Here is a 57671-nt window from a genome sequence, read left to right as displayed (position 1 = left end):
AAGCTGCGGGCCGTGGAGAGCAGGCGCGAACGCACGTTGCGCTGCTCCGGCAAGGCCTTGCGCGCGGCCCAGTCGCGGGCATCGACGACGTTGCCGCCGTTATGGCCGAAACGCTGGGCGCCGAAATAGTTGGGAATGCCTTGCTTGGCGATCAGTTGCAGGCGTGCGTCGATGGCCGCGGCATCACCGGCAAACTGGGTCAGGCGCAAGGTAAAGCCATTGGCCGAATGCGCGCCGCGCTGCAGCTTGCGCTTGTGGCGGGCGATCTTGAGGATCTTCAGGGTCTCGTTTTCCGCACCGCTGAGGTCCGGATCAGCCTTGCCCGGCAACTGCACGCTGAACCATTGGCGGGTCAACGCCTGGCGGTCCTTGAGCCCGGCGTAGCTGACGGTGCGCAACGGCACACCCGCCGCCTTGGCAATCCGCCGCGCCGCTTCTTCGGTATTCAGGCCGCGCTTTTCCACCCACAACCACAGGTGTTCACCCTCGCCGGTCAGCGGGATATCCAGCACTTCATCCACCTGGAAGTCTTCAGCGGTGGCCTTCAGAACAGCGCTGCCCAAGGCTTCGCCATAGGCACGCGGGCCCAGCAGTTGCAGATCATTCATGCGCGCAGCAACAAGGCAACGGAGTGCACGGCAATGCCCTCTTCGCGACCGGTAAACCCGAGCTTTTCGGTGGTGGTGGCCTTTACGTTCACTTGATCCAACTCAACTTGAAGATCCGCGGCAATCAGTGCGCGCATCGATTCGATATGCGGGGCCATCTTGGGCGCCTGGGCGACGATGGTGTTGTCGACGTTGCCGACCTTCCAGCCCTTGGCATGGATCAAACCGACCACATGACGCAACAGCACGCGGCTGTCCGCCCCCTTGAAGGTGGGGTCGGTGTCCGGAAAGTGCTTGCCGATGTCGCCCAACGCGGCGGCGCCGAGCAAGGCATCGCTCAAGGCATGCAGCACCACGTCGCCGTCGGAATGAGCCAGCAACCCGTGGTGGTGCGCGATCCGCACGCCGCCCAGGGTGATGAAATCGCCTTCGGCGAAACGGTGCACATCATAGCCGTGGCCAATACGCATAAAAAAACGCCCCGATTTAATTCAGGGCGTGATTCTACCTACTTTTGCTTCACATTAACCGAGCAAAGCACTCGCGTGATGGCGTAAATGGTCTTCGATAAAGCTGGCGATAAAGAAGTAGCTGTGGTCATAGCCCGGTTGCAGGCGCAGCTCCAGCGGATGGTTGGCCGCCCTGGCTGCTTGCTGCAAGGCTTCAGGCTTGAGCTGCACCGCAAGAAAATCGTCGCGATCGCCCTGATCCACCAGCAGTGGCAGCTTTTCCGAGGCTTCGCTGATCAATACGCAGGCATCCCATTCGCGCCACTTCGAGCGCTCTTCCCCGAGGTAGCGGGAGAACGCCTTCTGGCCCCACGGGCAATCCATCGGATTGTTGATCGGCGAGAACGCCGACACCGACAGATAACGCCCCGGATTGCGCAAGGCACACACCAGCGCGCCGTGACCGCCCATGGAGTGGCCGCTGATCCCGCGCTTGGCCGACGCCGGGAAATGCGCCTCGACCAATGCCGGCAATTCCTGCACCACGTAGTCATGCATCCGATAGTGCTGGGCCCAGGGTTCCTGGGTGGCGTTCAGGTAGAAGCCGGCGCCCAGGCCAAAGTCCCAGGCGTTGTCCGGATCACCCGGCACACCGGGACCGCGGGGGCTGGTGTCCGGCGCAACAATGATCAACCCCAGTTCGGCCGCCATGCGCTGGGCGCCGGCCTTCTGCATGAAGTTCTCATCGGTGCAGGTCAGCCCCGACAGCCAGTACAGCACCGGCAATTTGCCGCCCTGCTCCGCTTGCGGCGGCAGGTACACGGCGAAGGTCATGTCGCAACCCAGCACATCGGAATGATGCTTGTAGCGTTTATGCCAGCCGCCGAAGCTTTTCTGGCACGACAGGTTTTCCAGACTCATGGCCGACCTCAGAAGTGAATGACGGTGCGGATGCTCTTGCCTTCATGCATCAGGTCAAACGCCTTGTTGATATCTTCCAGGCCCATGGTGTGGGTGATGAAGGTATCCAGCGGGATTTCGCCGGTCTGGGCCATCTCCACGTAGCTTGGCAATTCGCTGCGACCCCGTACGCCACCAAACGCCGAACCGCGCCAGACGCGACCGGTCACCAGTTGGAACGGACGGGTAGCAATTTCCTGGCCCGCGCCGGCCACGCCGATGATCACCGACTCGCCCCAGCCTTTGTGGCAGCACTCAAGGGCAGCACGCATCAGTTGGACATTGCCGATGCACTCGAAGGAAAAGTCGACGCCGCCATCGGTCAAATCGACAATCACGTCCTGGATCGGGCGATCGTAGTCTTTCGGGTTGATGCAGTCGGTGGCGCCCAGTTGCTTGGCGATTTCGAACTTGGCCGGGTTGATGTCGATGGCAATGATGCGACCGGCCTTGGCTTTCACCGCACCGATCACTGCCGACAGGCCGATACCACCCAGGCCGAAGATGGCCACGGTGTCGCCCGGCTTGACCTTGGCGGTGTTGATGACTGCACCGATACCGGTGGTGACGCCACAGCCCAGCAGGCAGACCTTTTCCAGTGGCGCCTCTTTAGGAATCTTCGCTACGGAGATTTCCGGCAGCACGGTGTATTCGGAGAAGGTCGAAGTCCCCATGTAGTGGAAAATCGGCTGGCCCTTGTAGGAAAAGCGCGAGGTGCCATCTGGCATCAGGCCCTTGCCCTGGGTGGCGCGAATCGCCTGACAGAGGTTGGTCTTGCCCGAGAGGCAGAATTTGCACTTGCCGCACTCCGGGGTGTACAGCGGGATCACGTGGTCGCCCACCGCCACCGAGGTCACGCCTTCGCCGATGGCTTCCACCACGGCGCCGCCTTCGTGGCCGAGGATCGACGGAAAGATACCTTCCGGGTCCGCGCCCGACAGGGTGTAGGCATCGGTATGGCACACACCGGACGCTACCACCCGCAGCAGCACCTCGCCGGCCTTGGGCATGGCCACATCCACTTCAACGATCTCGAGGGGTTTCTTGGCTTCGAAGGCTACGGCCGCGCGGGACTTGATCATCCGGTTTCTCCATCGGGTTAAAAACGTAAGGCCGGCAGTGTAAAACATGCCCATCTGATTAATAATCCAGACAAAAGCAAAACATTATTGCCATACAGGGATAATCAGCATGCTGGAAAACCGCTGGGAAGGCATCGACGAGTTCGTCGCCGTGGCCGAATGCAGCCAATTCACTGCCGCCGCCGAGCGCCTGGGTGTGTCGTCGTCCCATATCAGCCGCCAGGTAGCGCGGCTGGAAGAGCGGCTGCAAACGCGCTTGCTGTATCGCAGTACGCGCAAGGTGACGCTGACCGAAGCCGGCCAGACCTTCCTGCAACATTGCCAGCGCTTGCAGGACGGTCGCGAAGAAGCTTTGCGCGCCGTAGGCGACCTGGCCAGCGAGCCTAAAGGGATGTTACGCATGACCTGCGCAGTGGCTTACGGCGAGCGCTTTATCGTGCCGCTGGTGACGCGGTTCATGGCGCTTTACCCGCAATTGCGAGTGGACGTGGAACTAACCAACCGCCAACTGGACCTGGTGCACGAAGGCCTGGACCTGGCGATTCGCCTCGGTCGCCTGGCGGATTCGCGCATGGTTGCCAGCCGCCTTGCGCCACGACGTATGTATTTATGCGCGTCACCGTCCTACCTGGCCAGGTACGGCCGGCCACATAGCTTGTCGGAATTAAGTCGGCATAACTGCCTGATCGGCAGCTCGGATATTTGGCAACTGGCCCAGGACGGGCGCGAATTTTCGCAGCGAGTTCAGGGAAACTGGCGCTGCAACAGTGGGCAAGCGGTGCTGGATGCCGCACTGCAAGGGGTCGGCCTTTGCCAATTGCCGGACTATTACGTGCTGGAGCATTTGCACAGCGGCGCACTGGTGTCGTTACTCGAAGCCCATCAACCGCCCAACACCGCGGTTTGGGCGCTGTACCCGCAACAACGCCACCTATCGCCCAAAGTGCGAAAGCTGGTGGATTTTCTCAAGGAGGGCCTGGGTAACCATCCCGTCTACCTGAGATAGACGGCCACGGCCCGGCGGACTGACCGTCAGGAAGACTGGAAAGCCCGGCGCTGGCGCAGCCATTCAAGGTCTTCCGGGCGGGTGACCTTGAGGTTGTCGCTGCGGCCTTCGATCAGGCGTGGCGCGTGCCCGGCCCATTCCATGGCCGAGGCTTCGTCGGTGATGACCACGTCCGAGACCAGGCTGTCGGCCAACGCCCGATGCAGCGCGCCAAGGCGGAACATCTGCGGGGTGTAGGCCTGCCAGATCGGCGTGCGATCGACCGTTTCCAGTACGCGCCCATGCTTGTCGGCACGCTTGAGGGTGTCCCGCGCCGGCACGGCCAGCAGCCCACCCACGGTGTCGTCGGCCAGTTCAAAGAGCAACTTGTCCAGGTCATCGCGGCTGAGGTTCGGTCGGGCGGCATCATGCACCAGCACCCAATCGTCATCGCTGGCGCCCTGGCTGTGCAGGTGAAGCAAGGCATTGAGGACAGAGCCCGAGCGCTCTTCACCGCCGTCAACGCGCACAATGCGCGGGTCGGTGGCGCAAGCCAGGTTCGGCCAATAAGGGTCGTCGACAGCAAGACTGACCACCAGCCCCTTAAGGCCCGGATGATCGAGGAAACAGCCAAGGCTGTGTTCGAGAATAGTGCGCCCGCCCAGTTGCAAGTATTGCTTGGGACGGTCCGCGGCCATACGGGCACCCACGCCCGCGGCAGGAATCACGGCCCAGAAGGCCGGTGACGAAAGGCTCATTGGGCCAACTGGTAGAGGGTCTCGCCCTCCTTGACCATGCCCAACTCATGGCGAGCCCGTTCTTCAACGGTCTCCATGCCTTTTTTCAGTTCAAGCACTTCGGCATCGAGCACGCGATTGCGCTCCAGCAACACCTCGTTTTCGGCGTGCTGTGCGGCAATTTGCTGGGTCAGTTCGGTGACCTGCGCCAAGCTGCCATTCCCCACCCATAGGCGGTACTGCAGGCCAGCCAGCAGCAAGAGCAAGACGAGGAACAACCAATTGGGACTGCGCATCGAATATCGGGTATCCAGTGAAAAAAGACAGCCATGCAAAACTTTTGAAGCAACTGATAGCACGAAGCCTGGAATAACCAGGCTTGTGCTTGATAGCCAAGAGATTAGCGCCGAAATTCACGCTGTCGTGATTTTTCCGACGTAATCCGCTGACCTTTTACCATTTAACAATCAGCCGCGAAACTCGCTGCGACCGTTGTACTTGGCTTTGCCGCCCAGTTGCTCTTCGATACGCAGCAATTGGTTGTACTTGGAAACGCGGTCGGAACGGCACAGGGAACCGGTCTTGATCTGCCCTGCCGAAGTGCCCACAGCCAGGTCGGCAATGGTCGAATCTTCGGTTTCGCCGGAGCGGTGGGAGATCACGGCGGTGTAGCCCGCAGCCTTGGCCATCTGGATGGCTTCCAGGGTTTCGGTCAGGGTGCCGATCTGGTTGAACTTGATCAGGATCGAGTTGGCGATCTTCTTGTCGATGCCTTCTTTCAGGATCTTGGTGTTGGTCACGAACAGGTCGTCGCCCACCAGCTGGATCTTCTCGCCGATCTTGTCGGTCAGCACTTTCCAGCCAGCCCAGTCGGACTCGTCCAGGCCGTCTTCGATCGAGATGATCGGGTAGCGCTCGGTCAGGCCCTTGAGGTAATCAGCAAAACCTTCGGAGGTGAACACGTGGCCTTCACCGGACAGGTTGTACTTGCCGTCTTCGTAGAATTCACTGGCCGCGCAGTCCAGGGCCAGGGTCACGTCAGTGCCCAGCTTGTAGCCAGCGTTGGCCACGGCTTCGGAGATCACTTTCAGTGCATCTTCATTGGACGCCAGGTTCGGCGCGAAACCACCTTCGTCACCCACGGCAGTGCTCAGGCCACGGGCCTTCAATACAGCCTTGAGGTGGTGGAAAATCTCGGTGCCCATGCGCAGGCCTTCGGAGAAGGTCTTGGCGCCAACCGGCTGCACCATGAATTCCTGGATGTCGACGTTGTTATCCGCGTGCTCGCCACCGTTGATGATGTTCATCATCGGAACCGGCATCGAGTAAACACCCGGGGTGCCGTTCAGGTTGGCGATGTGGGCGTACAGCGGCAGGTCCTGGTCCTGTGCAGCAGCCTTGGCGGCAGCCAGGGACACGGCCAGGATGGCGTTGGCGCCGAGGCTGCCTTTGTTTTCGGTACCGTCGAGCTTGATCATCGCGTGATCGAGGGCTTTCTGGTCCAGTGGATCCTTGCCCAGCAGCAGGTCGCGGATCGGGCCATTGATGTTGGCGACTGCCTTGAGTACGCCCTTGCCCAGGTAACGGCTCTTGTCGCCATCACGCAGTTCCAGTGCTTCGCGGGAACCTGTGGAAGCACCGGACGGCGCGCAGGCGCTGCCGATGATACCGTTATCGAGAAGCACGTCGGCTTCGACGGTAGGGTTGCCACGGGAGTCGAGAACTTCACGACCTTTGATGTCGACGATTTTTGCCATTGTTGTAAACACTCCAAAGTTGACGAAAACGACGCAGCTGAAGGAAATCTTTTGACCGACCGCAAGGGTGGAACAACGGGGCAGGCTTGCAGGCGACAAGGCTCAGGCCCGGGGGCCTGAGCGTTTAGCGTGGGATACTTTACCGGAGAAATGGCGCTTACGCGGTCTCTACCGTCGGAAAACTCTTGACCAGGTCGTCCAACTGCTTCAACTGGGCCAGGAATGGCTCCAGCTTGTCCAGGCGCAGGGCGCATGGGCCGTCGCACTTGGCGTTGTCCGGGTCCGGGTGAGCTTCCAGGAACAGGCCCGCCAGGGACTGGCTGATGCCGGCCTTGGCCAGGTCCAATACCTGGGCACGGCGCCCGCCAGCGGAATCGGCGCGACCACCGGGCATTTGCAGCGCGTGGGTCACGTCGAAGAACACCGGGTATTCGAACTGTTTCATGATGCCGAAACCGAGCATGTCCACCACGAGGTTGTTGTAACCGAAGCTCGAACCACGCTCGCAGAGGATCAACTGGTCGTTACCTGCTTCCACGCACTTGTTCAGGATGTGTTTCATTTCCTGGGGCGCGAGGAACTGGGCTTTCTTGATATTGATCACCGCGCCGGTCTTGGCCATCGCGACCACGAGGTCGGTCTGGCGCGACAGGAAGGCCGGCAACTGGATGATGTCGCACACCTCGGCGACCACGGCAGCCTGCTCAGGCTCGTGGACGTCGGTGATGATCGGCACGCCGAAGGCTTGCTTGATGTCCTGGAAGATCCGCAGGCCTTCTTCAAGGCCCGGGCCGCGGTAGGAGGTCACGGACGAACGGTTGGCCTTGTCGAAGCTGGCCTTGAACACGTAAGGGATACCGAGTTTCTCGGTCACCTTCACGTACTCTTCACAGACCTGCATCGCCATGTCGCGGCTTTCCAGCACGTTCATGCCGCCGAACAGCACCATGGGCTTGTCGTTGGCAATCTCGATGTCGCCTACGCGAATGATCTTCTGGGCCATCAGGTTTACGCCTTCTTCTGATGTTGCGTCAGTGCTGCTTTAACGAAGCCGCTGAACAACGGGTGGCCGTCGCGCGGGGTCGATGTGAACTCCGGGTGGAACTGGCAAGCCACGAACCATGGATGATCCGGTGCTTCAACCACTTCAACCAGTGCGCCATCACCGGAACGACCGGAGATTTTCAGGCCGGCTTCCATGATTTTCGGCAGCAGGTTGTTGTTCACTTCGTAGCGGTGACGGTGACGCTCGACGATCACGTCCTTGCCGTAGCAATCGTGAACCAAGGACCCCGGCTCCAGCAGGCAATCCTGCGCGCCGAGGCGCATGGTGCCACCCAGGTCGGACGCTTCGGTACGGGTTTCGACGGCGCCGGTGGCATCTTCCCACTCGGTGATCAGGCCCACGACCGGGTGACCGCTGGTGCGATCGAACTCGGTGGAGTTGGCGTCTTTCCAGCCCATCACGTTACGGGCGAACTCGATGACCGCCACTTGCATGCCCAGGCAGATACCCAGGTACGGCACCTTGTTCTCACGAGCGTACTGGACGGCAGTGATCTTGCCTTCCACGCCACGCAGACCGAAGCCGCCCGGAACCAGGATGGCGTCAACGCCTTCCAGCAACGCAGTGCCCTGGTTCTCGATGTCTTCGGAGTCGATGTAGCGCAGGTTGACCTTGGTACGGTTGCTGATGCCCGCGTGGCTCATCGCTTCGATCAGCGACTTGTAGGCATCCAGCAGCTCCATGTACTTGCCGACCATGGCGATGGTGACTTCATGCTCAGGGTTGAGCTTGGCATCGACCACGGCTTCCCACTCGGACAGATCGGCGCCGCCACACTGCAGGCCGAAACGCTCGACGACAAAATCATCCAGGCCCTGAGAATGCAGGATGCCCGGGATCTTGTAGATGGTGTCGGCGTCTTCCAGGGCGATCACCGCACGTTCTTCAACGTTGGTGAACTGGGCGATCTTGCGACGGGACGCGATGTCGATCGCGTGATCGGAGCGGCAGACCAGCACGTCCGGCTGCAGGCCGATGGAACGCAGTTCCTTGACCGAGTGCTGGGTAGGCTTGGTTTTGGTTTCGCCGGCGGTGGCGATGTAGGGCACCAGTGTCAGGTGCATCAGCATCGCGCGCTTGGCGCCGACTTCGAAACGCAACTGGCGGATGGCTTCGAGGAACGGTTGGGACTCGATGTCACCTACGGTGCCACCGATCTCGACCATCGCCACGTCGGCATCGCCTGCACCCTTGATGATGCGGCGCTTGATTTCGTCGGTGATGTGCGGGATCACCTGGATGGTTGCACCCAGGTAGTCACCACGGCGCTCCTTGCGCAGCACGTGCTCGTAGACACGGCCGGTGGTGAAGTTGTTGTTCTGGGTCATGGTCGTGCGGATGAACCGCTCGTAGTGGCCCAGGTCCAGGTCGGTCTCGGCGCCGTCGTGAGTGACGAACACTTCACCGTGCTGGAACGGGCTCATGGTGCCCGGGTCAACGTTGATGTACGGGTCCAGCTTGAGCATGGTGACCTTAAGTCCCCGCGCCTCCAGGATGGCCGCCAATGAAGCGGAGGCAATGCCTTTCCCCAATGAAGAAACAACACCGCCCGTGACGAATATGTAGCGCGTCATGAAAAACCCTAGAAGTCTGCGTTAAAGCGGTCCGAGCCGCCGGGGAAAGCGAAGGAAGGCCGAAGCCCCCGATCACCTGCATTAATCACAGTGCACCTTTCAAAAAAACCGCCGCGTTGTGACAGACCAGCAATGAAACACCGGTACGTTGATCGCTACACATTTTTTGGAATCGCCCAGCAAAGATTGCTTGGTAATCGGCAACTGCTGCGATTCAGGCGAATCCACAGAAGTTGTATCAAGAAGGGAGCGTAGTCTACCGGAAAGGCTCTATCAGCTCAAACCTTGATCGCAGGTTGGTGGCATCCAATGTAATTGCCAGTCGGTACCGCCACCTGCCGCAAGCCCCGGCAGGTTGGCCACAGCCAGCAATTGTTGGCCCTGATACAGCAGCGGCAATCTGCCACGGATGAAGCCTGGCACGGCACTTTCGTTAAGCAACCGCTTCAGGTCACGCCGGCCCCGGCCTGGCAATTCCATGATTTCGCCGCCTTGGCGATAACGGACGCTCAGGGGACCTTCGGGTGCGCTGCCGCTGAAGTACAGTTGGCCGTTACCGGGTAACTGTAGTGGGTTTTGCGGCTGTGACCAGCTCACCGATGCGTCAGAAAAATCCGACCAGCTGGCGGGTAACCACCAGATAAGCCCACCGCAACGGTGCAATTGACCGTCAGCCAGACACCACAGCGGCTGTGCGTCTTCCTTGGCATCGCGCAGGTTCGCCCAGCCGGCCCAGTGCTCGCTGTCGGGCAAGCGTGTCAGCGGTGTCAGCCAGTGCATGAGTGCGTTGCGCTGGCGGGCCTCGGAGAGCGCGGCCAGCGGTTCAAGGGTCAGCGAGGGCAATACGAGCCAGGGAAACGCCGAGGGCTGGCTGGCGGTCAGCAGGTCCATTTGTGCCAGTTCGTCGAGCAAACCCTGGGCTTCGTTCAAATGTTCAGCGCTGCGTGCGATGGTGTTGATCGCTTGGGGCCAACGCTCGGTCAGACGCGGGAAAACCTGGTGGCGCAGGTAGTTGCGGGAGAAACGCGGGTCGGCGTTGGAGGGGTCTTCGATCCAGGTCAATTGATGCTCGCGGGCGTAGGCTTCAAGCTCGGCTCGAGACACATCCAGCAAGGGCCGCACCAGGTAGCCACCCGCCAATGGACGCTGCACAGGCATCGCCGCCAGTCCACGTACGCCGGCCCCACGCAACAAGCGAAACAGCAAGGTTTCAGCCTGATCGTCACGGTGCTGGCCCGTGATCAGCAACTCCCCTGGCCCGGTGACCTCGGCAAACGCCTGATACCGCGCGTCACGGGCCGCACGCTCCAGGCTTGCGCCTTGTTGCACTTGCACGCGGATCACCCGCAGAGGCACGCCCAAGGCGTCGCACACGGACTGGCAATGGGCCGGCCACGCATCAGCCGCAGCTTGCAGCCCATGGTGGACATGGATAGCGCTGAGTGGCGGGAGCTTGTCGATTTTGGCCAGCGTGGCCAGGAGGTGCAACAGGACGGTGGAGTCGAGGCCGCCGGAGAAGGCGATATGCCAGGCCGGGGCGTTGCGCCAGGGAGCAAGGATTTGCAGGAGCTTGGCGGGCAGAGTTGGTTTCATCGCAAAGGACCGCCGCAAAACTGGAACACGATAGCCAAGCATACACAAAACAAATGTGGGAGCCGGGCTTGCCCGCGATGCAGGCAACTCGGTTTATCTAGTGCACCGAGTTGATGCTATCGCAGGCAAGCCAGCTCCCACACAAGCCCGTTCCCACATTCAGTAACGCGTCGGCTTAGAGACCGTAGCTCATCAGTCGCTCGTAACGACGGGCCAGCAGGGCCTCGTTGTCGAACTTCTTGAGCATCGCCAGTTGCGAGCTGAGTTCAGCACGAATGGTCGCGGCAGCGGCAGCCGGGTCACGGTGGGCGCCGCCCAATGGCTCGGCGATCACTTTGTCCACGATACCCAGGCCTTTCAGGCGATCGGCGGTGATGCCCATGGCTTCAGCGGCATCCGGCGCTTTCTCGGCGGTTTTCCACAGGATCGAGGCGCAACCTTCCGGCGAGATCACCGCGTAGGTCGAATATTGCAGCATGTTCAGTTGGTCGCAGACGCCAATGGCCAGCGCACCGCCGGAACCGCCTTCGCCGATCACGGTAGCGATGATCGGCGTCTTCAGGCGAGCCATCACCCGCAGGTTCCAGGCAATCGCCTCGCTCTGGTTGCGCTCTTCAGCGTCGATACCCGGGTAGGCGCCCGGGGTGTCGATGAAGGTGAGGATCGGCATCTTGAAGCGCTCGGCCATTTCCATCAGGCGGCAAGCCTTGCGGTAGCCTTCAGGACGCGGCATGCCGAAGTTGCGACGGACTTTCTCACGCACTTCACGGCCTTTCTGGTGACCGATCACCATCACTGGCTGGTCGTCCAGGCGAGCGATACCGCCCACGATGGCGGCGTCGTCGGAGAAGTGACGGTCGCCGTGCAGTTCATCGAACTCGGTGAAGATATGGTCGATGTAGTCCAGGGTGTACGGACGGCGCGGGTGGCGGGCCAGGCGCGCGATCTGCCAGCTGGTCAGCTTGCCGAAGATGTCTTCGGTAAGCGTGCTGCTCTTGTCTTGCAGGCGAGCGATTTCATCGCCGATATTCAGCGAATTGTCATTGCCGACCAGGCGCAGCTCTTCGATCTTGGCTTGCAGGTCAGCGATCGGCTGTTCGAAATCAAGAAAATTCGGGTTCATAAGCGTCCGTCTTGGGTCGACGGCCAAGGGGTGCCTGGCCAGCCGGTTGTCTATTCGCGCCCTACCTTAAGGGAGAGGCGCGGTTAGGTCGAGATTAAATGTTCGGTCGAGATCAGGCGTTCTTTGTACGGCCTGACCGTCAACGGTATTGGAGGAAGACGTTGTCACGCCCGAACTGGTCACGCAATGCTTGAATCAAGCCATCAGCGGGATCAATTCGCCACGTCTCACCAAACTGCAACATCGCCTTGGCATCGTCGCGGGTGTACTCCATGGTCACCGGGCAGGCGCCACGGTGGCGTTTAAGCAAGTCACCCAACCAGCGTAGCTGATCGCCTTTGAGCGCATCGGTCTTGACTTTCAAGCGCAGGCTTTCGGCCAGGTTGGTGCGCGCATCTTCCATGCTCATCACGCGCTTGATCCGCAGGCGCAGGCCGCCGGAGAAGTCGTCGTTGCTGACCTCCCCCTCCACCACCACCATCGCGTCGGTCTGCAACAGCGACTGGGCGGAGTGGAATGCATCGGCAAACAGCGACGCTTCGATCCGGCCCGAGCGGTCGTCAAGGGTAATGAACCCCATCTTGTCGCCCTTTTTGTTCTTCATCACCCGCAGCGCGATGATCATGCCCGCGACGGTCTGGGTATCCCGCGCCGGCTTCAGGTCGATGATGCGCTGGCGGGCGAAACGCCGGATTTCACCTTCGTATTCGTCAATCGGGTGACCAGTGAGGTACAGGCCCAGGGTGTCCTTCTCGCCCTTGAGGCGCTCCTTGAGGGTCAGGTCCTTGGCCTTGCGATGGTTGGCGTAGACGTCAGCGTCGTCTTCGACGAACAGCCCGCCAAACAGGTCGGCGTGGCCGCTGTCGTGGGTGCGCGCGGTCTGTTCGGCGGCCTTGATCGCTTCTTCCATGGCGGTCAGCAATACCGCGCGATTGCGGTCGATGTTGGCCTGGTAAGCCTTTGGCTCATCATGGAAGTACGGACCCAGACGATCCAGGGCACCGCTTCGGATCAAGCCATCCAGGGTACGTTTGTTGATGCGCTTGAGGTCGACCCGGGCGCAGAAGTCGAACAGGTCCTTGAACGGCCCGTCCTGACGCGCCTCGGTAATCGCCTCCACCGGGCCTTCGCCCACGCCCTTGATCGCACCGAGGCCATAAATGATGCGGCCTTCGTCGTTGACCGTGAACTTGAACTCGGAGGTGTTCACGTCCGGCGCGTCGAGGCGCAGCTTCATGGTCCGCACTTCTTCGATCAAGGTCACGACCTTGTCGGTGTTGTGCATATCCGCAGACAGTACCGCGGCCATGAACGGCGCCGGGTAGTGAGCCTTCAGCCAGGCCGTCTGGTACGACACCAGGCCGTAGGCGGCGGAGTGGGATTTGTTGAAGCCGTAACCGGCGAATTTCTCTACCAGGTCGAAGATGTTACCGGCCAGGTCGGCGTCGATGTTGTTGGTGGCGCAACCCTCAATGAAGCCACCGCGCTGCTTGGCCATTTCCTCGGGCTTTTTCTTACCCATGGCTCGACGCAGCATATCCGCGCCGCCAAGGGTATAACCGGCCATGACCTGAGCAATCTGCATCACCTGTTCTTGATACAGGATGATGCCGTAGGTCGGTGCCAGCACCGGTTTGAGGCCTTCGTACTGGTAGTCGGAGTGCGGGTAAGCCAGTTCGGCACGCCCGTGCTTACGGTTGATGAAGTCATCCACCATGCCTGATTGCAGCGGGCCCGGACGGAACAGGGCCACCAGTGCGATCAAGTCTTCCAGGCAGTCGGGCTTGAGCTTTTTGATCAGCTCTTTCATGCCGCGGGATTCAAGCTGGAACACGGCCGTGGTTTCAGCCTTTTGCAGCAGGCTGTAGGTCGGCTTGTCGTCCAGCGGGATAAACGCGATATCCAACGGTGGCTCGTTGACCTTGGCACGATCGCGATTGATGGTCTTCAGCGCCCAGTCGATGATCGTCAGGGTCCGCAGGCCGAGGAAGTCGAACTTCACCAGGCCGGCCGCCTCCACGTCATCCTTGTCGAACTGGGTTACCAGGCCGTCGCCTTCTTCGTCGCAATAGATCGGCGAAAAGTCAGTCAGCTTGGTAGGCGCGATAACCACACCACCGGCGTGTTTGCCGACGTTACGCACCACGCCTTCGAGCTTGCGCGCCATGTCCCAGATTTCGGCCGCTTCTTCATCGACCTTGATGAAGTCCCGCAGGATTTCTTCCTGCTCGTAGGCTTTTTCCAGGGTCATGCCGACTTCGAATGGAATCATCTTCGACAGTCGGTCAGCCAGGCCGTAGGACTTGCCCTGCACCCGGGCCACGTCGCGGATTACCGCTTTCGCCGCCATGGAACCGAAGGTGATGATCTGGCTTACCGCATTGCGGCCGTATTTCTCGGCCACGTACTCAATAACCCGGTCGCGACCATCCATGCAGAAGTCGACGTCGAAGTCGGGCATCGATACCCGTTCCGGGTTAAGGAAACGTTCGAACAGCAGGTCATATTCCAGCGGGTCGAGGTCAGTGATCTTCTGCACATAGGCCACCAGCGACCCGGCACCCGATCCACGGCCTGGGCCCACCGGCACGCCGTTGCTTTTGGCCCACTGGATAAAGTCCATTACGATCAGGAAGTAACCGGGGAACCCCATCTGGATAATGATATCCAGCTCGAAATTCAGCCGGTCGACGTAGACCTGGCGCTTGGCGTCGTAATCTTCAGTGGTGTCCTTGGGCAGCAGGACGCTCAGGCGTTCCTCCAGGCCGTCGAAGGACACCTTGCGGAAATACTCGTCGATGGTCATGCCATCGGGGATCGGGAAGTTGGGCAGGAAGTGCTTGCCCAGCTTCACTTCAATATTGCAGCGCTTGGCAATTTCGACGGAGTTTTCCAGGGCCTCGGGCAGGTCACTGAACAGCTCGGCCATTTCATCGGCGCTTTTGAGGTACTGCTCTTCGCTGTAGTTTTTCGAGCGACGCGGATCGTCCAGCGCCCGGCCTTCGCCGATGCATACGCGAGTTTCGTGGGCCTCGAAGTCTTCCTTCTTGATAAAGCGCACATCGTTGGTCGCCACCAGCGGCGCGCCAAGCTTTTCAGCCAGGGCTACGGCGGCGTGCAACTGCTCTTCATCGTTGGGGCGGTTGGTACGCTGGATTTCCAGGTAGAAACGGTTGGGGAACACCTCCATCCACTCACGGGCCAGCACTTCTGCCTCGTGGGGATTGCCGCCTAACAGCGCGATGCCGATCTCACCCTCTTTGGCCGCCGAGAGCATGATCAGCCCTTCGCTGGCCTCGGCCACCCATTCGCGCTCGATGATGATCGAGCCGTTGCGCTGGCCATCGATGAAGCCACGGGAAATCAGTTCGGTGAGGTTGCGATAACCCACGCCGTTCATCGCCAACAGGCTGATGCGGCTCAATGGGTTATCCGGGTCTTTGTTCGACAGCCACAGGTCGGCGCCGCAGATCGGCTTGATGCCGGCGCCCATGGCGGCCTTGTAGAACTTGACCAGGGAGCACATGTTGTTCTGGTCAGTCACCGCCACGGCAGGCATGTTCATGCCCACCAGGGTTTTGACCAGGGGTTTGATCCGTACCAGGCCGTCGACCAGGGAGTATTCAGTGTGCAGGCGCAGGTGAACGAATGAAGCCGGCATAGTGATCCTGTCTAAAAACGTGGAGACAACAAGGCCCGGATTGTACCGGGCCTTGAGCAAAACATCAGCCTCGCGACTAAACCTCGCTGAGACTCTCCCGCGCTTCGTAAGCCTGGCGAACCGGGGCAAACGAACGGCGGTGGATCGGGGTCGGGCCCAGCCGCGCCAAAGCTTCCAGATGAACGGGCGTTGGATAACCTTTGTGCCCGCCAATGCCGTAGCCTGGGTAGATCAATTCAAAAGCCGCCATCTCACGGTCACGGCTGACCTTGGCCAGGATCGATGCAGCGGCAATCGCCGGCACCTTGCTATCACCCTTGACCACCGCTTCAGCCGGCATCGTCAGCTTCGGGCAGCGGTTGCCGTCGATCATCGCCATTTTGGGCGTGATGTGCAGGCCTTCAATAGCGCGCTGCATGGCCAGCATGGTGGCGTGCAGGATGTTCAGTTCGTCGATTTCTTCAACCTCAGCCCGAGCGATGTGCCAGCTCAGGGCTTTCTCACAGATCTCGTCGTAGAGTTTTTCTCGACGGGCTTCGGTGAGCTTCTTCGAATCGTTCAGGCCGAGGATCGGGCGGTTCGGGTCGAGAATCACTGCGGCGGTGACGACTGCGCCACACAGCGGGCCGCGACCGACTTCGTCAACACCGGCTACCAGATCAAGGGCATCGGCGACCAGGCTGAAATCCAGGCCCATTTGCGTCTTCATAGGGTTTCCTGTTTATGGCCGATCAAGGTCAGCACAGCATCTGCCGCCTGGTTCGACGCATCACGACGCAAGGTGCGGTGGATTTCGTCGAAACCACGGGTCTGCTCTTCGCCGCCATCGATCAACGGAAGCATGGTTTGCGCCAACGCCTCAGGCGTCGCTTCGTCCTGCAACAACTCGGGCACCAACAGACGCTGGGCCAGCAAATTGGGCAGGGAGATGTAGGGGCTTTTGACCATACGCTTGAGAATCCAGTAGGTCAGCGGCGCCAGGCGATAGGCAACGACCATCGGGCGCTTGTAGAGCAAGGCCTCGAGGGTCGCGGTGCCGGACGCGATCAGTACCGCATCGCAGGCAGCCAGGGCCAGGTGCGAGCCGCCGTCGAGCAGGGTCAACGGCAAGTTGCGCCCTACCAGCAATTCTTCAATTTGTGCACGGCGCTGAGGACTGGCGCATGGCAATACGAAGCGTACGCCCGGTTTCAGCGCCTGCAGACGTTCGGCAGCATCAAAGAACAGCGCGCCGAGACGACCGACTTCGCCACCACGGCTACCCGGCATCAAGGCGACCAACGGCCCGTCAGCCAAGCCCAGTTCGGCACGCGCCGCACCACGATCCGCCTGAAGCGGGATAGTGTCGGCCAGGGTGTGGCCGACAAACCGCACCGGCACGCCCTTCTCTTCGTAGAACCGGGCCTCGAACGGCAGCAGGGTCAGCATCAGGTCGCAGCCTTCGCGAATCTTCAGCACGCGCTTTTGCCGCCACGCCCACACGGACGGACTGACGTAATGCACGGTCTTGATCCCGGCCTGACGCAACTTGAGTTCGATATTGAGGGTGAAGTCCGGAGCGTCGATTCCGATAAAGACGTCGGGCTTTTCTTCGATCAGGGTCTGGATCAGCTTTTTGCGCCGAGCCAGCAGCTCACGCAACCGACCCAACACTTCCACCAGGCCCATGACCGACAAGCGCTCCATGGGAAAGTAGGACGTGAGGCCTTCAGCCTGCATCAGTGGACCGCCGACACCGATGAATTCAACCGCAGGATGCTGGAGCTTGAGGGCCCGCATCAGGCCTGCACCGAGAATATCGCCGGAAGCTTCTCCGGCCACCAACGCTATACGCAGCTTGGCCATGATCAGCGGGTGATGCCGCGAGTCGACGACTGGATCGAATCACGGAATATCGCGACTTCCGGAAACAATGCGGCGGGCTCCGTCAGTTCGATCAACGCCTGGTCAACCGTCAACCCCTGGCGGTAAACCACCTTGTAGGCGCGGCGCAGCGCGTGGATGGCGTCTTCGCTGAAGCCCCGACGGCGCATGCCTTCGAAGTTCATGCTGCGGGCTTCGGCCGGGTTGCCGAATACCGTGACGAATGCCGGAACATCCTTGCCAATGGCGGTACCCATGCCGGAAAAGCTGTGGGCGCCGATATGGCAGTACTGATGCACCAGGGTGAAGCCGGACAGGATCGCCCAATCGTCAACGTGCACGTGGCCGGCCAACGCGGTGTTGTTGACCAGGATGCAGTGGTTGCCGATGACGCTGTCATGGCCGATGTGCGCGTAGGCCATCACCAGATTGTGATCACCCAGGGTGGTCTCGGCGCGGTCCTGAACGGTACCGCGGTGAATGGTCACGCCTTCACGGATGATGTTGTGATCACCGATTACCAGACGCGTTTCTTCACCCTTGTACTTCATGTCCGGAGTGTCTTCGCCTATCGATGAGAACTGATAGATGCGGTTGTATTTGCCAATGCGCGTCGGGCCCTTGAGGATCACATGCGGCCCGATGACTGTCCCCTCGCCGATTTCCACACCTGCGCCGACGATCGACCAAGGGCCGACCTCAACGTCGGCGGCCAGTACGGCCGTCGGATCGATGATTGCGCGAGGGTCAATCAAACTCATAGTTTGCGTTCCGCACAGATGATTTCAGCCGAGCACACCGGCTTGCCGTCGACCGACGCCTGGCATTCGAACTTCCAGATCTGGCGCTTGCAGCTGATGAACTTGGCTTCCAGGATCAACTGGTCACCCGGGGTAACCGGGTTGCGGAAGCGCAGTTTGTCGGAGCCCACGAAATAGTAGAGCGTGCCATCGGCAGGCTTCAGGTCGAGCATTTTGAAACCAAGGATACCGGCAGCCTGGGCCATCGCTTCGATGATCAATACGCCCGGCATGATGGGATGCGCAGGGAAGTGACCGTTGAAGAACGGTTCGTTGATGCTGACATTCTTGTAGGCACGAATGCGCTTTTCCTCAACATTGAGGTCCACTACACGGTCCACCAGCAGGAACGGGTAACGGTGAGGCAGGTATTCGCGAATCTCGTTGATGTCCATCATTTCGGGGGGAAGCCTGTAATAAAGATTGGGAGCGTGCGGACTAAGGCACGCCCCTCTAGCAAATCAAGGAGGCAGTCTAGCGGCTGTGCACACTTGATATGGAAATGGTATCAGCCATCTGATGAAGCATTACCGCCAGGGGTCACGTCCCCAACACGCTTTTCCAGATGTTTCAGGCGCCGAGCGATATCGTCGAGCTGCCTCAGACGCGCCGCGCTCTTGCGCCATTCGGCCGCAGGCTGCATGGCCGTACCGGATGAATAAGACCCAGGTTCGGTAATCGAATGGGTCACCATGGTCATGCCGGTGATGAATACGTTGTCGCACACTTCGATATGGCCCACCAGGCCAACACCGCCGGCGAGCATGCAATGCTTGCCGATCTTGGTGCTGCCGGAGATCCCCACGCAGGCGGCCATGGCGGTGTGATCGCCAATCTGCACGTTGTGGGCGATCTGAATCTGGTTATCCAGTTTCACGCCGTTACCAATGACGGTATCGGCCAATGCCCCGCGGTCAACGGCAGTGTTGACGCCAATTTCAACGTCATCGCCGATCAACACACCGCCCACTTGGGCAATCTTGTGCCAGACACCCTTCGAGTTAGCGAAGCCGAAGCCCTCGCCGCCGATCACGGCACCTGACTGAATCACCACACGCTCACCAATACGCACGTCGTGGTACAGGGTCACACGCGGGGCCAGCCAGCCACCGGCACCAATCTCGCTGCGGGCGCCGATAAAGCACTGAGCACCCACCGTTACGCCCGGTCCGATACGGGCGCCGCTTTCGATCACCACAAAAGCACCGATGCTCGCGGCAGGATCAACCTGCGCGTCATCCGCGATCACCGCCGAAGGATGGATACCGGCGGCTGCCTTGGGTTTTGGATCGAACAGGTGCGATGCCCGGGCATACGCCAGGTACGGGTCGGCAACAACCAGCGCATCCCCGGCAAACCCTTCGGCATCAGCAGCCTTCAGCAACACGGCCGCGGCGTGGCTGTCGCCCAGGTATTTACGGTATTGGGGATTTGCCAGGAAGCTCAACTGAGCTGGGCCAGCCTCCTGCAAGGTGGCTAGCCCAGTGATTTCCTTCTCCGGAGAGCCACGCAAGGTGGCCCCCAGGAACTCGGCCAATTGGCCGAGCTTCATAGTCGCAGTCATGGCTTACTTCAGCTGATTCATGCGCTCGATCACCTGACGGGTGATGTCGTACTGAGGTTTAACGTCGATGACTGCACCGCGTTCGAATACCAGGTCAAAGGCACCTTTCTTGATGACTTCTTCCACAGCGCTGTCGAGTTTCGGCTTGAGCTGCTTGAGCATTTCGCGGTCAGCAACAGCCTTGGCTTCGTTCAGTTCCTTGGACTGGAACTGGTAGTCACGGGCCTTTTGCTTGAATTCAAGCTCCAGACGCTCGCGCTCGCCTTGCTGCATCTTGTCGCCACCGGCTACCAGACGATCCTGGATGCCCTTGGCGCTGCTTTCCAGCGTCTTCAGCTTGGTCAGCTGAGGACCGAATTTCTTCTCGGCATCCACGGCGTATTTCTTGGCCGCATCGGATTCCAGCAGGGCCATCTGATAGTTCAGAACAGCAATCTTCATTTCGGCAAAGGCCGGGGTCGCTACCAGGACAGTCGCCAGGAGAACCAATTGAGTCAACTTACGCACGATGCACTCCTACAGAATCCGTTGTCATTATCTTGGGTCAGACGCTTAGAACGTCTGGCCGAGGGAGAATTGGAAAATCTGGGTTTCAGCGTTATCCGGTTTCTTGACCGGCATGGCCAGAGCAAAGCTCAACGGGCCAAGAGCGGTAACCCAAGTCACACCGACACCGACAGAGCTTGCCAGGTTGCTGAAGCTCACATCGTTACACTGGGTGTTGGACTTCGAGCCATTCGGGTTGGTGACCTGTTCACACTTGGAGTCGAACACGTTACCCACATCCCAGAAGACCGAAGTACGCAGGGAACGTTGATCTTTCACGAATGGCAGCGGGAACAGAATCTCAGCACCACCCTGGATCAATACGTTACCACCGAATGGCAGCGGTTTTTGGTCCGAGTCATCCACTGTACCTTGGTTACCCGTTACAGCCTCACCACGGCTCGGTGTACCACGAGGCCCCAGGGTGCTGTCCTTGAAGCCACGTACCGAGTTGAAACCACCGGCATAGTAGTTCTCATAGAACGGCAAGCCGCTGGTAGAACCATAACCGTCGCCATAACCCAACTCGGTGTGCAGGCGCATGGTGTAGTTTTCGCTCAAAGGCTGGAACAACTGGCCACGGTAGTCGAGTTTGAAGAACGACAGGTCGCTGCCCGGCGTGGTGGCTTCCAAGGTCAGGCTCTGGGAATGGCCGCGGGTCGCCAACACACCTTTGTTCAGGGTCGATTCCGACCAGCCGGCCGAAGCCTTGAAGTTCAGGAACTGGTCGCCTTCTTTACGCACGAAGTTGAAGATCTCATCCACGGTGTACACACCGGTCTTGATCTTGTCCTGTTGCGCGGTCAGGCCGAAGGTCAGACGCGAGGTCTCACTGATCGGGTAACCAATGTTGGCACCCACACCGAAGCTGTCGATGGCATAGCTTGCAACGTCGACGTCGAGGTCTTTGTAGTCGGTGGTGCGGTAGAAGGCGTTGTAGCCCAGGCTCACACCGTCAGCAGTCCAGTAGGGGTCGACATAACCGAAGTTATAACGGCTCTGGTATTCGCTTCGGGTCAGGCCGATGGAAACCTTGTTACCGGTACCGAGGAAGTTGTTCTGGGTGATCGAACCACCGAGGATCAGACCGGCACTCTGGGCGAAACCGACGCTGGCGGTAATCGAACCGGAAGCTTGCTCTTCTACGGCGTAGTTCACGTCAACCTGGTCATCCACGCCCGGTACAGCCGGGGTTTCGACGTTGACTTCCTTAAAGAAGCCCAGGCGCTCGAGGCGAACCTTGGACTGGTCGATCAGGTAAGTCGACGCCCAGCCACCTTCCATCTGACGCATTTCGCGACGCAGCACTTCGTCAGCCGACTTGGTGTTGCCACGGAAGTTGATGCGGTTCACGTAGGCACGCTTGCCCGGATCTACGACGAAGGTGATGTCTACGGTATGGTCTTCGTCGTGCGGGGTCGGTACGCCGTTGACGTTGGCGAAGGTATAGCCTTCGTTACCCAGGCGACGGGTGATCAGTTCGGACGTGGTGGTCATCAGCTTGCGCGAGAACACCTGATCTTTCTGCACCAGCAGCAGGGACTTGACCTGGTCTTCAGGCACTTTCAAGTCACCGCTGAGCTTGACGTCACGAACCTTGTACTTCTCGCCTTCGTTGACGTTGACGGTGATATAGACGTGCTTCTTGTCCGGGGTGATGGACACCTGGGTCGAAGCGATATCCATGTTGATATAGCCACGGTCCAGGTAGTAGGAACGCAGGCGCTCCAGGTCACCGGACAGTTTTTCGCGGGCGTACTTGTCATCGTTCTTGAAGAACGACAACCAGTTGGTGGTCTTGAGCTCGAACAGGTCGATCAGGTCATCATCGGAGAACTTGGTGTTACCCACCACGTTGATGTGCTGGATCGCCGCCACGGTGCCTTCGTTGATGTTGACCTTCAGGCCGACGCGGTTACGCGGCTGCGGTACCACTTCGGTCTCGACGGTTGCCGAGTAACGGCCCTGGGCAACGTACTGGCGTTGCAGCTCGTTACGCACGCCTTCGAGGGTGGCACGCTGGAAGATCTCGCCTTCGGCAAGGCCCGATTGCTTGAGGCCTTTCATCAGGTCTTCAGTGGAGATCGCCTTGTTGCCTTCGATCTCGATACTGGCGACAGAAGGCCGCTCGACGACGGTGATGACGAGGACGTTCCCTTCGCGACCCAGTTGGATATCTTGAAAGAACCCGGTTTTGAACAGCGCACGAGTGGATTCCACCAGGCGACGGTCATCAGCCTGTTCCCCGACGTTCAACGGCAAGGCACCAAAGACGCTACCCGCGGAAACCCGCTGGAGGCCGTTGACGCGAATATCGGAGATGGTGAAGGACTCGGCGTGAACTTCGGCGATCATCAATACGGTGAGAACCGCAGTTAGCAGCAGACGTTTCATGAAGTCCTTTCTTATTCCAACTGGCAATAAACAAACTGCCGCAAAATGCGGCAGATTCGCAATTCAGCGAAGCGTTACAGTCGTCCCAGATCGTTGACCAGAGCTAACAACATCACCCCGACCACCAAACTGATACCGATCTGTATCCCCCAACCCTGCACCCGATCCGACAAGGGGCGACCACGCGCCCACTCGACCAGATAAAACAACAGATGCCCCCCATCCAATACTGGAATGGGCAACAAATTCAGAACCCCAAGGCTAATACTCAGATAAGCCAGGAAATTCAGGAAATCTACAACGCCCGACTGGGCAGAAGCGCCCGCCACTTTAGCAATGGTTATCGGTCCACTCAAGTTTTTTACCGAGAGCTCGCCGAACAACATTTTCTTGAGGGAATCGAGGGTCAGCACACTCATGGTCCAGGTGCGTCTCGCCCCCTCGCCAATGGCCGCCAACGGCCCGTAGCTGACCTCTCGCACCATCGAGGGTGGCCACTCGACACCTTTCACCCCGGCGCCCAGGTAACCCCCGGCGGCCTTGGCTTCCCCGCGAACCGCCAGGGTCACAGGGACGTCGATTTGAGCACCATCGCGCTCAACTTTCAGCACAATTTTGGTATCTGGACGCACACGCACCAGGTCGACCACCTGCTGCCAGTCATTCAGTGCCTGGCCATCGAGGGCCAACAGGCGATCGCCGGTTTTCAGACCTGCGGCCTGGGCCGGCCCCTTCGGATCCAGCTCTGCCAGCACCGGCGGCAACGCCGGGCGCCATGGACGGATGCCCAGGGATTTGATCGGATCAGGCTCATCGGAGCCTTTCAGCCAGTGGTCCAGGGTCAGCTCGCGCGGCGTTTCAGTGGTGGAGTCCTGCTCGCGTACCACCAACTTCACGATGCCGCTTTCACCCAGGCGACGCACCAACTGCAAATTGACCGCCCCCCAGCCGGTAGTGGGTTCGCCATCAACTGCAACAATTTCTTGCCCGGCGGTCAGGCCCGCCTTGGCCGCCATGCTGTCTGCCTCGACCGCACCAATGACCGGACGCACTTGCTGGCTACCCAGCATCGCCAGGACCCAGAAAAACACCATCGCCAACAGGAAGTTGGCGATCGGGCCTGCCGCGACGATGGCAATGCGCTGACGAACGGTCTTGCGATTGAAGGATTGGTCCAACTGATCAGCCGGCACTTCACCTTCGCGCTCATCGAGCATCTTGACGTAGCCGCCCAACGGGATGGCCGCAATCACAAACTCGGTGCCACGACGGTCGTGCCAGCGCAGCAACGGCATGCCGAAGCCTACGGAGAAGCGCAGCACCTTGACGCCGCAACGACGCGCGACCCAGAAATGGCCGAACTCGTGGAAGGTGACCAGCACACCCAGAGCAACCAGGGTGCCGACAATCATGTAGAGCGCACTCATCTAATTTCTCCGCCTTTCAATCCAGTGCCTGAAGGCTCAAACACGCCTGAAGACTAACGCGCATTGCGGTTCAACCACTGCTCAGCCAAGGCCCGGGCCTTTGCATCCGCTTCGAACACCGCGCCCAGATCATTCACGGCGACGACGGGTTCAAGGTTTAAAACGTCTTCGATCATACTCGCGATCTGCGGAAAGCGGATGCGCCGGTCCAGAAACGCCGCCACCGCCACTTCATTGGCCGCATTCAGCATCGCCGGGGCGCTGTTACCTGCCTCGGCAGCTTGCCGCGCAAGACGCAGGCAAGGGAAGCGTTGCTCGTCGGGCGCTTCGAAGTCCAGACGGGCAATGGCAAACAGATCCAACGGCGCAACACCCGAATCAATCCGCTCCGGCCACGCCAGGGCATTGGCGATCGGCGTGCGCATGTCCGGATTGCCCAACTGGGCCAATACCGAGCCATCCACGTAATCCACCAGGGAATGAATCACACTTTGCGGGTGGATCACCACCTCGACCTGATCCGGCCGGGCATCGAACAGCCAGCAGGCCTCGATCAGCTCCAGGCCCTTGTTCATCATGCTCGCCGAGTCCACCGAGATCTTGCGCCCCATGGACCAGTTCGGATGAGCACATGCCTGGTCGGGAGAAACATGCTCCAGATCGGCCAACGGTGTCTGCCGGAAAGGACCGCCAGAAGCTGTCAGCAGAATACGGCGTACACCGACCTGGCTCAGCCCACGGGCAAAATCACCGGGCATGCATTGGAAAATCGCGTTGTGTTCGCTGTCCAGCGGCAGCAGCACGGCGCCGCTCTTGCGCACCGCCTGCATAAAGAGCGCACCGGACATCACCAGCGCTTCTTTATTGGCCAGCAGAATCTTCTTGCCTGCATCAACGGCGGCCAGGGTCGGACGCAAGCCGGCAGCGCCGACAATCGCCGCGACGACGGTGTCGACATCAGGGTCAGCCGAAACCTGGCACAACCCCTCCTCCCCCACCAGCACCTGAGTCGCCAGGCCCGCAGCGCGCAGGTCATCCTGCAAACCACGTGCAACTGCCGCTTCGGGCACCACTGCGTATTGCGGCGCGTGCCGTACACACAGTGCCAGCAGTTCGCTCAGGCGACTGAAGCCGGTCAATGCGAATACTTGATAACGCTCGGGATGACGGGCAATCACATCCAGGGTGCTTAGCCCCACCGAGCCGGTGGCACCCAGCACGGTCACCTGCTGCAGGCGACTCACGAGGCAGCCATCCACAGCAGCACGGCAAAGATCGGGATCGCGGCCGTCAGGCTGTCGATACGGTCAAGCACGCCACCGTGACCCGGCAGCAGGTTACTGCTGTCCTTGATCCCGGCCTGCCGCTTGAACATGCTTTCGGTCAGGTCACCGACCACCGAGATGAACACGACCACGGCCGCCCCCACCAGGGACAGGAGCATTTCCTTGACGGTCCAGCCACGCACCACACCGACCACCAGGGTAATCACCAGGGTCAAGGCCAGGCCGCCATACACGCCTTCCCAGCTTTTACCCGGACTGACAGCCGGCGCCAGCTTGCGCTTGCCGAAGGCACGACCAGAGAAGTAGGCGCCGATATCAGCCCCCCACACCAACACCATCACCGCCATGATCAGCCAGTTACCCAACTGCATCTGCTTGATGTAGACCAGACCCTGCCAGGCAGGCAGCAAAATCAAAAGACCGATCACCAGTTTGCAGGCGACGCTGGACCAGTGGCCGCTGGTGCCCGGATACGTCAGCACCAGATAGGTCGCCAACGCCCACCACAATACCGCCGCACCCAGTACCCAGGGTGCCAAGTCCGGCAGGATGTACATCAGGAACATCAACAGCGCCACGACAGCGGCGTACACCACACGCGGCAACTGCGCGGCGAAACCCGCCAGGCGCGCCCATTCCCAGGCACCCAGCGTCACCACCAGGCCAATGAACAGCGCGAAGCTTGCACCTTCAAGCAGGAAAAACCCGCACAGGGCAATAGGCAGCAGGATCAGCGCCGTGATGATTCGTTGTTTAAGCATTAAACCCGGGCTCCAGCTTCGATCTGCTCGCTCGTTTTACCGAAGCGACGCTGACGGGAAGCGAAATCGGCCAGCGCATTGCGCATGGCATCGTGTTTGAAGTCCGGCCAGAACAGGTCGGAGAAGTACAGTTCGGTATAGGCCAACTGCCACAACAGGAAGTTGCTGATGCGATGGTCGCCACCGGTACGAATACACAGGTCGGGTAATGGCAGGTCGCCGGTCACCAGACAGGTTTGTAACAGCTCGGGCGTGATGTCTTCCGGGCGCAGATGGCCGGCCTGCACTTCCCGCGCCAGGCGCTGCGCTGCCTGGGCAATATCCCACTGGCCGCCGTAGTTGGCCGCGATCTGCAGCACAAAACGGTTACTGCCGGCAGTGATCGCCTCAGCTTCGCGCATGGCCGCTTGCAGTTCCGGATGGAACCGCGAACGGTCGCCGATGATGCGCAGGCTGATGTTGTTCTCGTTCAGGCGCTTGGCCTCACGACGCAATGCCTTGAAGAACAGGTCCATCAAGGCACTGACTTCCTCGGCCGGGCGCTGCCAGTTTTCACTGGAGAACGCGAACAGGGTCAACACCTCGACCTTGGCCTCGGCACACACCTCGATCACGGCACGCACAGCATCGACACCCGCTTTATGCCCGGCAACGCCTGGCATAAAGCGCTTCTTCGCCCAGCGATTATTCCCGTCCATGATGATCGCGACATGGCGCGGCACCACGGAGGGCACAGTCTGCTTGGTCTTTTCCATGAAGGCGTCCTGACCCCTTATACGGCCATCAGGTCCTTTTCTTTATCTTCCGTGGCCTTGGTGATCTGGGCCTCGGCATCTTTAGTCAGCTTATCGATATCGGCGACGGCACGACGCTCTTCGTCTTCGCTGATTTCCTTGTCCTTGACCAGCTTCTTCAGGTCACCCAGGGCATCACGACGAATGTTGCGCACGGCAACGCGCGCATCTTCTGCGGCGCTACGTGCCTGCTTGGTGAAGCCCTTGCGGGTTTCTTCGGTCAGGGCAGGCATGGAGATCAGCAGCAATTCGCCCAGGTTGGTCGGATTGAGGTTCAGGCCGGCGCTCTGGATCGCCTTGTCGACGGCGCCAAGCATGTTGCGCTCAAAAGCCACGACCTGCAGGGTGCGCGAATCTTTAACAGTGATGTTGGCCACTTGGGTGATGGAGGTATCAGCGCCGTAGTACGGCACCATCACGCTGCCCAGAATGCTTGGGTGGGCCTTGCCGGTACGAATCTGACCAAATGCATGGTTCAGAGACTCCAGGGATTTGTGCATGCGCTCTTGAGCGTCTTTCTTGATTTCGTTGATCATTGTTCGATTTCCTCGATCAGAGTCCCTTCCGCGCCGCCATGTACGATGTTCAGCAGGGCGCCGGGCTTGTTCATGTTAAATACGCGCAGCGGCATCTTGTGGTCGCGGCACAAGCAAATAGCCGTCAGGTCCATCACACCCAGCTTGCGATCCAGTACTTCATCATAAGTCAGATGATCGAACTTCTCGGCATGCGGGTCTTTGAATGGGTCTGCAGTGTAAACACCGTCAACCTTGGTGGCCTTGAGCACCACGTCCGCGTTGATCTCGATACCACGCAGGCAGGCTGCCGAATCGGTGGTAAAGAACGGGTTGCCAGTACCGGCAGCAAAAATCACTACTTCCTTGGCATCCAGGTGGCGCATGGCTTTGCGACGATCATAGTGATCCGTTACGCCAACCATGGAAATAGCCGACATCACGATAGCGGTGATATTGGCGCGCTCGAGGGCGTCACGCATCGCCAGGGCGTTCATCACAGTGGCCAGCATGCCCATGTGGTCGCCTGTCACCCGATCCATGCCGGCAGCGCTCAGCGCCGCACCGCGGAACAGGTTGCCGCCGCCGATCACCAGACCGACCTGAACACCGATACCGACCAACTGGCCGACTTCCAGCGCCATGCGATCGAGCACCTTGGGATCGATCCCAAACTCTTCCGAGCCCATCAGGGCCTCGCCGCTAAGCTTGAGTAGAATGCGTTTATAGCGAGCCTGATGACCACTGCCCTGCTGAGCCATTGCGAATCTCTCCTGCGGCGTATTTTTTGAAAATTCTTGGCAAGCCGTTTACGGCCTGCGTTCACTCTAGCTTGACGCTGTCACAGCGCCATCGGAACACGGCTTTGTAAGCCAGTTCCAAAGGGAAACCAATAAAATTGATCACCCCATTTGAAAAGAGGCTGCGCGCGTAAGCGGGCAGCCTCTTTTGGGCGACAGTTAAAAACCGTCTTACTTCTTGGTGGCAGCCAGCTGGGCAGCAACTTCTTCAGCGAAGTTGTCGACCGGCTTCTCGATGCCGTCGCCTACTTTGTAGTAGGTGAAGGAAACGATTTCAGCACCGGCTTTCTTGGCCAGTTCGCCAACCTTGATTTCAGGGTTCTTGACGAACGCCTGCTCAACCAGGGAAGCCTCAGCCAGGAACTTGCTGATGCGGCCTTTAACCATGTTTTCAACGATGTTTTCAGGCTTGCCTTTGATTTTTTCTTCGTTCAGCTGCAGGAACACGGCTTTCTCGCGTTCGATGGCTTCAGCAGAAACTTCCGATGGCAGCAGGAATTCAGGGTTGCTGGCCGCTACGTGCATAGCGATGTCTTTGGCCAGTTCAACGTTGCCGCCTTTCAGGGCAACCACAACACCGATCTTGTTGCCGTGCAGGTAAGCACCCACAACATCGCCTTCAACGCGGGTCAGACGACGAATGTTAACGTTCTCGCCTACTTTACCTACCAGAACCAGACGATCAGCTTCTTGAGCTTCGATCAGCGGAGCGGCGTCGGTCAGTTTGTCAGCGAACGCTTTTTCAACGCTGGCAGCGACGAAGTTTTTGAAGTCGTCTTGCAGAGCCAGGAAGTCGGTCTGCGAGTTAACTTCCAGGATAACGGCGGATTTGCCGTCTTCCTTGATTGCGATAGCGCCTTCAGCAGCGACGTTGCCTGCTTTCTTGGCAGCCTTGATAGCGCCCGAAGCACGCATGTCATCAATGGCTTTTTCGATGTCGCCGCCGGCCTTGGTCAAGGCCTTTTTGCAATCCATCATGCCTTCGCCGGTACGCTCACGCAGTTCTTTAACCAACGCTGCAGTAATCTCTGCCATTTTCAAAATCCTCTTGGATAGGTTTTCAACCATTCCACCCGATTGAACGGGCGATCAATTCTTCCCGAACCACCCTTGTAGGCCGCTGCACGTTACAGATGTTGTAGCTGCGCTGCCGACAAATGGTTTTCGAGGTGGCAAAAAGGGGGCCAAGCCCCCTTTTTGCTTACTGAGTCAACGCCAAGGCGTCAGTTACTCAGCTGCTGCTACCGGAGCTTCTTCAACGAACTGCTCGGTGCCGCCAGCAACGTGGTTGCGACCACGGATTACAGCGTCAGCCATCGAACCCATGTATAGCTGGATAGCGCGGATTGCGTCATCGTTGCCTGGGATGATGTAGTCAACGCCTTCCGGGCTGCTGTTGGTATCGACTACGCCGATAACCGGGATACCCAGCTTGTTAGCTTCGGTGATCGCGATGCGCTCGTGATCAACGTCGATAACGAACAGTGCGTCAGGCAGACCGCCCATGTCCTTGATACCACCCAGGGAACGATCGAGCTTTTCCAGGTCGCGAGTGCGCATCAGCGCCTCTTTCTTGGTCAGCTTGGCGAAAGTACCGTCTTCGGCTTGCACTTCAAGGTCACGCAGACGCTTGATGGAAGCACGGATGGTTTTGAAGTTGGTCAGCATGCCGCCCAACCAGCGGTGATCGACGTACGGCGAACCGCAACGTGCTGCTTCTTCAGCAACGATCTTGCCAGCGGAACGCTTGGTGCCGACGAACAGAATCTTGTTTTTGCCCTGGGCCAGGCGTTCTACGAAAGTCAGAGCTTCGTTGAACATTGGCAGGGTTTTTTCAAGGTTGATGATGTGGATCTTGTTACGCGCGCCGAAAATGTACTTACCCATTTTCGGGTTCCAGTAACGGGTCTGGTGACCGAAGTGCACACCGGCCTTCAGCATATCGCGCATGTTGACTTGGGACATGATAGTTCCTTAATAAGTCGGGTTTGGCCTCCACGTATCCCAATGACCAACCAGTGGCATTCGCCTCCGGCACCCAGGTCATCGTGTCGACACGTGTGTGGATTTAAGCTTTGCGGGGTATCCCCGGAAAGCGGCGCATTTTATACCACAGAGCTTGCAAAAACGAAACCCGCAATCACATTTGCCGTCAGTCGCTTTTGCCTAAGCCTTTGAATAGAGCCAGAATGCCCCCAACCTTATAGACAGAAGCGATCGCCAGACGCTCATGGTTTCACCCCTGCGTCTGCTAGAATCGCGTTTTTTGGGCTTGTGCGAATTCTGCAACCTTTTATCGCACACCCGTAAACCGTATTGATTTCAGCGCGTCGCGCTAGAGAGAGCCTGTATGACCGTCACCCTCAAAACCGCCGAAGATATCGCTGGCATGCGTGTTGCCGGCAAGTTGGCTGCCGACGTGCTGGAAATGATTGCCGAACACGTCAAGCCCGGCGTCACCACCGAAGCGCTGGACCGCATTTGCCACGACTATATCGTTGACGTGCAAAAAGCCATCCCTGCCCCACTGAACTACAAGGGCTTCCCCAAGTCGATCTGCACCTCGATCAACCACGTGGTGTGCCACGGGATTCCCGGCGACAAGCCGTTGAAAGACGGCGATACCCTGAACATCGACGTCACCGTCATCAAGGACGGCTACCACGGCGACACCAGCCGCATGTTCCACGTCGGCAACGTGCCGGTCTGGGCCGAGCGCCTGTCGCAAGTGACCCAGGAATGCATGTACAAGGCCATCGAGATCGTCAAGCCTGGCTGCCGCCTGGGCGACATCGGTGAAATCATCCAGAAGCACGCTGAAAAGAACGGCTTCTCGGTGGTGCGCGAATTCTGCGGCCACGGCATCGGCAAGGTATTCCACGAAGAGCCACAGATCCTGCACTACGGCCGCGCCGGCACCGGCATGGAGCTGAAGGCAGGCATGACCTTCACCATCGAGCCGATGATCAACCAGGGCAAGGCCGACACCAAGGTACTGGGCGACGGCTGGACCGCCATCACCAAGGACCGCAAGCTCTCGGCGCAGTGGGAACACACCCTGCTGGTCACCGACACCGGCTACGAGATCTTCACTCTGCGGGCCGACGACACGATTCCCCGCGTTTCGGCGTAATGTTTGCACCGGTTTTCTAATTAGCAACGCTGTGACCCATAGATAGAAAGGAAAACCGATCGATGCCCCAGGTGGATCCCGAACTCTTCGACCGCGGCCAGTTCCAGGCGGAACTGGCGCTGAAGGCCAGCCCCATCGCCGCCTTCAAGAAGGCCATTCGTCAGGCCCGCGAGGTGCTCGACGGGCGCTTTCGTACGGGCCGGGATATCCGACGGCTGATCGAGGACCGCGCCTGGTTCGTCGACAACATCCTGCAAAAGGCCTGGGAACAGTTCAGCTGGAGTGAAGACGCCGATATCGCCCTGGTGGCGGTAGGCGGCTACGGCCGTGGTGAACTGCACCCCTACTCCGATATCGACCTGCTGATTTTGCTGGACAGTGCCGATCACGAAATTTTCCGCGACTCCATCGAGCGTTTTCTGACGTTGCTGTGGGACATTGGCCTGGAAGTCGGCCAAAGCGTGCGCTCGGTGGACGAATGCGCCGAGGAAGCCCGCGCCGACCTGACGGTGATCACCAACCTGATGGAAAGCCGCACCATCGCCGGCCCCGAGCGCCTGCGCCAGCGCATGCTGGAAGTCACCAGCACCGCGCACATGTGGCCGAGCAAGGACTTCTTCCTGGCCAAGCGCGCCGAGCAGAAGGCCCGGCACCACAAGTACAACGACACCGAATACAACCTGGAACCCAACGTCAAAGGCTCCCCGGGCGGGCTGCGGGATATCCAGACGATTTTGTGGGTTGCCCGCCGTCAATACGGCACCCTGAACCTGCGCGCCCTGGCCGGGGAAGGCTTCCTGGTAGAGAGCGAAAACGCCTTGCTGGCCTCCTCCCAGGAATTCCTGTGGAAAGTGCGCTACGCGTTGCACATGCTGGCCGGTCGCTCCGAAGACCGCCTGCTGTTCGACCACCAGCGCTCCATCGCGACCCTGCTGGGGTTTGAAGGCGAAGACGCGAAGACCAGCATCGAAAGCTTCATGCAGCAGTACTACCGTGTGGTAATGAGCATTGCCCAGCTCAGCGACCTGATCATCCAGCACTTCGAAGAAGTGATCCTGGCCCCGGAAAACGAAGCACCGCCACAGCCGATCAACTCGCGCTTCCAGCTCCACGATGGCTACATCGAGGCTCGCAACGACAACGTGTTCAAACGCACGCCGTTCGCCATGCTGGAAATCTTCGTGTTGATGGCCCAACAGCCGGAAATCAAGGGCGTGCGCGCCGACACCATTCGCTTGCTGCGGGAAAACCGTCACCTGATCGACGACGACTTCCGTAACGACATTCGCAACACCAGCCTGTTTATCGAGCTGTTCAAGTGCAAGATCGGCATCCACCGCAACCTGCGGCGCATGAACCGCTACGGGATCCTGGGACGTTACCTGCCGGAGTTCGGCTTTATCGTCGGGCAGATGCAGCACGACCTGTTCCACATCTATACGGTGGACGCCCACACCCTGAACCTGATCAAGCACCTGCGTAAGTTGCAGTACACCCAGGTGTCAGAGAAATTCCCGCTGGCCAGTAAGCTCATGGCGCGCCTGCCCAAGCCGGAATTGATCTACCTCGCCGGCCTGTACCACGACATCGGCAAGGGCCGCCACGGTGACCACTCGGAAATTGGCGCGGTGGATGCCGAGGCGTTCTGCCAGCGTCATCAGTTGCCACTTTGGGACAGCCGGCTGATTGTGTGGCTGGTGCAAAACCACCTGGTGATGTCCACCACCGCCCAGCGCAAGGACTTGTCCGACCCGCAGGTGATCCATGATTTCGCCCAGGCCGTCGGCGACGAAACCCGTCTCGACTACCTGTACGTGCTCACCGTGTCCGACATCAACGCCACCAACCCGACGCTATGGAATTCCTGGCGCGCCAGCCTGTTGCGCCAGCTCTACACCGAGACCAAGCGCGCGCTGCGTCGCGGCCTGGAGAACCCGGTGGACCGTGAAGAGCAGATCCGCCGCACCCAAAGCGCGGCCCTGGATATTCTGGTGCGTGGCGGCAACGACCCGGACGACGTCGAGCAACTCTGGTCGCAACTGGGGGACGACTACTTCCTGCGCCACACCGCCGGCGACGTGGCCTGGCACAGCGACGCGATCCTGCAGCAGCCGGCCGATGGCGGGCCGCTGGTGCTGATCAAGGAAACCACCCAGCGCGAGTTCGAAGGCGGTACGCAGATCTTCATCTACGCACCCGACCAGCACGACTTCTTCGCCGTGACCGTGGCCGCGATGGACCAGCTCAACCTGAACATTCACGACGCCCGGGTCATCACCTCCAGCAGCCAGTTCACCCTCGACACCTACATCGTGCTCGACACGGAAGGCGAGTCCATCGGCGACAACCCGGAGCGAGTGAAAAAGATCCGCAAAGGCCTCACCGACGCGCTGCGCAACCCTGACGACTACCCGACCATCATCCAGCGCCGGGTACCGCGCCAGCTCAAGCACTTTGCGTTTGCCCCCGAGGTGACCATCCACAACGATGCCCAACGCCCGGTGACGGTGCTGGAACTCAGCGCGCCGGACCGCCCAGGCCTGTTGGCGCGGATCGGCACGATCTTCCTGGAGTTCGACCTGTCGTTGCAGAACGCCAAGATTGCGACCCTGGGCGAACGGGTGGAAGACGTGTTCTTCATTACCGATGCCGACAACCAGCCGCTTTCCGACCCCGAACTGTGCCGACGCTTGCAGGAAGCCATCGTCCAGCAGTTGAGCGTCAATCAGGAGACCGGCGTCGAGACGTCACGCTTGAGCATCTGACCGACCGACCATTTTCAGCTTCCAATGAATTGAACGAGATTTATCGATGAACAATGCCCTGAACCAGTTGCAGCCCTACCCGTTCGAGAAATTGCGCGTCCTGCTGGGCAGCGTCACGCCGAACCCGGACAAGCGTCCGATCGCCCTCTCCATCGGCGAGCCGAAGCATAAATCTCCGCAGTTCGTCGCCGACGCGCTGGCCAACAACCTGGACCAGATGGCGGTGTACCCCACCACCCTGGGCATTCCCGCCCTGCGCGAAGCCATTGGCGCCTGGTGCGAGCGCCGTTTCAGCGTGCCCAAGGGCTGGTTGGACCCGGCGCGCAACATCCTGCCGGTGAACGGCACCCGTGAAGCGCTGTTCGCCTTCACCCAGACCGTGGTCAACCGTGGTGACGACGCGCTGGTGGTCAGCCCGAACCCGTTCTACCAGATCTACGAAGGCGCTGCGTTCCTCGCCGGGGCCAAGCCGCACTACCTGCCGTGCCTGGATGAAAACGGCTTCAACCCGGATTTCGACGCCGTATCGCCGGACATCTGGAAACGCTGCCAGATCCTGTTCCTGTGCTCGCCAGGCAACCCGACCGGCGCATTGATCCCCGTCGACACCCTGAAAAAGCTGATCGCCCTGGCCGACGAATACGACTTCGTAATCGCCGCCGACGAGTGCTACAGCGAGTTGTACTTCGACGAACAAACCCCACCGCCGGGCCTGCTCAGCGCCTGCGTCGAACTGGGTCGCCAGGACTTCAAGCGCTGCGTGGTGTTCCACAGCCTGTCCAAACGCTCCAACCTGCCGGGCCTGCGTTCGGGTTTTGTGGCCGGTGATGCGCAGATTCTCAAGGGTTTCCTGCTGTACCGCACTTACCACGGCTGCGCGATGCCGGTGCAAACCCAACTGGCGAGTATCGCCGCCTGGCAGGACGAAGCCCACGTGCAGGCCAACCGCGATCTGTACCGGGAGAAGTTCGATGCCGTACTGGCGATCCTCAAGCCGGTGCTGGACGTGCAAAACCCCGACGGCGGCTTCTACCTGTGGCCGAACGTGAAGCGCGACGATGCCGCGTTCTGCCGTGACTTGTTCGTGGAAGAACACGTGACCGTGGTACCGGGCTCGTACCTGTCGCGGGAAGTGGACGGGGTCAACCCGGGCGCCGGGCGTGTGCGCCTGGCGCTGGTCGCGCCGTTGGCGGAGTGCGTGGAAGCGGCGATGCGGATTCGCGATTTTATTCAGCGTCGCCGGTAAACCCTGTAGGAGCCGGCTTGCCGGCGATAGCGTCTTCAAGTGCGCCATCGCTGGCAAGTCAGCGCCTAAACCGTATCGCGAAACGGAACCAAACCTCGGTAAGTGCCACTTAGATGCACTCTACTTGCAGGATTACACAATGACCCTTAACCCAGTTACCACTGCCGCAAATTCATTTCCAACCAGCGCTTACGATCCGACTAGCGAAGATAATTTCAGCGAGACTCAAACAGAAGCCGTAGGGCGAAATAGACGTGGCATCGCGGCCCCTAACGCACTATGGCCAAGTGGAACCCTCACTGTCGGCCTTGATATTCAGAATGAAAATAGCGAGCGCGTGATAAAGCAAGCGATCTGTGAATGGATTCGAGAGACCCCGTCGCTCAACGTAAAATTTGTACAAGGCAATAACGGTCAAATACGAATATCCGATGACCCGAATATCGAAGGTAATTGGTCCTCGTTAGGTACTGAGGCCAATAATGTGAACAAGAGCCAGCCCACAATGCATCTGGACAGGACCGACAACACAAAAGATCTTTACGCTACCGCCTTGCATGAATTCGGCCATGCGCTGGGGCTGGAACACGAACACCAACACCCGGATGCCAAAACAAATTGGGATAAAGCCGAGGTAACGCGCAGAGCTGAGAACAGAGGGTATCCTGTTGATCAAGTCTTAGACGCCACCTTTAATAAATTCCCAGCCACAGGTGCCAAGGTAACGCCTTACGACCCTAATTCGGTGATGCATTATAAGTTTCCCGAAAATGAGGACCTTAGTAAGAAAACGATGTTTGGCGTAAACGACAAATTATCCGAAGGTGACAAACAGCTCGCCAACGAACTCTATAAGTTAAAGCATTGAAAAATCCCCAATCGGGAAGATCAACTACTTTAAAGTCCCCAAGTTCGCCTCACTCATATCCAGGTCGGCCAACACCTCTCGCAGCACGTCATCACCAATCTGGTGGTGACGGCTCAGGCTATACAGTTCCAGACGCTGCGCCCGCAGGGCCTTGAGCCGCAACTTGCGCTCCAGTTGATCCATCTGCAGCGCCAGCGCCTGGGCTTCGGCCGAATCGTTGAACACTTCCAGTTGATGACGATACTCCGACATCAACCGCGCCTTGAGCTCGGTGGCCAAGGCTGCCTGGGCGGCATCCAGAGGTGCCGCTTCAGCAGGCTCTTCGGTTTCGAGTGCGTGGATAGCAGCCACGGCAGTCTTCTTCCAGGCCTCGCGCACTTCATTGTGGCGCTTCTCATCCGGGCTCTTCTCGATGCCGCGTAACAGCAGCGGCAAAGCGATGCAGGCCGCGACCAGTGACAACAGGATCACACCGGCGGCGATGAAGATCAGCAGGTCGCGCTCGGGAAAATCCTGCCCCGGCGCAAGTAGTAACGGTACCGACATCACACCGGCCAAGGTCACGGCACCGCGTACGCCACCGACGGTCAGCAGCCAGCAGGACCGCGCGGTGGGCACCAGTGTCAGTTCACTTTTCCCACGAATCCGGCGCAATAAACCCGACAGCCGCCAGATGCTCTGCACCCAGATAAACCGCAACACCACCAGCACCAGGAAAATCGCGATCACGTCCAGGCAGCGATACAACAAAGTCGGCCACAACGTCGGCTCGTGACTGACCACCGCCTTGATGATGTCCGGCAATTGCAGTCCCAGCAGCAGGAAGATCAAGCCGTTAAACGCAAACTCCAACAGCGACCAGACACTGCGGTTGAGCAACCGGGTGCTGGTCTGGCGCGGCAGCAGGTCGAGCCAGCTTTGCATCATCCCCGCGGCCACCGCCGACAAGATGCCCGAGGCGCCAAGGCGTTCGGCCAGCACGTAGGCCGCAAACGGCAGCAGCAACATGAACACCACATGCGTCGCCGGGTCGTCCCAGCCCCGGGCGATCATCCAGGACCGCAAGCGACCCACCAGCCAGCTCAAGGCCACGCCAATGGCCAGGCCACCGACGGCCACCAGCACAAACGTCAGGCTGGCATTCGCCAGGGAAAACACCCCGGTCACCGCCGCCACCAGGGCGAACTTGAAGGTCACCAGGCCCGAGGCGTCATTCATCAGCGCCTCGCCCTGAAGCATGTGCATCAGCGGTGTTGGCAGACGATTCTGGGAAATGGCTGATACCGCCACGGCGTCCGTCGGCGACAACACGGCCGCCAGGGCGAAGGCCACCGGCAGTGGGATACTCGGCAACAGCCAGTGAATGAAGTAACCGGCACCGACCACGGTGAACAGCACCAGGCCCACCGCCAGCGTCAGGATCGGCCCGCGCAGGCGCCACAATTCACGCTTGGGCATACGCCAGCCATCGGAGAACAGCAGCGGCGGCAGAAACAGGAAAAGAAACAACTCGGGATCGAGGGCTACATGCAGGCCGAGGGTCGGCCACGCCAGCAAGGCGCCGGCGGCAATCTGCACCAGAGGCAACGGCAGTGGGATGATGCGCCCGACCAGGCGCGAAACGCTGACCAGCATCAGCAGGATAAGTACGGTGTAGGCGGTTTGCATAACGCGGGATTCCCAGACAATCAACTTGCAACAACACACATCAGGCAACAACTCGCCGTTGAAGTGCCATATTAGCCGCCTATGCTGCGCGATGGCCTTTGCACAAAAGTCGCACGCGAGCAAAACGTAAGTGTGACGAGCGGCGCCGAAAGCCGCTGGCCATGGCATAATCCTTGACCTTTCATCTGCGTCAGCCCAAAGGGGGGCAATTCCTTGACCGCTTCAAGCAAAACGTTGCACCTTTTCGGCATCAAAGCCTGCGACACCATGAAAAAGGCACGCACCTGGCTCGATGAGCACGCTATCCAGTATGAGTTTCATGACTACAAAACGGCCGGTATCGACCGCGAACACTTGACCCAATGGTGCAATGAGCACGGTTGGCAGGTGGTTTTGAACCGTGCGGGCACCACCTTTCGCAAACTCGAAGACGAACGCAAAGCCGATCTCGACCAGGCGAAAGCCATTGAATTGATGCTCGCGCAACCCTCGATGATCAAGCGCCCCGTGCTTGATCTCGGTGACAAAACCCTGATTGGCTTCAAGCCAGATAGTTATTCGGCGGCCCTCAAGTAGGCCAGCCCACTCCATTTTTGTAGAGGTAACAGCATGTCCAATTCCCTGTTCAGCCTGGGCTTCGGCGTCGGCACTCAGAACCGCCAAGGTGCTTGGCTGGAAGTGTTTTACGCACAACCGCTGCTCAATCCATCGGCTGAAATCATCGCTGCCATCACCCCGATCCTCGGTTACACCGAAGGCAACCAGGCGATCACTTTCACCGTCACCCAGGCCCTGCAACTGGCTGACGCGCTCAAAGGCGTCGACGCCGCCCAAGCCGCCCTGTTGAGCCGCCTGGCTGAAAGCCACACACCGCTGGTCGCCACCCTCCTGGCCGAAGACGCCGCGCTGACGTCCACGCCTGAGGCCTACCTCAAGCTGCACCTGCTGTCCCATCGCCTGGTCAAGCCCCACGGCCTGAACCTGGCCGGTGTGTTCCCGCAGTTGCCGAACGTGGCCTGGACCAGCCAGGGCGCAATCGACATCGCCGAGCTGGCCGAGCGTCAGCTGGAAGCGCGCCTGCGTGGCGAGCTGCTGGAAGTGTTCTCGGTGGACAAGTTCCCGAAAATGACCGACTACGTGGTGCCGAGCGGCGTGCGTATCGCTGATGCCGCGCGCATCCGCCTGGGTGCCTACGTGGGCGAAGGCACCACCGTGATGCACGAAGGTTTCGTCAACTTCAACGCCGGCACCGAAGGCCCGGGCATGATCGAGGGCCGTGTGTCGGCTGGCGTATTCGTCGGCAAGGGTTCGGACCTGGGCGGCGGTTGCTCCACCATGGGCACCCTGTCGGGCGGCGGCAACATCGTGATCAAGGTCGGCGAAGGCTGCCTGATCGGCGCCAACGCCGGTATCGGTATCCCGTTGGGCGACCGCAACACCGTTGAGTCGGGCCTGTACGTGACCGCCGGCACCAAGGTTGCACTGTTGGATGAAGCAAACCAGCTGGTCAAAGTGGTCAAGGCCCGTGAACTGGCCGGCCAACCGGACCTGTTGTTCCGCCGCAACTCCGAGACCGGTGCCGTGGAGTGCAAAACCCACAAATCGGCCATCGAACTGAACGCAGCGCTGCACGCTCACAACTAAGCAGCGACTCGATGCCACTAACGGCCCGCCTCTTCCGGATGCGGGCCGTTTATACGAGTCTTGATCACCATGCTTGTGCCCTCTCCCTGGCGCGCCGATTTTCCGGCCATCGCCACCCTGCAACGGCAAGACCAGACCTACCTGGACAACGCCGCCACCACGCAAAAACCTCAAGCCCTGCTGGACGCCATCAGCCATTACTACGCCAATGGCGCAGCCAATGTGCACCGTGCCCAGCATTTGCCAGGCGCCCATGCGACCCAGGCCTTCGAGGACAGTCGCAACAAGGTGGCGCAGTGGCTGAACGTCGGTGACAACGGGCAAATCATCTTCACCCACGGCGCGACGTCAGCGCTGAACCTCCTGGCTTATGGCCTTGAGCACCTATTCAACCCGGGCGACGAGATTGTCATCAGCGCCCTGGAACACCACGCCAACCTGCTGCCGTGGCAGCAACTGGCCAAACGTCGCGAGCTGGCGCTGGTGGTCTTGCCGCTCGCTGAAGACGGCTTGATCGACCTGCAAGCCGCCGCCCAACTGATCGGCCCGCGCACCCGCCTGCTGGCGGTGAGCCAACTGTCCAACGTGCTCGGTGCCTGGCAGCCGTTGCCGCCATTGCTGGCGCTGGCCAAGGCCCACGACGCACTGACGGTGGTCGATGGCGCCCAGGGCATCGTCCATGGTCGCCACGACATGCAGGCCCTGGGCTGCGACTTCTACGTGTTTTCCAGCCACAAGCTCTACGGGCCGGATGGCGTCGGCGTGCTTTACGGTCGCACCGAAGCCCTGCATCACCTGCGCCATTGGCAGTTTGGCGGCGAGATGGTGCAGCGGGCTGACTACCAAAGCGCCAGCTTTCGCCCCGCGCCCCTTGGGTTCGAAGCCGGAACACCGCCGATCGCCAGCGTGATCGGCCTGGGCGCAACCCTGGATTACCTGAGTTCCCTGGATCAACAAGCGGTGACGACCCACGAAGCGGCCCTGCACGACTACCTGCTGCGTGGCCTGCAAGCCCGCAACGGCGTGCGCCTGCTGGGTTCGCCGCATGTGGCCCTGGCCAGCTTTGTGGTGGAAGGCGTGCACAACGCCGACCTTGCCCACTTGCTGACTGAACAAGGGATTGCCGTACGCGCCGGCCATCATTGTGCGATGCCATTGCTCAAGCAGATGGGATTGTCGGGGGCGATTCGGGTGTCGCTGGCGCTGTACAACGACTCCGACGACCTGGAGCGCTTTTTTGAAGCGCTGGATCAGGCCCTGGATATGTTGCGATGAGTTTGCCGCCGGAGGCCGTTATCGCGCTGGAAGCATTCCAGGCAGTCGGCAGTTGGGAGCAACGGGCCCGCCTGCTGATGCAATGGGGCGAACGTCTTCCCGCCTTGCCGGATGAAGACAAGGTCGACGCCAACCTGGTGCAGGGCTGTGAAAGCCTGGTGTGGCTGGTGGGGCGTTTGCAGGATGACCACTGGCAGTTTGCCGCCAGCAGCGATGCACGGCTGATACGCGGGCTGGTGGCGCTGTTGCTGGCACGGGTCAACGGCTTGTCTGCCGCCGAACTGCACGCCGTCGACTTGCCTGGCTGGTTTGAACAACTGGGCTTGTCGCGGCAGTTATCGCCGTCGCGCAGCAATGGATTGAATGCGGTGTTGCAGCGGATGCGGCAGTTGAGCCTCACACAAAACTGAATGTGGGAGCGGGCTTGCTCGCGAAAGCGGTGTATCAGTCACCAGATAGGTCGACTGATACACCGCTTTCGCGAGCAAGCCCGCTCCCACATTTTGATCTTCATTCCAGACTAAGATCTAAGGGGCCTTGACCCTGTCAGCAGGCCGGCGCACCCCGGCCACAATCTTGTCTACCGCCTTGGTCGCCGCCACCATGCCGAAGGTCGCGGTCACCATCATCACTGCGCCAAACCCACCGGCGCAGTCCAGTTTCACCCCATCCCCGACAAAACTCTTCTGCAAACAGATGCTGCCGTCCGGCTTCGGATAACGCAGTTGTTCGGTGGAAAACACGCAGGGCACGCTGTAATGGCGAGTCACGGTGCGGGAGAAGCCATAGTCGCGGCGCAGGGTGGAGCGCACTTTCGACGCCAGCGGGTCATTGAACGTGCGGTTCAAATCACACACCTGAATCAGCGTCGGATCAATCTGCCCGCCCGCGCCACCAGTGGTGATGATCTGGATCTTGCGCCGCTTGCACCAGGCGATCAGCGCGGCCTTGGCGTTCACACTGTCGATGCAGTCGATCACGCAATCGATAGTGGGCGTGATGTACTCGGCCATGGTCTCGCGGGTGACGAAATCCGCCACCGCGTGCACGGTGCAGTCCGGGTTGATGCCCTTCAGGCGCTCGGCCATGACCTCGACCTTGGCCTTGCCCACCGTGCTGTCCAGCGCATGCAACTGGCGGTTGCTGTTGCTGACGCACACATCATCCAGGTCAAACAGCGAAATCTCGCCCACCCCACAACGGGCGATGGCTTCCGCCGCCCACGAGCCCACACCGCCCACACCGACGATGGCCACATGGGCCGCCTTCAAGCGTTCCAGGCCTTCAATGCCATACAAGCGGGCGACGCCGGCAAACCGTGGATCTTCTGCACTCATGACCATTACCCCAAAAACCGGCGCGCATTATAGGGCGTTGCCGCGACAAGTTCGACGCATCCAGCTACAAGTAAAGAACTTAGATGAACTTTCGCTGCCCAATGTCCGGTTTTTCTCGGCTTGCTGTACGGTCAGTGAAAGGCCGGTGTAGGATGCGCGCCGTTCGGCGCAGGCCGACACCTCTTTTCGTTCCACACCTTTTGGAACCCGAAATAGCCATGTCATCGCGTAAATTTGGACTCAACCTGGTGGTAGTGCTGGCAATTGCCGCGCTGTTCACCGGCTTCTGGGCGCTGATCAACCGCCCGGTCACTGCCCCTAACTGGCCTGAACAGATCTCCGGTTTTTCCTACTCGCCGTTCCAGCAAGGCCAGTTCCCACAGAAAGACCAGTATCCGACTGACGATCAAATGCGTCAGGACCTTGCGATCATGAGCAAGATGACGGACAACATCCGTACCTACTCGGTCGACGGCACCCTGGGGGATATCCCCAAGCTGGCGGAAGAGTTCGGCCTGCGGGTGACCCTGGGAATCTGGATCAGCCCGGACCTCGAGCGCAACGAGCGCGAGATCCAGCGTGCCATCGAAATCGCCAACACCTCCCGCAGCGTCGTTCGGGTGGTGGTAGGTAACGAAGCCCTGTTCCGTGAAGAAATCACCCCGGAAGCGCTGATCGTGCTGCTGGACCGGGTGCGCGCCGCCGTGAAAGTACCGGTGACGACTTCCGAGCAATGGCACATCTGGGAAAAGAACCCGCAACTGGCCAAGCACGTCGACCTGATCGCCGCGCACATCCTGCCGTTCTGGGAGTTCATCCCGATGGACAAGGCCGGCCAGTACGTACTCGACCGCGCCCGGGACCTGAAGAAATTGTTCCCGAAAAAGCCGCTGCTGCTGTCGGAGGTTGGCTGGCCGAGTAACGGCCGCATGCGTGGTGGCAATGAAACGTCCCCGGCCGACCAGGCGATTTACCTGCGCACACTGGTGAACAAGCTCAATCGCCAGGGCTACAACTACTTCGTGATCGAGGCTTTCGACCAGCCGTGGAAAGTCAGCGATGAAGGCTCGGCGGGCGCCTACTGGGGCGTGTTCAACGCCGCGCGCCAGCAGAAATTCAATTTCGATGGCCCGGTGGTCGCGATTCCCCAATGGCGAGTGCTGGCGATCGGCTCGGTGGTGCTTGCGCTGCTGTCCCTGACCCTGCTGATGATCGACGGCTCGGCCCTGCGCCAGCGAGGCCGGACCTTCCTGACCTTCATCGCGTTCCTGTGCGGTTCGGTGCTGGTGTGGATCGGTTACGACTACAGCCAGCAATACAGCACCTGGTTCAGCGTTACCGTGGGCATCCTCCTGGCCCTCGGCGCCCTGGGCGTATTCATTGTGCTGCTGACCGAGGCCCACGAACTGGCGGAAGCGGTCTGGACCCACAAACGCCGGCGTGAATTCCTGCCGGTTGAAGGGGATTCGGACTACCGCCCGAAAGTCTCGATCCACGTGCCGTGCTACAACGAGCCGCCGGAAATGGTCAAACAGACCCTCGACGCCCTGGCCGCCCTCGACTATCCGGACTACGAAGTCCTGATCATCGACAACAACACCAAGGACCCGGCCGTGTGGGAGCCGGTGCGCGACTACTGCGAAACCCTGGGCCCGCGCTTCAAGTTCTTCCACGTCTCGCCCCTGGCCGGTTTCAAGGGCGGCGCGCTGAACTACCTGATCCCGCATACCGCCAAGGATGCCGAAGTGATCGCAGTGATCGACTCCGATTACTGCGTGTCGCCGAACTGGCTCAAGCACATGGTGCCGCACTTCGCCGACCCGAAAATCGCTGTGGTGCAGTCGCCACAGGATTATCGCGACCAGAACGAAAGCACCTTCAAGAAGCTCTGCTACGCGGAATACAAAGGCTTCTTCCACATCGGCATGGTCACCCGCAACGACCGCGACGCGATCATCCAGCACGGCACCATGACCATGACCCGTCGCTCGGTGCTTGAAGAACTGGGCTGGGCCGACTGGTGCATCTGTGAAGATGCCGAGTTGGGCCTGCGGGTATTCGAGAAAGGCCTGTCGGCGGCGTACTACCACGACAGCTACGGCAAGGGCCTGATGCCCGATACCTTTATCGACTTCAAGAAACAGCGTTTCCGCTGGGCCTACGGGGCGATCCAGATCATCAAGCGTCACACCGCGAGCCTCTTGCGCGGCAAGGACACCGAGCTGACCCGTGGCCAGCGCTACCACTTCCTCGCGGGCTGGTTGCCGTGGGTGGCCGACGGCATGAACATCTTCTTCACCGTGGGCGCCCTGTTGTGGTCGGCGGCGATGATTATCGTGCCGACGCGAGTTGACCCGCCGCTGCTGATTTTCGCGATTCCGCCATTGGCGCTGTTCGTGTTCAAGGTCGGCAAGATCATCTTCCTCTACCGCCGTGCGGTGGGTGTGAACCTGAAAGATGCGTTCTGCGCGGCGTTGGCCGGGTTGGCGTTGTCCCACACCATCGCCAAGGCCGTGCTGTACGGCTTCTTCACCACCAGCATCCCGTTCTTTCGTACACCGAAGAACGCCGATAACCACGGTTTCTGGGTCGCGATTTCCGAAGCCCGGGAAGAGATGTTCATCATGCTGCTGTTGTGGGGCGCGGCACTGGGGATTTACTTGGTGCAGGGCCTGCCGAGCAATGACATGCGCTTCTGGGTGGTGATGTTGCTGGTGCAGTCGCTGCCGTATGTGGCGGCGCTGATCATGGCGTTCCTGTCGTCGCTGCCGAAACCGGCACCGAAGCAAGAGCCTGTGGCCGCTGCTTAAAATCCTGCGCAATGCACTAAACGGCGGCCTCTGGCCGCCGTTTTGCTATAAGATAACGGCCATTTTGTGAGACTTGGCCCAGGCCATTGCTTTGTGTGGGAGCGGGCTTGCTCGCGAATGCGCCGGGTCAGTTCATACGTTGTTGACTGACACTCCGTATTCGCGAGCAAGCCCGCTCCCACACCAGCCTCCTCCCACATAAGCCTTGCGCCCTGACATGCTTCTGGAGTTTTTACATGACGGCCCACGCCGACCTTTCGCCGACCCTCCAACTCGCTATCGACCTGATTCGTCGTCCGTCGGTGACGCCGATCGATGCCGATTGCCAGAAGCTGATGATGCAGCGCCTGGGCGACGCCGGTTTTGCGCTTGAGCCGATGCGCATCGAGGATGTGGATAACTTCTGGGCCACCCACGGCAAACACGAAGGCCCGGTATTGTGCTTCGCCGGCCACACCGACGTGGTGCCGACCGGCCCGGTCAAGGCCTGGCAGAACGACCCGTTTGACGCGCTGATCGACGAAAACGGCATGCTCTGTGGCCGTGGCGCGGCCGACATGAAAGGCAGCCTGGCCGCGATGCTGGTCGCTTCCGAGCGCTTCGTGACCGACTACCCGGACCACAAGGGTTCGGTGGCTTTCCTGATCACCAGTGACGAAGAAGGCCCGGCGCACCACGGCACCAAGGCCGTGATCGAACGCCTGGCAGCCCGCAAGGAGCGCCTGGACTGGTGCATCGTCGGCGAACCGTCGAGCACCACCCTGGTGGGCGACGTGGTCAAGAACGGCCGTCGCGGCTCCCTCGGCGCCACCCTGACCGTGCGCGGCGTGCAAGGCCACGTAGCCTACCCGCACCTGGCGAAGAACCCGATCCACCTGGCCGCTCCGGCCCTGGCCGAACTGGCCGCCGAGCATTGGGACGACGGCAACGCCTTCTTCCCGCCCACCAGCTTCCAGATTTCCAACCTCAATTCCGGCACCGGCGCCACCAACGTGATCCCGGGTGACCTGACGGCGGTGTTCAACTTCCGCTTCTCCACCGAGTCCACCGTCGAAGGCCTGCAGCAGCGGGTCGCGGCGATTCTCGACAAGCATGGCCTGGACTGGCATGTGGAGTGGGCGCTGTCGGGCCTGCCGTTCCTCACCGAACCGGGCGCGTTGCTCGATGCCGTCTCCGCCAGCATCAAGGCCGTCACCGGCCGCGAGACCCAGGCGTCCACCAGCGGCGGCACTTCCGACGGGCGCTTCATTGCGACCCTCGGCACTCAGGTTGTAGAGCTGGGCCCGGTCAACGCGACCATCCATCAGGTCAACGAGCGCATTCTGGCCAGCGACCTCGATGTGCTGACCGAAATCTACTACCAGACCCTGATCAAGTTGCTCGCCTGATGCTCGCTTGCCCCATTTGCAGCGCACCGCTCCATGAAGTGGACAACGGCGTGGCTTGCCCGGTCGGGCACCGTTTCGACCGCGCGCGCCAGGGTTACCTGAACCTGTTGCCGGTGCAGCACAAGAACAGTCGGGACCCGGGCGACAACCTGGCAATGGTGGAAGCGCGCCGCGACTTCCTCAACGCCGGGCACTACGCCCCGGTGGCCAGGCGCCTGGCCGAACTGGCTGCGGAACGCAAACCCCAGCGCTGGCTGGATATCGGCTGTGGCGAGGGTTACTACACCGCGCAAATCGCCGACACCCTGCTGCGCGCCGACGGCTACGCCCTGGATATTTCCAAGGAAGCGGTCAAGCGTGCCTGCAAGCGCAACCCCACGGTGACCTGGTTGATCGCCAGCATGGCCCGGGTGCCGTTGGCCGATGCCAGTTGCCAGTTCCTGGCCAGCGTGTTCAGCCCGCTGGACTGGCTGGAGGCCAAGCGCCTGCTCAGCCCGGGCGGTGGCTTGATGAAAGTCGGCCCCACCAGCGGCCACCTGATGGAACTGCGTGAGCGTTTGTACGACGAAGTGCGCGAGTACACCGATGACAAGCACCTGGCGCTGGTACCGGACGGTATGAGCCTGCAACACAGTGAAACCCTGGAGTTCAAGCTCAGCCTGGCCGACCCCAAGGACCGCGCCAATCTGCTGGCGATGACCCCCCACGGCTGGCGCGCCAGTGCCGAGCGCCGCGCCCAGGTGATCGAGGCGGCCGAACCGCTGCTGGTCACTGTGTCGATGCGCTACGACTATTTCGTGCTTCAATAACCCATTATTTGCGGGCCTCTCGGGGCCTGCGCTGAATCCGCGAATGGATTTTCAGAATCCCGCAATGAGGAACATCCATGCGCCAACCCGATATCGAGATTTACCTCAAGGACGCCGACGTCGACCACAAGGCCATCGCCGCCTGGCTGGGCGCTGCCCTGGGCCCGTGCACCGATTGGGTCCAGCGTGGCCAGACCTACAAGTGCACAGCCGGCAGCGTGCCGGTCACCTGGCTGCCGAAAGCCGTAGGCAAATGGAACAGCCTGTACCTGGAAAGCGACCAGACCCCGTGGGAAGACGACATCGCCTGCGCCCGCGCAGCCTTTGCCGCGCTGAACGTCGAAGTGCGTTGTGCGCCGGGCAGCTGGGTTGAGGAAGAAGGTGAAGAAAGCGCGGATACCTGGATTCGTATCAGCGAAGACGGTGAAGAGCAGATCACCTGGAAAACGGCCTGAGGGATCGTTCCCACGCTCTGCGTGGGAATGCAGCCTGTGACGCTCCGCGTCACGATTAAAAGCAGACGCGGAGCGTCCAAAGACGCATTCCCACGCAGAGCGTGGGAACGATCACGCAAAGGTTACAGGCCCACCACATCCTCAGCCTGCAAGCCCTTCTCGCCTGTCACCACGGCGTATTCCACCTGCTGGCCTTCAGACAATGAGCGATGCCCTTCACCGCGAATGGCGCGATAGTGCACAAACACATCCTTGCCATCTTCCCGCTGTATAAAGCCGTAACCCTTGGCGTCATTGAACCACTTCACATTGCCGGTTTCGCGCGTTGCCATCTGTTTTGCTCCCACATGCTTTTTATAAGTACGTTTATTGTTGAGTCGTCGCAGTTGAACTGCCGAGTATAAGACAGGCTCAAAAAGCTTCAACTCAAGATTACTTCGCCGCTTTTTTGCCGATTTTCGGTGAATACGGCACACTAGCGGCCCGAGCATCTGCTCGGTTTTTCCCACTCAAAGCAGAAGCCGTATGACCCGCTCTCCCTTTCGCCGTCTGGTATTTGGCACCTTGCGTCGGCTGTTGTACCTCTGGGTTCGCTCAGAGACGATCAACCAGTCGTCCCTTACCCTCAACCTCGACCGCAGTCGTCCGGTGTTTTACGTCCTGCAATCCCCGTCCCTCACCGAATTGGCGGTGGTTGATACCGAATGTACCAAGGCCGGCCTGCCGCGCCCGGTGCTGCCGGTATCGGTCGGCCCGTTGATGGAACCGGCCGCCTTCTTCTACCTGACGCCCGACCCCGACTGGCTCGGCCGCCAGGACAAGCGTGGCGCACCGCCCACCCTGACCCGCCTGGTGGACGTACTCACCGAACACGCCGAAGAGAATGCACAGATCATTCCAGTCAGCGTGTTCTGGGGCCAGTCGCCCGACAGCGAGTCCAGCCCGTGGAAACTGCTGTTCGCCGACAGCTGGGCCGTCACCGGCCGCCTGCGCAGGCTGCTGAGCATCCTGATCCTGGGCCGCAAGACCCGGGTGCAATTCTCCGCGCCTATCAACCTGCGTGAATTGATCGAGCACAATAAAGGCCACGAACGCACCGTGCGCATGGCCCAACGCATCCTGCGGGTGCACTTTCGCAACCTGAAAACCGCCGTGATCGGCCCCGACCTGTCTCACCGGCGCAACCTAGTGAAAGGCCTGGTCAACATGCCGCTGGTGCGCCAGGCGATCCTCGATGAAGCCGAGCGCGAGAAAATCACCCCCGAAAAAGCCAAGGCCCAGGCCCTGCGCTACGGCAACGAGATCGCCTCGGACTACACCTACACCGCCATCCGCTTCCTCGAAGTGGTGCTGAGCTGGTTCTGGAACAAAATCTACGACGGCATCAAGGTCAACAACATCGAGGGCGTGCAAAAGGTCGCCCAGGGTTACGAGGTGATCTATGTGCCGTGCCATCGCAGCCATATCGACTACCTGCTGCTGTCGTACCTGCTGTTCAAGAACGGCCTGACCCCGCCGCACATCGCCGCCGGAATCAACCTGAACATGCCAGTGATCGGCAGCCTGTTGCGCCGTGGCGGGGCGTTTTTCATGCGCCGCACCTTCAAGGGCAACCCGCTGTACACCTCGGTGTTCAACGAATACCTGCACACCCTGTTCACCAAGGGTTTCCCGGTGGAGTACTTCGTCGAAGGCGGACGCTCGCGCACCGGGCGCATGCTGCAACCGAAGACCGGGATGCTGGCGATCACCCTGCGCAGCTTCCTGCGTTCCTCGCGCATGCCCATCGTGTTTGTGCCGGTGTACATCGGCTATGAGCGAGTGCTGGAAGGCCGCACTTACCTCGGCGAACTGCGCGGCGCGAGCAAGAAGAAAGAGTCGATTTTCGATATTTTCAAAGTGGTCGGTGCCCTCAAGCAGCGCTTTGGCCAGGTCGCAGTCAACTTTGGTGAACCGATCAAGCTGGCGGAATTCCTCGACAGCGAGCAGCCCGACTGGCGCTCCCAAGAGCTGGGCCCGAACTACAAGCCGGCGTGGCTCAATGAAACCACCAACCGCCTCGGCGAGCGGGTGGCGCAACACCTGAACGAAGCGGCGGCGATCAATCCGGTGAACCTGGTGGCGTTGGCGCTGCTGTCCACCACCCGCCTGGCCCTGGACGAACAGGCCATGGCGCGCCAGCTTGATCTGTACCTGGCACTGCTGCGCAAGGTGCCCTACTCGCCCCACACCACCTTGCCCGAAGGTGACGGCCTGGCGCTGATCAAGCACGTCAAGGACATGGACCTGCTGTCGGAACAGAGCGATGCGCTGGGCAAGATCCTCTACCTGGACGAGCAGAACGCCGTCCTGATGACCTACTACCGCAACAATGTGCTGCACATTTTTGCCCTGCCGGCGCTGCTGGCGAGTTTCTTCCAGAGCAGCTCGCGCATGAGCCGCGAACAGATCCTGCGCTACACCCGCGCGCTCTACCCGTACCTGCAATCGGAGTTGTTTATCCGCTGGTCCCTGGACGAACTGGATGCGGTGGTCGACCAATGGCTGGACGCCTTTGTCGAACAAGGCCTGCTGCGCTTCGAGAACGAGGTGTACCTGCGCCCGGCCCCGAGTTCGCGGCACTTTGTACTGCTGACGCTGCTGTCCAAGAGCATCGCCCAGACCCTGCAACGCTTCTACATGGCCATCTCGCTGCTGCTCAACAGCGGCCAGAACAGCATCAGCGCCGAAGAGCTGGAAGACCTGTGCACCGTGATGGCCCAGCGCCTGTCGATCCTCCATGGCCTGAATGCCCCGGAGTTCTTCGACAAAAGCCTTTTCCGACATTTCATCCAGACGTTGTTGGAGCAAGATGTGCTGCGCCGCGACGAGGCCGGCAAGCTGAGCTATCACCCACTGCTGGGCGAACTGGCCGAAGGCGCGGCCAAGCGCGTATTGCCGGCAGAGATTCGCCTGTCAATTCGCCAGGTGGCCCTGCATCGCAGCGAAGACGCGGCCGACAAGCCCGTCGTCCCCGAAGAAACACACTAGAGTGACCGAGGCGCCAGGGTGTTTCTGGCGCCGCTGACAAGGAGCTGTACCATGAAAAAAATCATCCTCCTGGGCCTCACCGCCCTGCTGGGAGCCTGCCAGACCATGAGCCCCGCCCCCAAAGCCAGCCTCGACGGCGAAGTGTTCTACCTGCAACGCATCGCCCTGCCGCCCGCCGCCACCTTGAGTGTGACCCTGCAAGACGTGTCCTTGATGGACGCCCCGGCCGTCACCCTGGCCGAGCAGAAAGGCCCGGTGAAAGGCCAGGTGCCACTGCCCTTCCACCTGAGCTACGACCCGGCCCAGGTCAAGCCCGGCCACAGTTACTCGGTGAGCGCTCGCATCGAACTGGAGGGCAAGCTACTGTTTATCACCACCGAACGGCACTCCGTGCAGTTGAACGGCCAGGACCCACAACCGCTGCGCCTGCGCGTGGATGCGGTTGCACACTGATTAAAAAATCGAACATAAGGAAGCGTCCATGCTCCGTAACTCCCTTCGCCTAACGGCCCTGTGCGCCGGCCTGCTGCTTGGTGCCAACGCCATGGCCTTGTCCCTCGGCAGCCTGTCCCAGGGCGACGCCACCGGCGGCCTCAAGGATGCGCTGACCCAAGGCGCACAGATTGCCGTGAAACAACTGGGCGTGCCCGGTGGTTTCAGCAACAACCCCGAAGTGAAGATCGGCCTGCCGGGCAAGTTGGGCAAAGTCGCTGACAAGCTGAAAATGTTCGGCATGGGTGACCAGGTCACGCAACTGGAAGCCAGCATGAACAAGGCCGCCGAGTCTGCTGTCACCCAGGCCCAGCCGATCCTGGTAAATGCGGTGAAAAACATGAGCGTGACCGATGCCAAGGGCATCCTCACCGGCGGCCAGGACTCGGCCACCCAGTACCTGAACAAAAGCAGCCGTGACGAGATCCGGGCCAAGTTCCTGCCGATCGTCAAGGCGGCCACCGACAAGGTTGGCGTGGCCCAGCAGTACAACGCCCTCGCGGGCAAGGCGGCCACTTTTGGCGCCATTGATGCCAAGAGCGCCAATGTCGAAAGCTACGTGACCGAACAGGCGCTGGACGGGCTGTTCAAGATGATCGCCCAGCAGGAAGAAACCATTCGCAAGAACCCGGCGGCGGCTGCCACCAGCTTGGCCAAGAAGGTGTTCGGGGCGCTGTAGACCCTACCCGGCAACTAAAAACGCCCTGAACTATTCAGGGCGTTTTTTTTAATAGCAGCACCTGCGAGGCGAAGCACTACCCGGGGCATTGATGTTGCTGCTGGCATTTGCGTTGGCGTTGTTGTTTTCGGTATTGATATTAATGTTGATCTCGGGCTGACCATTGCCATTGCGATTGGACCGACCCAAATTCGGCCCTATTCCAAGTGCAGCCCCCAACAGTTGCAGTGGTGATACCAGTATCGGAAAAAACATACACACTCCTCGATATTTATGGTCAAAAGCCCCCACTGAGTGGCAAGACAGCCCGAGTGGTTCCCGGGCTGCCTCGGCGTCAGCGGCTATCGATGGATCGGAAAGAGTGCTGACGAGCTCTGGTAGGGCTGGTGGGCCTCATGCACCGGCGCCTGGTGATACGGCTTGGGCCGCGCAGGCAGGACAGGCCCCATCGTTGGTCCGGAGTGATGACCGTGGTTGAAGCCGGGCCGTCCATGGCCAGGCTTGTGCGGTCGCGCCGTATCAGCTTCTTTATTGAAACCAGGCAGCAGATTGCCCAGCAGTGACCCCAGGAAAGCACCTTTAAAAGCTGCCAGGGCAGACAAAATAAACATATGACACTCCATGAACTCATGTTTTTCATCGAGACCGCAGGCTTGCGGCCTCGACAACGATGTCTGTCAATCAGACAGTTCTGAGTGGAGCACCACAGGCAAACGTTCCCCCGCCCAGGGTCGTAGTTTGCGTCTATGTGTGAATGACAAGAGGCATTTCCTTACAGGACACCCCTTCCACTCGCAGCCTTACACGGCCTCCTTGCGCACCCGAAACCACGCCGCATAGAGTGCCGGCAGGAACAACAGCGTCAATGCCGTCGCGACAATCAAGCCGCCCATGATCGCCACGGCCATCGGCCCGAAGAACACGCTGCGTGACAGCGGAATCATCGCCAATACCGCCGCCAGGGCGGTCAATACGATCGGCCGGAAGCGCCGCACGGTCGCCTCGATAATCGCCTGCCAGGGAGCCAGGCCGGCCTTGATGTCTTGCTCGATCTGGTCCACCAGGATCACCGAGTTACGCATGATCATCCCCGACAGCGCGATGGTCCCCAGCATCGCCACGAACCCAAAGGGTTGGCGGAACACCAGCAGGAACAGTGTCACCCCGATCAGGCCCAACGGCGCTGTGAGAAACACCATCGCCGTGCGGGAAAAGCTGCGCAGTTGCAGCATCAGCAAAGTCAGCACCACCACGATAAACAGTGGCACGCCAGCCTTGACCGAGTTCTGCCCACGGGCGGAATCCTCGACCGTGCCGCCAACTTCCAGCAGGTAGCCGTCCGGCAGTTCAGCGCGCACGCCTTCGAGGGTCGGCAGGATCTGCTGCACCAGGGTGGCCGGTTGTTCCTTGCCGTAGATATCGGCGCGGATGGTCACCGTCGGCAGGCGATTACGGTGCCAGATGATGCCTTCCTCAAAGCCGTATTCCAGGGTCGCGATTTGCGACAGCGCCACACTCTTGCCGTTGTCGGTCGGCACCGCCAGGCTTGGCAGCAGCGACAGCTCGGTGCGCTCATGCACCGTGCCGCGCAGCAGGATTTCGATCAACTCGTTGTCCTCACGGTACTGGCTGACGCTGGAGCCCGTGAGGGAACTCTGGAGGAATTTCGACAGGTTCGCAGTGCTCACGCCGAGGGCGCGGGCGCGGTCCTGGTCAACGTTGAGGTAGACGATCTTGCTCGGCTCTTCCCAGTCCAGGTGCACGTTGACCACGTGGGTATTTTCGCGAACCTTGGCCGCCACTTTCCGCGCCAGGGCCCGGACTTCTTCGATGTGCTCGCCCGTTACCCGGAACTGCACGGGGTAGCCAACCGGCGGGCCGTTTTCAAGCCGCGTAACCCGCGAACGCAGGTCCGGGAACTGTTCGTTGAGGGTCTCGATCAGCCAGGTGCGCAAACTTTCGCGCTCCTCGATGGTCTTGGCCAACACCACAAACTGGGCGAAGCTGGCGGCCGGCAGTTGCTGGTCCAGCGGCAGGTAGAAACGTGGCGAGCCCGTCCCCACATAGGCCACGTAGTTCTCAATGCCGGCATGTTCCTTGAGCAGGGCCTCCAGGCGTTTAACCTGGTCCGCCGTGTTGCTCAATGACGCACCTTCCGCCAGTTTCAGGTCGACCATCAGCTCCAGTCGCCCGGAAGCCGGGAAGAACTGCTGAGGCACAAAACGGAACAGCGCCACCGAGCCGATAAACAGCAACAAGGTCAGGACGATCACCGTCTTGCGCCGGCGCACGCACCATTCCACCAGGCGCCTTACGCGCTGATAGAAGGGTGTGCCGTAGGGATCCGGCCCGTCGGTACCATGCTTGGCCGCATGAATCTTCGCCAGGTCCGGCAGGAGTTTTTCCCCCAGGTACGGCACGAACACCACCGCGGCGACCCAGGAAGCCAGCAGCGCGATGGTCACCACCTGGAAGATCGAGCGGGTGTATTCACCGGTGCTCGATTGTGCCGTGGCAATCGGCAGGAAACCCGCCGCTGTGATCAGCGTGCCGGTGAGCATCGGGAAGGCGGTGCTGGTCCAGGCGAAACTGGCGGCCTTGAGCCGGTCGTACCCCTGTTCCATTTTGATCGCCATCATTTCCACGGCGATGATCGCGTCGTCCACCAGCAAACCCAGTGCGAGCACCAATGCGCCGAGGGAGATTTTGTGCAGGCCGATGCCGAGGTAATACATGATGGCAAAGGTCATGGCCAACACCAGCGGAATCGCCAGGGCGACCACCATGCCGGTGCGCACACCCAGGGAGAAAAAGCTCACCAGCAACACAATCGCCAGGGCCTCGGCGAGTACCTGGACGAATTCGCCGACACTGGTTTTTACCGCAGCCGGTTGGTCCGACACCTTGCGCAGTTCCATGCCCGCAGGAAGGTTCTTCTGCAGGCGTGCGAATTCGCCTTCCAAGGCCTTGCCCAGCACCAGGATGTCGCCACCATCACGCATGGCCACGGCCAGGCCGATGGCATCGGCGCCCATGTAGCGCATGCGCGGTGCCGGTGGATCGTTGAAGCCGCGATGAATCTCGGCCACGTCGCCGATACGGAACGTGCGATCGCCGACACGGATCGGGAAGTCGCGAATCTCTTTAACGGTCTTGAAGTTGCCGGAAACCCTTAACTGCACGCGCTCGCTCGGGGTTTCAAAGAAGCCGGCGGTCGACACGGCGTTCTGCTCTTGCAGCGCCTGTTGAACGGCGGCCAGCGGCAAGCCGAGGGTCGCGAGCTTGAGGTTGGACAGCTCGATCCAGATCTTCTCGTCCTGCAAACCCAGGAGCTCGACCTTGCCGACATCCGGCACCCGTTGCAGCTGAATCTGGATGCGGTCGGCGTAGTCCTTGAGCACGGCATAGTCGAAGCCGTCGCCGGTCAGGGCGTAGATATTGCCGAAAGTGGTGCCGAATTCATCGTTGAAAAACGGGCCCTGGATATCCGGTGGCAAGGTCTGGCGAATATCGCTGATCTTCTTGCGTACCTGGTACCAGAGGTCCGGGATCTGCGCAGAGTGCATCGAGTCCCGGGCCATGAAGGTGACCTGGGATTCGCCGGGCCGGGAGAAGGAAACGATGCGCTCGTAGTCGCCGGTCTCCATCAATTTCTTTTCAATACGCTCGGTGACCTGGCGCGAGACTTCCTGCGCCGTGGCGCCTGGCCAGTTGGTCTTGATCACCATGGCCTTGAAGGTAAACGGCGGGTCTTCGCTTTGCCCCAGTTTAGTGTAGGACAAGGTGCCGACCACTGCCAGCAGGATCATCAGGAACAGGACGATCTGGCGATTACGCAACGCCCATTCGGAAAGATTGAAACCCATCGGGGACTACTCCTTGGCCGCCAGACTTACCACTCGGTTGGAGCGATCCACCGGGCGCACTTGCTGACCCTCATGGAGTACATGCACACCGGCGGCGATCACCCAGTCGGTAGGGTTCAGGCCTTCCAGCACCGGCACGGTCTTCTCGCCAAAGGCGCCGATGCGCACCGGTGTGCGCTTGAGGGTGTTGTCGGGCTGTACCACCCAGACGTAGGACGCCCCGTTCTCCGCGCTGAGGGCAGACAGCGGCACCGCCAGGGGAATCACGCCGTCAGCCTGGATGAATACGCGAGCGCTCTGCCCCAGTTCCGCAGGCACCTTGCCGCCGGTAAACGCGACACGGGCGGCGAAGGTTCGCGACTTTGGATCAGCGGCGGGCGACAGTTCGCGGATGCGGCCGTTGAAGCGCTGGTCGGGCTGGGTCCACAGCTCCACGGACACCGGCTGGCCAATCTTGAAACGCCCGAAGCTTTGCTCCGGCAGGCTGATCAGCACCTCCCGCTCGCCATCGGTGGCCAGGGTGAATACAGTCTGGCCGGCCGACACCACCTGGCCGACTTCCACTGCACGCTTGGCGACCACGCCATCCTGGGGCGCCCGTAGCACGGCGTAACCGGCCTGGTTATTGGCCACGTCGAATTCGGCCTTGATCTGCTTGAGGCGAGCTTCACCGGAACGGTAGAGGTTTTCGGAGTTGTCGTACTGGGAACGGCTGACCATCTGACGGTCCATCAGGGTCTTGTAGCGGTCACGCTCGGCGCGCACCAGGCTCAGGTTCGCCTCGGCGGCGGCGACCTGGGCGCGGGTGGCTTCGAGTTGCAGGCGTACGTCCTGGGGATCGAGCTCTGCCAGAGGCTGGTTGGCCTTGACCCGCTCGCCCTCCTCCACCAGTCGTCGGCTGACTTTGCCGCCAATGCGAAAGGCCAGGTCGGGTTCATAACGGGCACGCACCTCGCCCGGATAGCTGTCGGAAGCCTGCGCGGAAGGCTCTGGCTGAACCACCATGGCCGGGCGGACAGTGGTTTGCGCGGCTTCTTCATGGCCACAGGCAGCCAACAGGAATAACAAGCTGGCAGGCAACGCGAGTGGCAGGAAATAGCTGCGCATGCTGAAGGACCTTTCGCTAATGGTGCTAGGAATAATTATACTGGCCAGTATGTTATTAATACCAAACTCACCAGTCCAGTAATAAAGTGAAAATGTCCGACAATCCTGTAAACACCAATAGCCCCGGGCGTCCCAAGGACATGGCAAAACGCCAGGCGATTCTTGATGCGGCGAAAATCCTGTTTTTGAGTAATGGGTATGCCAGTACCAGCATGGATGCGGTGGCGGTGGAGGCCGGGGTGTCGAAGCTGACGGTGTACAGCCACTTCACCGACAAGGAGACGCTGTTCTCGGCGGCGGTGGTCGCCAAGTGCGAAGAGCAGTTACCGGTGATGTATTTCGAATTGCCCGAAGGTATGCCGGTGGAGAAGGTGCTGCTTACTATCGCGCGGGGGTTTCATGTGCTGATCAACAGCGAGGAGTCGGTGAATTTGCATCGGTTGATGATGACTTCGGGGAGTCAGGATCCGAAGTTGTCGCAGATCTTTTTCGAAGCCGGGCCGATGCGTATGTTGCAGGGGATGGAACGGCTGCTCGGTAAGATCGACCAGAGTGGCGCATTGCGTATTGCCAAGCCGTTCACCGCGGCGGAGCATTTTTTTTGTTTGCTCAAGGGGACGGCGAATTTTTGTCTGTTGTATGGGTGCGGGGGGCAACTGAGCGCAGAGGCGGCCGAAGAGCATGTGCAGGAGGTTGTGGGGTTGTTTATGCGGGCTTATCGGGCTTTTTGAACTGAGTACATATCCGTTATTTA

General features: G+C 60.2%; 50 protein-coding genes (1 of these 50 running past the window's edge). 17 read left to right on the top strand and 33 right to left on the bottom strand.

The window, feature by feature from the left end:
• The 4 genes in view from truD to LIY45_RS25375 are tightly spaced (at most 54 nt apart) and all read right to left on the bottom strand, a layout consistent with a single transcriptional unit that may run on beyond the window.
• Positions 1 to 608 carry the 5' portion of a tRNA pseudouridine(13) synthase TruD gene (truD, locus tag LIY45_RS25390; RefSeq protein WP_017479400.1) on the bottom strand. 451 nt of this gene lie to the left of the window's left edge, so only the first 608 of its 1059 coding nucleotides appear in the window; it begins with the start codon at positions 606 to 608; its stop codon lies beyond the left edge, outside the window.
• Complete coding sequence (gene ispF, locus LIY45_RS25385; RefSeq protein WP_010176739.1) at positions 605 to 1078, bottom strand: 2-C-methyl-D-erythritol 2,4-cyclodiphosphate synthase; 474 nt, start codon at positions 1076 to 1078, stop codon at positions 605 to 607. The genes truD and ispF overlap by 4 nt, the downstream gene beginning before the upstream one ends.
• Before the next feature lie 54 nt (positions 1079 to 1132).
• Positions 1133 to 1978, bottom strand: coding sequence for an S-formylglutathione hydrolase (gene fghA, locus LIY45_RS25380; RefSeq protein WP_226478006.1), 846 nt, complete (start codon positions 1976 to 1978; stop codon positions 1133 to 1135).
• An 8-nt stretch (positions 1979 to 1986) separates the two neighbouring features.
• Complete coding sequence (locus tag LIY45_RS25375) at positions 1987 to 3099, bottom strand: S-(hydroxymethyl)glutathione dehydrogenase/class III alcohol dehydrogenase (RefSeq protein ID WP_010176741.1); 1113 nt, start codon at positions 3097 to 3099, stop codon at positions 1987 to 1989.
• Positions 3100 to 3208: 109 nt separating this feature from the next.
• Between LIY45_RS25375 and LIY45_RS25370 the strand changes: the two genes are divergently transcribed.
• A complete protein-coding gene (locus LIY45_RS25370) occupies positions 3209 to 4105 on the top strand; it encodes a LysR substrate-binding domain-containing protein (RefSeq protein WP_003219287.1) in 897 nt (298 codons plus the stop codon).
• A gap of 26 nt (positions 4106 to 4131) precedes the next feature.
• Here the strand turns inward: LIY45_RS25370 and ispD are convergent, their stop codons facing one another.
• From ispD to rpsB, 23 genes are all read right to left on the bottom strand, one after another.
• Complete coding sequence (gene ispD, locus LIY45_RS25365) at positions 4132 to 4842, bottom strand: 2-C-methyl-D-erythritol 4-phosphate cytidylyltransferase (RefSeq protein WP_226478005.1); 711 nt, start codon at positions 4840 to 4842, stop codon at positions 4132 to 4134.
• The gene (gene ftsB, locus LIY45_RS25360; protein ID WP_003219292.1) at positions 4839 to 5117 is read right to left on the bottom strand and encodes a cell division protein FtsB; all 279 of its coding nucleotides are present in this window, start codon (positions 5115 to 5117) and stop codon (positions 4839 to 4841) included. The genes ispD and ftsB overlap by 4 nt, the downstream gene beginning before the upstream one ends.
• Positions 5118 to 5288: 171 nt before the next feature.
• Positions 5289 to 6578, bottom strand: coding sequence for a phosphopyruvate hydratase (eno, locus tag LIY45_RS25355; RefSeq protein ID WP_003219294.1), 1290 nt, complete (start codon positions 6576 to 6578; stop codon positions 5289 to 5291).
• A 157-nt stretch (positions 6579 to 6735) separates the two neighbouring features.
• Positions 6736 to 7581, bottom strand: coding sequence for a 3-deoxy-8-phosphooctulonate synthase (gene kdsA / locus LIY45_RS25350; protein ID WP_017479403.1), 846 nt, complete (start codon positions 7579 to 7581; stop codon positions 6736 to 6738).
• A gap of 5 nt (positions 7582 to 7586) precedes the next feature.
• Entirely contained in the window at positions 7587 to 9218 is a 1632-nt protein-coding gene (locus LIY45_RS25345; RefSeq protein ID WP_003219298.1) for a CTP synthase, read from the bottom strand.
• Positions 9219 to 9491: 273 nt separating this feature from the next.
• A complete protein-coding gene (gene tilS / locus LIY45_RS25340) occupies positions 9492 to 10811 on the bottom strand; it encodes a tRNA lysidine(34) synthetase TilS (RefSeq protein WP_226478004.1) in 1320 nt (439 codons plus the stop codon).
• 175 nt (positions 10812 to 10986) lie between these two features.
• The gene (locus LIY45_RS25335) at positions 10987 to 11934 is read right to left on the bottom strand and encodes an acetyl-CoA carboxylase carboxyltransferase subunit alpha (protein ID WP_003219302.1); all 948 of its coding nucleotides are present in this window, start codon (positions 11932 to 11934) and stop codon (positions 10987 to 10989) included.
• A 139-nt stretch (positions 11935 to 12073) separates the two neighbouring features.
• Complete coding sequence (gene dnaE / locus LIY45_RS25330) at positions 12074 to 15595, bottom strand: DNA polymerase III subunit alpha (protein ID WP_226478003.1); 3522 nt, start codon at positions 15593 to 15595, stop codon at positions 12074 to 12076.
• Positions 15596 to 15671: 76 nt separating this feature from the next.
• Positions 15672 to 16304, bottom strand: a complete 633-nt coding sequence (gene rnhB / locus LIY45_RS25325) for a ribonuclease HII (protein WP_088423009.1) — start codon at positions 16302 to 16304, stop codon at positions 15672 to 15674.
• On the bottom strand, positions 16301 to 17440 hold the full coding sequence (gene lpxB / locus LIY45_RS25320) for a lipid-A-disaccharide synthase (RefSeq protein ID WP_017479408.1): 1140 nt from the start codon (positions 17438 to 17440) through the stop codon (positions 16301 to 16303). The genes rnhB and lpxB overlap by 4 nt, the downstream gene beginning before the upstream one ends.
• Before the next feature lie 2 nt (positions 17441 to 17442).
• Positions 17443 to 18219, bottom strand: coding sequence for an acyl-ACP--UDP-N-acetylglucosamine O-acyltransferase (gene lpxA, locus LIY45_RS25315; protein WP_226478002.1), 777 nt, complete (start codon positions 18217 to 18219; stop codon positions 17443 to 17445).
• Positions 18216 to 18656: a 3-hydroxyacyl-ACP dehydratase FabZ gene (fabZ, locus tag LIY45_RS25310; RefSeq protein ID WP_003172281.1), complete on the bottom strand. Its 441-nt coding sequence runs from the start codon at positions 18654 to 18656 to the stop codon at positions 18216 to 18218. Before fabZ ends, lpxA begins: the two co-directional genes overlap by 4 nt.
• A 110-nt stretch (positions 18657 to 18766) precedes the next feature.
• Positions 18767 to 19822, bottom strand: a complete 1056-nt coding sequence (gene lpxD, locus LIY45_RS25305) for a UDP-3-O-(3-hydroxymyristoyl)glucosamine N-acyltransferase (RefSeq protein ID WP_226478001.1) — start codon at positions 19820 to 19822, stop codon at positions 18767 to 18769.
• Between the two features lie 3 nt (positions 19823 to 19825).
• Positions 19826 to 20329, bottom strand: a complete 504-nt coding sequence (locus LIY45_RS25300; protein WP_003219314.1) for an OmpH family outer membrane protein — start codon at positions 20327 to 20329, stop codon at positions 19826 to 19828.
• Between the two features lie 45 nt (positions 20330 to 20374).
• Positions 20375 to 22762, bottom strand: a complete 2388-nt coding sequence (gene bamA, locus LIY45_RS25295; protein ID WP_226478000.1) for an outer membrane protein assembly factor BamA — start codon at positions 22760 to 22762, stop codon at positions 20375 to 20377.
• 74 nt (positions 22763 to 22836) lie between these two features.
• The gene (rseP, locus tag LIY45_RS25290; RefSeq protein WP_017479411.1) at positions 22837 to 24189 is read right to left on the bottom strand and encodes a sigma E protease regulator RseP; all 1353 of its coding nucleotides are present in this window, start codon (positions 24187 to 24189) and stop codon (positions 22837 to 22839) included.
• A gap of 53 nt (positions 24190 to 24242) precedes the next feature.
• Positions 24243 to 25433 (bottom strand): 1-deoxy-D-xylulose-5-phosphate reductoisomerase, encoded by a 1191-nt coding sequence (gene ispC, locus LIY45_RS25285; RefSeq protein WP_226477999.1) that lies wholly within the window; start codon positions 25431 to 25433, stop codon positions 24243 to 24245.
• Positions 25430 to 26236 carry a phosphatidate cytidylyltransferase gene (locus LIY45_RS25280; RefSeq protein ID WP_226477998.1) on the bottom strand — a complete coding sequence of 269 codons (807 nt, stop codon included), beginning with the start codon at positions 26234 to 26236 and terminating at the stop codon, positions 25430 to 25432. The genes ispC and LIY45_RS25280 overlap by 4 nt, the downstream gene beginning before the upstream one ends.
• The gene (uppS, locus tag LIY45_RS25275; protein ID WP_003219323.1) at positions 26236 to 26991 is read right to left on the bottom strand and encodes a polyprenyl diphosphate synthase; all 756 of its coding nucleotides are present in this window, start codon (positions 26989 to 26991) and stop codon (positions 26236 to 26238) included. Before uppS ends, LIY45_RS25280 begins: the two co-directional genes overlap by 1 nt.
• Before the next feature lie 17 nt (positions 26992 to 27008).
• The gene (gene frr / locus LIY45_RS25270) at positions 27009 to 27566 is read right to left on the bottom strand and encodes a ribosome recycling factor (RefSeq protein ID WP_017479414.1); all 558 of its coding nucleotides are present in this window, start codon (positions 27564 to 27566) and stop codon (positions 27009 to 27011) included.
• Complete coding sequence (gene pyrH, locus LIY45_RS25265) at positions 27563 to 28306, bottom strand: UMP kinase (protein WP_003219327.1); 744 nt, start codon at positions 28304 to 28306, stop codon at positions 27563 to 27565. Before pyrH ends, frr begins: the two co-directional genes overlap by 4 nt.
• A 210-nt stretch (positions 28307 to 28516) precedes the next feature.
• Positions 28517 to 29380, bottom strand: a complete 864-nt coding sequence (gene tsf, locus LIY45_RS25260) for a translation elongation factor Ts (protein ID WP_008432237.1) — start codon at positions 29378 to 29380, stop codon at positions 28517 to 28519.
• 192 nt (positions 29381 to 29572) lie between these two features.
• Positions 29573 to 30310 carry a 30S ribosomal protein S2 gene (gene rpsB, locus LIY45_RS25255; protein WP_003219330.1) on the bottom strand — a complete coding sequence of 246 codons (738 nt, stop codon included), beginning with the start codon at positions 30308 to 30310 and terminating at the stop codon, positions 29573 to 29575.
• Between the two features lie 385 nt (positions 30311 to 30695).
• On the opposite strand from rpsB, the gene map reads away from it, so the two are divergent.
• The 4 genes from map to LIY45_RS25235 all read left to right on the top strand — a co-directional run bounded on the left by map (position 30696) and on the right by LIY45_RS25235 (position 36357).
• Positions 30696 to 31478, top strand: coding sequence for a type I methionyl aminopeptidase (map, locus tag LIY45_RS25250; RefSeq protein WP_226477997.1), 783 nt, complete (start codon positions 30696 to 30698; stop codon positions 31476 to 31478).
• Between the two features lie 62 nt (positions 31479 to 31540).
• Positions 31541 to 34243 carry a [protein-PII] uridylyltransferase gene (locus tag LIY45_RS25245; protein ID WP_226477996.1) on the top strand — a complete coding sequence of 901 codons (2703 nt, stop codon included), beginning with the start codon at positions 31541 to 31543 and terminating at the stop codon, positions 34241 to 34243.
• 46 nt (positions 34244 to 34289) lie between these two features.
• A complete protein-coding gene (gene dapC / locus LIY45_RS25240; protein ID WP_226477995.1) occupies positions 34290 to 35489 on the top strand; it encodes a succinyldiaminopimelate transaminase in 1200 nt (399 codons plus the stop codon).
• A 139-nt stretch (positions 35490 to 35628) separates the two neighbouring features.
• Positions 35629 to 36357 (top strand): M12 family metallopeptidase, encoded by a 729-nt coding sequence (locus LIY45_RS25235; protein WP_226477994.1) that lies wholly within the window; start codon positions 35629 to 35631, stop codon positions 36355 to 36357.
• A gap of 24 nt (positions 36358 to 36381) precedes the next feature.
• On the opposite strand, the gene LIY45_RS25230 is transcribed toward LIY45_RS25235, so the two are convergent.
• Complete coding sequence (locus LIY45_RS25230) at positions 36382 to 38025, bottom strand: Na+/H+ antiporter (protein WP_226477993.1); 1644 nt, start codon at positions 38023 to 38025, stop codon at positions 36382 to 36384.
• 213 nt (positions 38026 to 38238) lie between these two features.
• Here LIY45_RS25230 and LIY45_RS25225 point away from each other — a divergent pair, with 213 nt between their 5' ends.
• From LIY45_RS25225 to LIY45_RS25210, 4 genes are all read left to right on the top strand, one after another.
• Positions 38239 to 38601, top strand: coding sequence for an ArsC family reductase (locus tag LIY45_RS25225; protein ID WP_003219341.1), 363 nt, complete (start codon positions 38239 to 38241; stop codon positions 38599 to 38601).
• A 33-nt stretch (positions 38602 to 38634) separates the two neighbouring features.
• Complete coding sequence (gene dapD / locus LIY45_RS25220) at positions 38635 to 39669, top strand: 2,3,4,5-tetrahydropyridine-2,6-dicarboxylate N-succinyltransferase (RefSeq protein WP_017479423.1); 1035 nt, start codon at positions 38635 to 38637, stop codon at positions 39667 to 39669.
• 69 nt (positions 39670 to 39738) lie between these two features.
• Complete coding sequence (locus tag LIY45_RS25215) at positions 39739 to 40944, top strand: cysteine desulfurase (RefSeq protein ID WP_226477992.1); 1206 nt, start codon at positions 39739 to 39741, stop codon at positions 40942 to 40944.
• Positions 40941 to 41354, top strand: a complete 414-nt coding sequence (locus tag LIY45_RS25210; RefSeq protein WP_226477991.1) for a SufE family protein — start codon at positions 40941 to 40943, stop codon at positions 41352 to 41354. The genes LIY45_RS25215 and LIY45_RS25210 overlap by 4 nt, the downstream gene beginning before the upstream one ends.
• 117 nt (positions 41355 to 41471) lie before the next feature.
• On the opposite strand, the gene tcdA is transcribed toward LIY45_RS25210, so the two are convergent.
• A complete protein-coding gene (tcdA, locus tag LIY45_RS25205) occupies positions 41472 to 42281 on the bottom strand; it encodes a tRNA cyclic N6-threonylcarbamoyladenosine(37) synthase TcdA (RefSeq protein ID WP_226477990.1) in 810 nt (269 codons plus the stop codon).
• A 218-nt stretch (positions 42282 to 42499) separates the two neighbouring features.
• On the opposite strand from tcdA, the gene LIY45_RS25200 reads away from it, so the two are divergent.
• The 4 genes from LIY45_RS25200 to LIY45_RS25185 all read left to right on the top strand — a co-directional run bounded on the left by LIY45_RS25200 (position 42500) and on the right by LIY45_RS25185 (position 47743).
• Complete coding sequence (locus LIY45_RS25200; RefSeq protein ID WP_226477989.1) at positions 42500 to 45091, top strand: glycosyltransferase; 2592 nt, start codon at positions 42500 to 42502, stop codon at positions 45089 to 45091.
• A gap of 236 nt (positions 45092 to 45327) precedes the next feature.
• Positions 45328 to 46479: a succinyl-diaminopimelate desuccinylase gene (gene dapE / locus LIY45_RS25195; protein ID WP_226477988.1), complete on the top strand. Its 1152-nt coding sequence runs from the start codon at positions 45328 to 45330 to the stop codon at positions 46477 to 46479.
• Complete coding sequence (locus LIY45_RS25190) at positions 46479 to 47288, top strand: putative RNA methyltransferase (RefSeq protein WP_063032925.1); 810 nt, start codon at positions 46479 to 46481, stop codon at positions 47286 to 47288. The genes dapE and LIY45_RS25190 overlap by 1 nt, the downstream gene beginning before the upstream one ends.
• 77 nt (positions 47289 to 47365) lie before the next feature.
• On the top strand, positions 47366 to 47743 hold the full coding sequence (locus LIY45_RS25185; protein ID WP_010176770.1) for a hypothetical protein: 378 nt from the start codon (positions 47366 to 47368) through the stop codon (positions 47741 to 47743).
• A 122-nt stretch (positions 47744 to 47865) separates the two neighbouring features.
• Here LIY45_RS25185 and LIY45_RS25180 read toward each other — a convergent pair whose 3' ends face one another.
• Positions 47866 to 48075: a cold shock domain-containing protein gene (locus LIY45_RS25180; RefSeq protein WP_017479430.1), complete on the bottom strand. Its 210-nt coding sequence runs from the start codon at positions 48073 to 48075 to the stop codon at positions 47866 to 47868.
• 193 nt (positions 48076 to 48268) lie between these two features.
• Here LIY45_RS25180 and plsB point away from each other — a divergent pair, with 193 nt between their 5' ends.
• The 3 genes from plsB to LIY45_RS25165 are packed head-to-tail and all read left to right on the top strand — an operon-like array spanning position 48269 to position 51944.
• The gene (plsB, locus tag LIY45_RS25175) at positions 48269 to 50773 is read left to right on the top strand and encodes a glycerol-3-phosphate 1-O-acyltransferase PlsB (protein WP_226477987.1); all 2505 of its coding nucleotides are present in this window, start codon (positions 48269 to 48271) and stop codon (positions 50771 to 50773) included.
• A 51-nt stretch (positions 50774 to 50824) separates the two neighbouring features.
• Positions 50825 to 51226 carry a YbaY family lipoprotein gene (locus LIY45_RS25170; protein WP_226477986.1) on the top strand — a complete coding sequence of 134 codons (402 nt, stop codon included), beginning with the start codon at positions 50825 to 50827 and terminating at the stop codon, positions 51224 to 51226.
• 28 nt (positions 51227 to 51254) lie between these two features.
• Positions 51255 to 51944, top strand: coding sequence for a DUF4197 domain-containing protein (locus LIY45_RS25165; RefSeq protein ID WP_226477985.1), 690 nt, complete (start codon positions 51255 to 51257; stop codon positions 51942 to 51944).
• A 341-nt stretch (positions 51945 to 52285) separates the two neighbouring features.
• Here LIY45_RS25165 and LIY45_RS25160 read toward each other — a convergent pair whose 3' ends face one another.
• The 3 genes from LIY45_RS25160 to LIY45_RS25150 form a co-directional block, all read right to left on the bottom strand.
• On the bottom strand, positions 52286 to 52555 hold the full coding sequence (locus LIY45_RS25160; protein ID WP_226477984.1) for a hypothetical protein: 270 nt from the start codon (positions 52553 to 52555) through the stop codon (positions 52286 to 52288).
• Between the two features lie 189 nt (positions 52556 to 52744).
• A complete protein-coding gene (locus LIY45_RS25155; RefSeq protein WP_226477983.1) occupies positions 52745 to 55810 on the bottom strand; it encodes an efflux RND transporter permease subunit in 3066 nt (1021 codons plus the stop codon).
• A gap of 6 nt (positions 55811 to 55816) precedes the next feature.
• Positions 55817 to 56917 (bottom strand): efflux RND transporter periplasmic adaptor subunit, encoded by a 1101-nt coding sequence (locus LIY45_RS25150; RefSeq protein ID WP_226477982.1) that lies wholly within the window; start codon positions 56915 to 56917, stop codon positions 55817 to 55819.
• Positions 56918 to 57009: 92 nt separating this feature from the next.
• Here LIY45_RS25150 and LIY45_RS25145 point away from each other — a divergent pair, with 92 nt between their 5' ends.
• Positions 57010 to 57648, top strand: coding sequence for a TetR/AcrR family transcriptional regulator (locus LIY45_RS25145; protein WP_226478009.1), 639 nt, complete (start codon positions 57010 to 57012; stop codon positions 57646 to 57648).
• Positions 57649 to 57671 lie beyond the last annotated feature (23 nt).

Source organism: Pseudomonas sp. MWU16-30323, from assembly GCF_020515595.1.
In the GTDB taxonomy this organism is placed as follows: domain Bacteria; phylum Pseudomonadota; class Gammaproteobacteria; order Pseudomonadales; family Pseudomonadaceae; genus Aquipseudomonas; species Aquipseudomonas yamanorum.
This window is presented reverse-complemented; position numbering and strand designations above follow the sequence as displayed.

Coding starts and splice junctions, on each gene's coding strand:
- ispF (WP_010176739.1), bottom strand. CDS start 1,078: ATGCGTATTGGCCACGGCTATGATGTGCACCGTTTCGCCGAAGGCGAT.
- fghA (WP_226478006.1), bottom strand. CDS start 1,978: ATGAGTCTGGAAAACCTGTCGTGCCAGAAAAGCTTCGGCGGCTGGCAT.
- LIY45_RS25375 (WP_010176741.1), bottom strand. CDS start 3,099: ATGATCAAGTCCCGCGCGGCCGTAGCCTTCGAAGCCAAGAAACCCCTC.
- LIY45_RS25370 (WP_003219287.1), top strand. CDS start 3,209: ATGCTGGAAAACCGCTGGGAAGGCATCGACGAGTTCGTCGCCGTGGCC.
- ispD (WP_226478005.1), bottom strand. CDS start 4,842: ATGAGCCTTTCGTCACCGGCCTTCTGGGCCGTGATTCCTGCCGCGGGC.
- ftsB (WP_003219292.1), bottom strand. CDS start 5,117: ATGCGCAGTCCCAATTGGTTGTTCCTCGTCTTGCTCTTGCTGCTGGCT.
- eno (WP_003219294.1), bottom strand. CDS start 6,578: ATGGCAAAAATCGTCGACATCAAAGGTCGTGAAGTTCTCGACTCCCGT.
- kdsA (WP_017479403.1), bottom strand. CDS start 7,581: ATGGCCCAGAAGATCATTCGCGTAGGCGACATCGAGATTGCCAACGAC.
- LIY45_RS25345 (WP_003219298.1), bottom strand. CDS start 9,218: ATGACGCGCTACATATTCGTCACGGGCGGTGTTGTTTCTTCATTGGGG.
- tilS (WP_226478004.1), bottom strand. CDS start 10,811: ATGAAACCAACTCTGCCCGCCAAGCTCCTGCAAATCCTTGCTCCCTGG.
- LIY45_RS25335 (WP_003219302.1), bottom strand. CDS start 11,934: ATGAACCCGAATTTTCTTGATTTCGAACAGCCGATCGCTGACCTGCAA.
- dnaE (WP_226478003.1), bottom strand. CDS start 15,595: ATGCCGGCTTCATTCGTTCACCTGCGCCTGCACACTGAATACTCCCTG.
- rnhB (WP_088423009.1), bottom strand. CDS start 16,304: ATGAAGACGCAAATGGGCCTGGATTTCAGCCTGGTCGCCGATGCCCTT.
- lpxB (WP_017479408.1), bottom strand. CDS start 17,440: ATGGCCAAGCTGCGTATAGCGTTGGTGGCCGGAGAAGCTTCCGGCGAT.
- lpxA (WP_226478002.1), bottom strand. CDS start 18,219: ATGAGTTTGATTGACCCTCGCGCAATCATCGATCCGACGGCCGTACTG.
- fabZ (WP_003172281.1), bottom strand. CDS start 18,656: ATGATGGACATCAACGAGATTCGCGAATACCTGCCTCACCGTTACCCG.
- lpxD (WP_226478001.1), bottom strand. CDS start 19,822: ATGACTGCGACTATGAAGCTCGGCCAATTGGCCGAGTTCCTGGGGGCC.
- bamA (WP_226478000.1), bottom strand. CDS start 22,762: ATGAAACGTCTGCTGCTAACTGCGGTTCTCACCGTATTGATGATCGCC.
- rseP (WP_017479411.1), bottom strand. CDS start 24,189: ATGAGTGCGCTCTACATGATTGTCGGCACCCTGGTTGCTCTGGGTGTG.
- LIY45_RS25280 (WP_226477998.1), bottom strand. CDS start 26,236: ATGCTTAAACAACGAATCATCACGGCGCTGATCCTGCTGCCTATTGCC.
- uppS (WP_003219323.1), bottom strand. CDS start 26,991: ATGGAAAAGACCAAGCAGACTGTGCCCTCCGTGGTGCCGCGCCATGTC.
- frr (WP_017479414.1), bottom strand. CDS start 27,566: ATGATCAACGAAATCAAGAAAGACGCTCAAGAGCGCATGCACAAATCC.
- pyrH (WP_003219327.1), bottom strand. CDS start 28,306: ATGGCTCAGCAGGGCAGTGGTCATCAGGCTCGCTATAAACGCATTCTA.
- tsf (WP_008432237.1), bottom strand. CDS start 29,380: ATGGCAGAGATTACTGCAGCGTTGGTTAAAGAACTGCGTGAGCGTACC.
- rpsB (WP_003219330.1), bottom strand. CDS start 30,310: ATGTCCCAAGTCAACATGCGCGATATGCTGAAGGCCGGTGTGCACTTC.
- map (WP_226477997.1), top strand. CDS start 30,696: ATGACCGTCACCCTCAAAACCGCCGAAGATATCGCTGGCATGCGTGTT.
- LIY45_RS25245 (WP_226477996.1), top strand. CDS start 31,541: ATGCCCCAGGTGGATCCCGAACTCTTCGACCGCGGCCAGTTCCAGGCG.
- dapC (WP_226477995.1), top strand. CDS start 34,290: ATGAACAATGCCCTGAACCAGTTGCAGCCCTACCCGTTCGAGAAATTG.
- LIY45_RS25235 (WP_226477994.1), top strand. CDS start 35,629: ATGACCCTTAACCCAGTTACCACTGCCGCAAATTCATTTCCAACCAGC.
- LIY45_RS25230 (WP_226477993.1), bottom strand. CDS start 38,025: ATGCAAACCGCCTACACCGTACTTATCCTGCTGATGCTGGTCAGCGTT.
- dapD (WP_017479423.1), top strand. CDS start 38,635: ATGTCCAATTCCCTGTTCAGCCTGGGCTTCGGCGTCGGCACTCAGAAC.
- LIY45_RS25215 (WP_226477992.1), top strand. CDS start 39,739: ATGCTTGTGCCCTCTCCCTGGCGCGCCGATTTTCCGGCCATCGCCACC.
- LIY45_RS25210 (WP_226477991.1), top strand. CDS start 40,941: ATGAGTTTGCCGCCGGAGGCCGTTATCGCGCTGGAAGCATTCCAGGCA.
- tcdA (WP_226477990.1), bottom strand. CDS start 42,281: ATGAGTGCAGAAGATCCACGGTTTGCCGGCGTCGCCCGCTTGTATGGC.
- LIY45_RS25200 (WP_226477989.1), top strand. CDS start 42,500: ATGTCATCGCGTAAATTTGGACTCAACCTGGTGGTAGTGCTGGCAATT.
- dapE (WP_226477988.1), top strand. CDS start 45,328: ATGACGGCCCACGCCGACCTTTCGCCGACCCTCCAACTCGCTATCGAC.
- LIY45_RS25190 (WP_063032925.1), top strand. CDS start 46,479: ATGCTCGCTTGCCCCATTTGCAGCGCACCGCTCCATGAAGTGGACAAC.
- LIY45_RS25185 (WP_010176770.1), top strand. CDS start 47,366: ATGCGCCAACCCGATATCGAGATTTACCTCAAGGACGCCGACGTCGAC.
- LIY45_RS25180 (WP_017479430.1), bottom strand. CDS start 48,075: ATGGCAACGCGCGAAACCGGCAATGTGAAGTGGTTCAATGACGCCAAG.
- plsB (WP_226477987.1), top strand. CDS start 48,269: ATGACCCGCTCTCCCTTTCGCCGTCTGGTATTTGGCACCTTGCGTCGG.
- LIY45_RS25170 (WP_226477986.1), top strand. CDS start 50,825: ATGAAAAAAATCATCCTCCTGGGCCTCACCGCCCTGCTGGGAGCCTGC.
- LIY45_RS25165 (WP_226477985.1), top strand. CDS start 51,255: ATGCTCCGTAACTCCCTTCGCCTAACGGCCCTGTGCGCCGGCCTGCTG.
- LIY45_RS25160 (WP_226477984.1), bottom strand. CDS start 52,555: ATGTTTATTTTGTCTGCCCTGGCAGCTTTTAAAGGTGCTTTCCTGGGG.
- LIY45_RS25155 (WP_226477983.1), bottom strand. CDS start 55,810: ATGGGTTTCAATCTTTCCGAATGGGCGTTGCGTAATCGCCAGATCGTC.
- LIY45_RS25150 (WP_226477982.1), bottom strand. CDS start 56,917: ATGCGCAGCTATTTCCTGCCACTCGCGTTGCCTGCCAGCTTGTTATTC.
- LIY45_RS25145 (WP_226478009.1), top strand. CDS start 57,010: ATGTCCGACAATCCTGTAAACACCAATAGCCCCGGGCGTCCCAAGGAC.